Annotated in this window: 46 protein-coding genes, 1 tRNA gene and 2 pseudogenes; 21 read left to right on the top strand and 28 right to left on the bottom strand. The window is 38.0% G+C overall.

The window, feature by feature from the left end:
- Positions 1–1,049 (top strand): leucine-rich repeat domain-containing protein (locus NEOC95_RS05190; RefSeq protein WP_213152028.1); only part of this gene is annotated, 1,049 nt, incomplete at its 5' end.
- 354 nt (positions 1,050–1,403) lie between these two features.
- Here the strand turns inward: NEOC95_RS05190 and mutY are convergent.
- Positions 1,404–2,453: an A/G-specific adenine glycosylase gene (gene mutY / locus NEOC95_RS05195; RefSeq protein WP_213152030.1), complete on the bottom strand. Its 1,050-nt coding sequence runs from the start codon at positions 2,451–2,453 to the stop codon at positions 1,404–1,406.
- 15 nt (positions 2,454–2,468) lie between these two features.
- Between mutY and flgN the strand changes: the two genes are divergently transcribed.
- Positions 2,469–3,038, top strand: a complete 570-nt coding sequence (gene flgN / locus NEOC95_RS05200) for a flagellar export chaperone FlgN (protein ID WP_213152032.1) — start codon at positions 2,469–2,471, stop codon at positions 3,036–3,038.
- A 196-nt stretch (positions 3,039–3,234) separates the two neighbouring features.
- Here the strand turns inward: flgN and NEOC95_RS05205 are convergent, their stop codons facing one another.
- Entirely contained in the window at positions 3,235–4,839 is a 1,605-nt protein-coding gene (locus NEOC95_RS05205; protein ID WP_349305253.1) for a peptide chain release factor 3, read from the bottom strand.
- 243 nt (positions 4,840–5,082) lie between these two features.
- Between NEOC95_RS05205 and NEOC95_RS05210 the strand changes: the two genes are divergently transcribed.
- Both NEOC95_RS05210 and NEOC95_RS05215 read left to right on the top strand, forming a co-directional pair.
- Positions 5,083–6,312, top strand: a complete 1,230-nt coding sequence (locus tag NEOC95_RS05210) for an MFS transporter (RefSeq protein ID WP_213152033.1) — start codon at positions 5,083–5,085, stop codon at positions 6,310–6,312.
- Between the two features lie 422 nt (positions 6,313–6,734).
- Positions 6,735–7,592: an AMP nucleosidase gene (locus NEOC95_RS05215; protein ID WP_166154877.1), complete on the top strand. Its 858-nt coding sequence runs from the start codon at positions 6,735–6,737 to the stop codon at positions 7,590–7,592.
- Between the two features lie 248 nt (positions 7,593–7,840).
- On the opposite strand, the gene NEOC95_RS05220 is transcribed toward NEOC95_RS05215, so the two are convergent.
- Positions 7,841–8,011 (bottom strand): hypothetical protein, encoded by a 171-nt coding sequence (locus NEOC95_RS05220; protein ID WP_166154869.1) that lies wholly within the window; start codon positions 8,009–8,011, stop codon positions 7,841–7,843.
- Between the two features lie 162 nt (positions 8,012–8,173).
- Positions 8,174–8,374 carry a DUF4277 domain-containing protein gene (locus tag NEOC95_RS09845; protein WP_166154867.1) on the bottom strand — a complete coding sequence of 67 codons (201 nt, stop codon included), beginning with the start codon at positions 8,372–8,374 and terminating at the stop codon, positions 8,174–8,176.
- A gap of 423 nt (positions 8,375–8,797) precedes the next feature.
- Here NEOC95_RS09845 and NEOC95_RS05230 point away from each other — a divergent pair, with 423 nt between their 5' ends.
- Entirely contained in the window at positions 8,798–9,070 is a 273-nt protein-coding gene (locus NEOC95_RS05230; RefSeq protein ID WP_166154865.1) for a hypothetical protein, read from the top strand.
- A 738-nt stretch (positions 9,071–9,808) separates the two neighbouring features.
- Here the strand turns inward: NEOC95_RS05230 and NEOC95_RS05235 are convergent.
- From NEOC95_RS05235 to NEOC95_RS05260, 6 genes are all read right to left on the bottom strand, one after another.
- Complete coding sequence (locus NEOC95_RS05235; protein WP_166154863.1) at positions 9,809–10,669, bottom strand: hypothetical protein; 861 nt, start codon at positions 10,667–10,669, stop codon at positions 9,809–9,811.
- 92 nt (positions 10,670–10,761) lie between these two features.
- The gene (rho, locus tag NEOC95_RS05240) at positions 10,762–11,988 is read right to left on the bottom strand and encodes a transcription termination factor Rho (protein ID WP_213152080.1); all 1,227 of its coding nucleotides are present in this window, start codon (positions 11,986–11,988) and stop codon (positions 10,762–10,764) included.
- A gap of 162 nt (positions 11,989–12,150) precedes the next feature.
- Entirely contained in the window at positions 12,151–12,756 is a 606-nt protein-coding gene (coaE, locus tag NEOC95_RS05245) for a dephospho-CoA kinase (protein WP_213152036.1), read from the bottom strand.
- Positions 12,750–15,431 carry a DNA polymerase I gene (gene polA / locus NEOC95_RS05250; protein WP_213152038.1) on the bottom strand — a complete coding sequence of 894 codons (2,682 nt, stop codon included), beginning with the start codon at positions 15,429–15,431 and terminating at the stop codon, positions 12,750–12,752. Before polA ends, coaE begins: the two co-directional genes overlap by 7 nt.
- 165 nt (positions 15,432–15,596) lie before the next feature.
- Positions 15,597–16,628, bottom strand: a complete 1,032-nt coding sequence (locus NEOC95_RS05255) for a S49 family peptidase (RefSeq protein ID WP_213152040.1) — start codon at positions 16,626–16,628, stop codon at positions 15,597–15,599.
- Positions 16,629–16,661: 33 nt separating this feature from the next.
- Positions 16,662–17,354, bottom strand: a complete 693-nt coding sequence (locus NEOC95_RS05260; protein WP_213152042.1) for a CADD family putative folate metabolism protein — start codon at positions 17,352–17,354, stop codon at positions 16,662–16,664.
- Positions 17,355–17,454: 100 nt separating this feature from the next.
- Between NEOC95_RS05260 and NEOC95_RS05265 the strand changes: the two genes are divergently transcribed.
- The 3 genes from NEOC95_RS05265 to NEOC95_RS05275 all read left to right on the top strand — a co-directional run bounded on the left by NEOC95_RS05265 (position 17,455) and on the right by NEOC95_RS05275 (position 20,335).
- Positions 17,455–18,624: a class I SAM-dependent methyltransferase gene (locus tag NEOC95_RS05265; protein ID WP_213152043.1), complete on the top strand. Its 1,170-nt coding sequence runs from the start codon at positions 17,455–17,457 to the stop codon at positions 18,622–18,624.
- 93 nt (positions 18,625–18,717) lie between these two features.
- A complete protein-coding gene (locus NEOC95_RS05270) occupies positions 18,718–20,118 on the top strand; it encodes a lipase family protein (RefSeq protein WP_213152045.1) in 1,401 nt (466 codons plus the stop codon).
- A 134-nt stretch (positions 20,119–20,252) separates the two neighbouring features.
- Positions 20,253–20,335: transfer RNA gene (locus NEOC95_RS05275), tRNA-Leu, on the top strand.
- Positions 20,336–20,773: 438 nt separating this feature from the next.
- Here the strand turns inward: NEOC95_RS05275 and NEOC95_RS05280 are convergent.
- The 7 genes and pseudogenes from NEOC95_RS05280 to NEOC95_RS05305 all read right to left on the bottom strand — a co-directional run bounded on the left by NEOC95_RS05280 (position 20,774) and on the right by NEOC95_RS05305 (position 24,707).
- Entirely contained in the window at positions 20,774–21,286 is a 513-nt protein-coding gene (locus NEOC95_RS05280) for a nucleotidyl transferase AbiEii/AbiGii toxin family protein (RefSeq protein ID WP_213152047.1), read from the bottom strand.
- A gap of 478 nt (positions 21,287–21,764) precedes the next feature.
- Positions 21,765–21,893 (bottom strand): hypothetical protein, encoded by a 129-nt coding sequence (locus tag NEOC95_RS09525; protein ID WP_283248251.1) that lies wholly within the window; start codon positions 21,891–21,893, stop codon positions 21,765–21,767.
- 130 nt (positions 21,894–22,023) lie between these two features.
- Positions 22,024–22,611: a type IV toxin-antitoxin system AbiEi family antitoxin domain-containing protein gene (locus tag NEOC95_RS05285; RefSeq protein WP_213152048.1), complete on the bottom strand. Its 588-nt coding sequence runs from the start codon at positions 22,609–22,611 to the stop codon at positions 22,024–22,026.
- A 555-nt stretch (positions 22,612–23,166) separates the two neighbouring features.
- Positions 23,167–23,310, bottom strand: a complete 144-nt coding sequence (locus tag NEOC95_RS05290; protein WP_213152049.1) for a hypothetical protein — start codon at positions 23,308–23,310, stop codon at positions 23,167–23,169.
- Positions 23,298–23,866, bottom strand: a pseudogene (locus NEOC95_RS09605) (VapC50 family PIN domain-containing toxin). Before NEOC95_RS09605 ends, NEOC95_RS05290 begins: the two are co-directional and overlap by 13 nt.
- The gene (locus NEOC95_RS05300) at positions 23,867–24,337 is read right to left on the bottom strand and encodes a helix-turn-helix domain-containing protein (RefSeq protein WP_213152051.1); all 471 of its coding nucleotides are present in this window, start codon (positions 24,335–24,337) and stop codon (positions 23,867–23,869) included. It abuts the pseudogene before it with no gap.
- Between the two features lie 220 nt (positions 24,338–24,557).
- Entirely contained in the window at positions 24,558–24,707 is a 150-nt protein-coding gene (locus NEOC95_RS05305; RefSeq protein WP_213152052.1) for a hypothetical protein, read from the bottom strand.
- Between the two features lie 51 nt (positions 24,708–24,758).
- On the opposite strand from NEOC95_RS05305, the gene NEOC95_RS05310 reads away from it, so the two are divergent.
- Positions 24,759–25,067: a helix-turn-helix domain-containing protein gene (locus NEOC95_RS05310; protein ID WP_213152053.1), complete on the top strand. Its 309-nt coding sequence runs from the start codon at positions 24,759–24,761 to the stop codon at positions 25,065–25,067.
- A gap of 138 nt (positions 25,068–25,205) precedes the next feature.
- Positions 25,206–25,604 (top strand): hypothetical protein, encoded by a 399-nt coding sequence (locus tag NEOC95_RS05315; protein WP_213152054.1) that lies wholly within the window; start codon positions 25,206–25,208, stop codon positions 25,602–25,604.
- Positions 25,605–25,882: 278 nt separating this feature from the next.
- Here the strand turns inward: NEOC95_RS05315 and NEOC95_RS05320 are convergent, their stop codons facing one another.
- From NEOC95_RS05320 to NEOC95_RS05330, 3 genes are read right to left on the bottom strand one after another with little or no spacing between them, the layout of a single operon-like run.
- Positions 25,883–26,161: a translation initiation factor gene (locus tag NEOC95_RS05320; protein ID WP_213152055.1), complete on the bottom strand. Its 279-nt coding sequence runs from the start codon at positions 26,159–26,161 to the stop codon at positions 25,883–25,885.
- A gap of 41 nt (positions 26,162–26,202) precedes the next feature.
- Entirely contained in the window at positions 26,203–26,985 is a 783-nt protein-coding gene (locus NEOC95_RS05325; protein WP_213152056.1) for an ABC transporter permease, read from the bottom strand.
- Positions 26,982–27,911, bottom strand: coding sequence for an ABC transporter ATP-binding protein (locus NEOC95_RS05330; RefSeq protein WP_213152057.1), 930 nt, complete (start codon positions 27,909–27,911; stop codon positions 26,982–26,984). The genes NEOC95_RS05325 and NEOC95_RS05330 overlap by 4 nt, the downstream gene beginning before the upstream one ends.
- Before the next feature lie 215 nt (positions 27,912–28,126).
- Between NEOC95_RS05330 and NEOC95_RS05335 the strand changes: the two genes are divergently transcribed.
- The 4 genes from NEOC95_RS05335 (at position 28,127) to NEOC95_RS05350 (ending at position 32,734) form a co-directional block, all read left to right on the top strand.
- Positions 28,127–29,284: an ABC transporter permease gene (locus NEOC95_RS05335; protein WP_213152058.1), complete on the top strand. Its 1,158-nt coding sequence runs from the start codon at positions 28,127–28,129 to the stop codon at positions 29,282–29,284.
- Between the two features lie 8 nt (positions 29,285–29,292).
- Positions 29,293–29,979: an ABC transporter ATP-binding protein gene (locus NEOC95_RS05340; RefSeq protein ID WP_213152059.1), complete on the top strand. Its 687-nt coding sequence runs from the start codon at positions 29,293–29,295 to the stop codon at positions 29,977–29,979.
- A 216-nt stretch (positions 29,980–30,195) separates the two neighbouring features.
- Positions 30,196–31,269 (top strand): HlyD family secretion protein, encoded by a 1,074-nt coding sequence (locus NEOC95_RS05345; protein ID WP_213152060.1) that lies wholly within the window; start codon positions 30,196–30,198, stop codon positions 31,267–31,269.
- A complete protein-coding gene (locus NEOC95_RS05350) occupies positions 31,262–32,734 on the top strand; it encodes an efflux transporter outer membrane subunit (protein ID WP_213152061.1) in 1,473 nt (490 codons plus the stop codon). Before NEOC95_RS05345 ends, NEOC95_RS05350 begins: the two co-directional genes overlap by 8 nt.
- Before the next feature lie 160 nt (positions 32,735–32,894).
- On the opposite strand, the gene NEOC95_RS05355 is transcribed toward NEOC95_RS05350, so the two are convergent.
- On the bottom strand, positions 32,895–33,674 hold the full coding sequence (locus tag NEOC95_RS05355) for a hypothetical protein (RefSeq protein WP_213152062.1): 780 nt from the start codon (positions 33,672–33,674) through the stop codon (positions 32,895–32,897).
- Positions 33,675–34,371: 697 nt separating this feature from the next.
- Positions 34,372–35,055, bottom strand: coding sequence for an F-box/LRR-repeat protein (locus NEOC95_RS05360; RefSeq protein ID WP_213152063.1), 684 nt, complete (start codon positions 35,053–35,055; stop codon positions 34,372–34,374).
- 218 nt (positions 35,056–35,273) lie between these two features.
- Between NEOC95_RS05360 and NEOC95_RS09850 the strand changes: the two are divergent.
- A pseudogene (locus NEOC95_RS09850) lies at positions 35,274–35,423 on the top strand (transposase); the annotation flags it as partial.
- A 215-nt stretch (positions 35,424–35,638) separates the two neighbouring features.
- Here NEOC95_RS09850 and NEOC95_RS05370 read toward each other — a convergent pair.
- Complete coding sequence (locus NEOC95_RS05370; protein ID WP_166154485.1) at positions 35,639–36,340, bottom strand: MgtC/SapB family protein; 702 nt, start codon at positions 36,338–36,340, stop codon at positions 35,639–35,641.
- A gap of 668 nt (positions 36,341–37,008) precedes the next feature.
- Positions 37,009–37,185 (bottom strand): DUF1328 domain-containing protein, encoded by a 177-nt coding sequence (locus NEOC95_RS05375; RefSeq protein ID WP_079979973.1) that lies wholly within the window; start codon positions 37,183–37,185, stop codon positions 37,009–37,011.
- A 1,622-nt stretch (positions 37,186–38,807) separates the two neighbouring features.
- On the opposite strand from NEOC95_RS05375, the gene NEOC95_RS05380 reads away from it, so the two are divergent.
- From NEOC95_RS05380 to NEOC95_RS05400, 5 genes are all read left to right on the top strand, one after another.
- The gene (locus NEOC95_RS05380) at positions 38,808–44,234 is read left to right on the top strand and encodes a hypothetical protein (protein WP_213152064.1); all 5,427 of its coding nucleotides are present in this window, start codon (positions 38,808–38,810) and stop codon (positions 44,232–44,234) included.
- A 617-nt stretch (positions 44,235–44,851) separates the two neighbouring features.
- Positions 44,852–45,421: an elongation factor P gene (gene efp / locus NEOC95_RS05385; protein ID WP_166154489.1), complete on the top strand. Its 570-nt coding sequence runs from the start codon at positions 44,852–44,854 to the stop codon at positions 45,419–45,421.
- The gene (gene epmA / locus NEOC95_RS05390; protein ID WP_213152065.1) at positions 45,422–46,375 is read left to right on the top strand and encodes an EF-P lysine aminoacylase EpmA; all 954 of its coding nucleotides are present in this window, start codon (positions 45,422–45,424) and stop codon (positions 46,373–46,375) included.
- A gap of 94 nt (positions 46,376–46,469) precedes the next feature.
- A complete protein-coding gene (locus NEOC95_RS05395) occupies positions 46,470–46,946 on the top strand; it encodes a YkgJ family cysteine cluster protein (RefSeq protein ID WP_242678151.1) in 477 nt (158 codons plus the stop codon).
- A 382-nt stretch (positions 46,947–47,328) separates the two neighbouring features.
- A complete protein-coding gene (locus NEOC95_RS05400; protein ID WP_213152066.1) occupies positions 47,329–48,261 on the top strand; it encodes a leucine-rich repeat domain-containing protein in 933 nt (310 codons plus the stop codon).
- Between the two features lie 482 nt (positions 48,262–48,743).
- Here the strand turns inward: NEOC95_RS05400 and NEOC95_RS05405 are convergent, their stop codons facing one another.
- Both NEOC95_RS05405 and serS read right to left on the bottom strand, forming a co-directional pair.
- Complete coding sequence (locus NEOC95_RS05405; protein WP_166156879.1) at positions 48,744–50,021, bottom strand: M18 family aminopeptidase; 1,278 nt, start codon at positions 50,019–50,021, stop codon at positions 48,744–48,746.
- Between the two features lie 292 nt (positions 50,022–50,313).
- Positions 50,314–51,603: a serine--tRNA ligase gene (gene serS, locus NEOC95_RS05410; RefSeq protein WP_213152067.1), complete on the bottom strand. Its 1,290-nt coding sequence runs from the start codon at positions 51,601–51,603 to the stop codon at positions 50,314–50,316.
- A 240-nt stretch (positions 51,604–51,843) separates the two neighbouring features.
- Here serS and NEOC95_RS05415 point away from each other — a divergent pair, with 240 nt between their 5' ends.
- Positions 51,844–54,804: an insulinase family protein gene (locus tag NEOC95_RS05415; RefSeq protein WP_213152068.1), complete on the top strand. Its 2,961-nt coding sequence runs from the start codon at positions 51,844–51,846 to the stop codon at positions 54,802–54,804.
- 206 nt (positions 54,805–55,010) lie between these two features.
- Here NEOC95_RS05415 and NEOC95_RS05420 read toward each other — a convergent pair whose 3' ends face one another.
- Positions 55,011–56,033, bottom strand: coding sequence for a 1-acyl-sn-glycerol-3-phosphate acyltransferase (locus NEOC95_RS05420; RefSeq protein ID WP_249270181.1), 1,023 nt, complete (start codon positions 56,031–56,033; stop codon positions 55,011–55,013).
- Positions 56,034–56,050: 17 nt separating this feature from the next.
- Positions 56,051–57,589 carry an Rne/Rng family ribonuclease gene (locus NEOC95_RS05425; protein ID WP_213152070.1) on the bottom strand — a complete coding sequence of 513 codons (1,539 nt, stop codon included), beginning with the start codon at positions 57,587–57,589 and terminating at the stop codon, positions 56,051–56,053.
- Positions 57,590–57,671 lie beyond the last annotated feature (82 nt).

Consider the following 57,671-nt stretch of genomic DNA (forward strand, 5'->3'; position numbering starts at 1 on the left):
CTGCTCTTGCTTCTCTTAATTTAAGCTACAATCAGCTGACCTTTCTTCCTAAAGAAATAGGACAATTGACCCAGCTGGAGGGGTTTTATTTAAGCCGTAATCGCCTTATCTTTATACCAGAAGAAATAGGTCAGCTTTGTCATCTTCGGACGCTTGATTTAAGTGACAACCAACTCAGTAGGCTCCCTCCAGAGATAGGAAAGCTTTTTAAATTGGTAAACCTTTATTTAAGCTTAAACCAGCTTAATTCCCTTCCCTCGGAAATAGGCCAGCTGTTTTTGCTAAAAGATTTTAACTTAAGCCAAAATTGTCTTAAAAGCCTTCCTGCCGAGATAGGGCAGCTCACTCATTTAGAAGCATTTTATTTAAGCCAAAACTCTCTCACTTCTTTGCCTAAAGAAATAGCTCAGCTATCTCGTTTGCAAAAGCTTGATGTAAGTCAAAACCAGCTGAACTCTTTTCCTTTAGAGATAGGAAAGCTTTTTAGGCTCGAATGGCTATGCTTAAATCATAATAGATTGGATGTCCTTCCTATAGAAATAGGCCAATTGACTCAGCTACAGCGGCTTGATCTAAGCAAAAATCAGCTTAAGTCTCTTCCTGGAGAAATAGGGCAATTAGCTCGATTGAGGACGCTTAACTTAAGCCGAAATCAGCTAACCTCCCTGCCTACAGAGATAGGCCAGTTGGCTCAATTATATGGTCTTAACTTGAGCCAAAACTATTTTGCTACTCTTCCTGCGCAGCTATGGCTACTAACACAGCTAGAAGAGCTTTGCTTAAGTCAAAATAAGCTTGTCTCCCTACCTGCGGAAATCGATCAACTGAATCAGTTGGAAGAACTTTATTTAAGCCACAACCTTCTTATCTGCCTTCCCCCTAATATAGGAGATCTTCCCAAGCTAAAATGGCTTCATTTAGACCATAATCAGCTCAACTCCCTTCCTGTTGAGATAGAAAAGCTATCTCCATCTTTATATGAGTTAAATTTAACGGGAAATCCTTTTAAAACTATCTCTGAGAAGATTAGGCAGCATTTTCAACTGTAGAGGCTCTGCTTTTTTAGAAGAAAAATGCCTTCTCACATTTTGTTTAACTATCCTTAATAGTGGAGGCTAAGCATGCTGCTCTTCTTTCTCTTCTCAATTCTATGGATATATAGGGGGTATTAAGAGATTGCCGAGGCTTGGAGCCCGCAGATTAAGATTGGATAGTGAAGGTAAAAAAGAATAGTTTGTCTGTATAGAAGATAGGAGTGAATAAAATGTGGGTGAAAAAGGTGTATTTTAGGCTAGATAATGTGATCGGGTAAAAGCTTCTTTGTTGCTTGTATCTAAGCTAAACGTTTTTTCTATTAGATAAGCTAGCTCTATGATCAAAAGCTCGCTTAATTAACATTAAAGTCATACTTTCAAATTTAGGTCCATGAAGATACGACGATGACCTGAGGAAAAGGCCAGTTGCATCAGCGTTTCATGAGTGAGCCAAGTATGATCCCTAATAGGTCTTTCATACGAAGATTGAAAGAGTACGGGCTTTAAACTAGCTTGATATCTTGTAAAAGAGTGATTAACTTGAGGAAGCTCTTTAATATATTGAGTTTCTAAAGACCATTGCAAAAATATCTCTTCTTGAAGACGCTGATAGCTCCATCCCAAAGGAGAGGTTTCAAAATAAGGAAATTCATGCAAATCGGACATGATTTTACCTTTCTGTCCTCGTTTGACAAGTAATTTATCTCCAAATATAATGATAGGGACCGCACGATATAGATAGCTTGTTTCCACTTTGGTGGATTTAAAGGGTAATTGCTGAGCTGTACCATTCCTATAGCCCTTACAGCTAGATCTTAAAGGACATTCCATACATTTAGGCTTTTTTTTACATATTGTTGCCCCTAGTTCAATGAGAGCTTCATTTTGAATCCAAGCCTCATCCTCAGGAAGGATTTTTAGAGCAATTTTACGTAAATTATTCACAGCTTTGTTTTTAGCAAAATCCTCTTTAATTTCAAAATAACGGGATAAGACGCGAATCACATTGCCATCAACAGCTGCAGCACGTTGACGAAAAGCAAAACTTAAGATGGCCCCCACGGTATAAGGGCCTAATCCTTTTATTTTTTTTAATTCCTCTTCATTAGAAGGCAGTTGTCCTTGATGATGATTTACAACATATTGAGCAGCTTGATGTAAGCTTCTTGCTCTGGAATAATATCCTAAGCCTTCCCATAATTTGATGACCTCATCAAGGTCTGCTTCAGCAAGGGAAGCTATAGAGGGAAAGCGCTGCATCCATCGATGGAAGTAAGGAATAACTACGGAGACTTGTGTTTGCTGCAACATGACTTCCGATACCCAGACAGCATAAGGAGATGGCTGATGACGCCAAGGAAGAGAGCGTTTCTCAGATAAGAACCATTCTTTAAGTCTTTTAAAATCAATTGAATACATAAAACCTAATAAAATATGCATTTTTCCAATAGAAAAAATGATATTATACGTGATGAGCTTAATGAGGTAAAGATGATAGACGAAGCATTAAAAATGGCCATGAGCGCTCTCGTAAATGTTTTGCGTGAGTTGCTAGCCAATATGGAAGAAGAGCAGTATGCTATTATGGCGCAAAATGCTCCAGCTTTTCAAGTGATCATGAATAGTAGAGAGCCCCTTCTAACTTCTATGCAAGCTTTCAGAGGTGCAATGGTGCAGGAAATCAATAAGTTAAAAGACCTTCATCCCGAGCATGCTGATTTTGAAAGCGATCAAGAGAGGCTAAAAAATTTGGCTCGCTTGGCAGGCGCTGATAACATTGAGCTGTTAACTCTGCGGGATCAAATTTTAGCTCTTTCCGAGCAGATGGAAAAGCAAAACACTTATAATAAACTACTTTTAGGCAATCAGCAAAATGAGTCTGATACTGAAAATTATTCCCATCAATACAAACCTCGACTAGCCGCTAGGGTTAAGCCTCAAAAGATTTCTGGTCTCCCTAAGCAGATTCTTCAAACAATAGAAAGAGCAGCCGAGGAAAATTAAAGCGTTTAGATAGGCCTTTAATTTTTTAAGAAACAATCCATAAGTTAGTTCATTTAAAGTTTATTGTAATAAAGCTTAGCCTTTGAAGGTTGAGGAGACAGGGTTAAGCAAAGTTATGCTTGTTACGCTTTTAACACCGATAAAAGTTAGGTGTTTTAGCAAAAAAGTTAATGAAAACTTTAAAAAAAGCTTTTTATCAAAGGATATCTACCAGCTGATGCTCAAGATTTTGTTTAACAGCATACTGCTTTTCCCATGGCTCAGTAAATAAAGCAATCGGCCGATTGTAACGGTCTTGGACGATTAAGCTGTTACTAGGTTTTTGAAAAGTTTTAATATCACCTAGTAGCCAAGCACTGCATTTGTAGGGTAAGGAAGAGACTGCTGTGTCGACACCATATTCATCCTTTAAGCGGTATTGCATCACTTCGAACTGGAGCTGCCCTACAGCAGCAAAGATTAGCTCAGCGCCATATTCGTAAGGTTTAAGCAGCTGTATGGCTCCTTCTTCTGTTAATTGGTAAACACCTTTATCAAAGGATTTACGCTTGCCCACATCTTTGGGAGAAACATGCGCAAAAATTTCGGGTTGAAAATGCGGAATGGGTTTGAAGTTGAAACCACCCTTAGTCGAAATGGTATCGCCTACGGAAAATACACCTGGGTTAATTACACCGATTACATCGCCAGCATAGCCCGTATCCACAATGGTACGTTCTCCAGCTAGCATGCCATGAGGGCGCGAAAGGCGCACTTCTTTAGCTGTACGATGATGCTTAACAAGCATGTCGCGTTCAAATTTACCCGAGCAAATCCTTAAAAAAGCCATGCTATCACGATGTTTTTTATCCATGTTAGCTTGTATTTTAAAAACATAGGCACTGAACGGTGCTTCCACAGGGTCGAGCGTTTTTTCTTCTCCATTGTTTAAGTTAACTAGGCGAGGCTGGGGAGGCGGGGCAAGATGGATAAAGGCATCACAAAAAGGTTCAACACCAAAATTGGTTAGAGCTGATGCAAAAAATACGGGAGTCACGTTACCTGCTAGAAAATGCTTATAATCAAAAGGGTTACCAGCCATTTCTAATAATTCTAGCTCTTGCATTAAACTATGGTGGGCTTCTTCTCCCATGAGCAGAATGATTTCAGGGCTATTAATTGGATAACGAGCAATTTCAGCTTTTTGTGCGCCACCTACCGAGGTTTTTGCAAAAAGAAGCACCTGCTTTTCTAATCGATCGTATACGCCCTTAAAAGAAGCTCCGCAGCCAATCGGCCAATTAAAAGCTGTAGATTGAATACCTAGCACATTCTCTACTTCATTCATAAGGTCGAGAGGATCGCGTCCAGGCATGTCCATTTTATTAATAAAGGTCAAAACTGGAATTTTGCGAAGTCGGCACACTTCGAAAAGCTTACGCGTTTGTTTCTCAACCCCTTTAGCAGCATCAATGACCATAATAGCACAGTCAGCAGCTGTGAGAGTTCTATAAGTGTCTTCAGAAAAATCTTCGTGACCAGGAGTATCTAAAATATTAATCAATGTCTCTTTGTAAGGAAACTGCATGGCCGAGGAGGTAATAGAAATCCCTCGTTCTTGTTCCATAGCCATCCAATCGGAAGCGGCAGCTTTGCGTCCTTTACGCCCTCGTACAATTCCTGCGGTATGAAGCATACCAGAATAAAGCAATAGCTTTTCTGTCAGGGTAGTTTTGCCAGCATCAGGATGGCTGATAATGGCAAATGTCCGGCGTTTAAAAATCTCAGCTTGCAGGTCTACTTTATTTTCTAAGGGGCTCACATCTTTCCAGTAATTGTTTAGTTTAAAATGAATAGTAGTGTAACATATTTAGGTAATATAACCCAAACATCTTAAAGGAGGAAGTTACGATAAATTAGCTTGGTAGATGTTAGAGAAGCTACAGTTTTTTTTTATTAATTAAAATAATTTAATAAAAGATTGTGCTGCTAGAGGCTTAAATTATTAAAAGCCTTCCCTGTTTTTTATTGTATTTTCAGAAAATAATTTATACAATTTTTTGCTATGAAAGTTTGCCAAAACACACGTTATGTCTTTATAGGGAGCCACCTCTTAAATGCTCCCCTATGGGCGATGTATACTTTGCTAGTCTTTATCTTTTATAAAGATTTGCATGCCTCGCCTTTACAGATCACCTTGCTCATTAGTTCTAAGCCTGTAGTAGCCATTGCTTCATTCTATTGGAACTCTTTCGTAGAAAAAAGGCATGACTTACTGAAGAAGAGTATAGGATGTGCGAGTGTGATAGGGCTTCTGCCCTGTTTTTTCTTCCCCTTTATCGATAATAATTGGTTTTATATCTTCGCTTTCGCTGTTTATATGATGGCCAGCAGAGCCATTATACCTGCATGGATGGAAATCCTAAAAATTAAAATTCATACCGAAGCAAGAAGTAAAATCTTTTCCGTGGGCTCTTCAATTAATTATTTAACCAGCCTTTTTTTTCCTTTATTTATCTCACGATGGATGGATAATAGTCCTGGCATTTGGCGCTGGGGATTTTTTATAGCAGCAGCGATAAGTTTATTGAGCAATTTTTTATTGGTTACTATCCCCCTGCCTAAAGAGGAGCCTCCTCATCTAAATGATAAACAGAATTTAAAAGATACCCTGGTGCAGCCATGGAGAAATTTTATAAAGCTAATGAGAGCACGCCCAGATTTTGCCCACTTTCAACTGATCTTTATGTGTGGAGGGCTAGGGCTTATGATTATGCAGCCAGCGTTACCTGTTTTTACGTTAGAAGTGCTACACCTTTCCTACACTGAATTAGTCATTGCTATCTCTGTTTGCAAAGGGATAGGCTTTGCGTTGACTACCCGTATATGGGCGTCATTTTTTAATAAGATAAACATTTATATTTTAACTTTTTTGATTTGTTTTTTAGCTACTTTATTCCCTATATTCTTGATAACAGCTAGCTTACATTGGATATGGGTGTACGTGGCTTATTTTGTCTATGGAACTATGCAGGCAGGCAGCGAGATGTGTTGGAATCTATCAGGGCCTAAGTTTGCTCGGAAAGAAAATAGTGCAGCCTTTACAGGCATCAATGTAGTGCTGGTGGGCCTTAGAGGATGTGTAGGACCTTTTTTAGGGGGTTATCTAGGATTTATTGCTAATTCCTATTTACCCTTGATAGTAGGAGGTTTTTTTTGCCTTTGCGGAACAGGATGTGCGATATACAGTAGCAAGAAATATGTAGAAAAGGAGCTTTTGTCAAAACCTACTTAGAAAAATAGGGAAATATTTCCCTCTTATATTCGCAAGATAATGAGTCTCCCTCATGGGCTGTGGATTAAAAATTTAAGAGAAGATTAATATTCTTTTTGTATAAAAAGGTAGCACTTTTTTTCCAACCATGATAAATGCATTTTTTATCGAAGAAGAGGATGAGAAACCAAAAAGATTTTAAAAAAGAAAAAGGCCGGTAAATAATTTGCCACAGGCCCTATTCCTTCCTTTCTCTAAGAAATATAGAGAAAGAAGGCTTGAGAAAAGGATGGGACCTGGACTAGATTGCTTTTTTTAAAGTCTTTTTTTTAATGGTTACTATTCTTTTTTTTAAGTAGCTGAAAAATTGCTCCTTGGCTCTTTATGCGCAACTTCTAGGTGTTAGAAGTTGAGAAATGACACTAATAAATAAGGTAAATTTAATGGAAGAAGATTGCACTTATAACTTCAATGTAAATCCCTTGGAAGAAAAGATTGCTACAGATACTTTAGAGCGTTATTCAGGCTCGACCGTGCAAGATTTTCAGCCTTATCTGCTGCTTACTAATTTCCCTCGCTATGTTAGGCAATTTGCCAATGATCGAAATCTACCTATCCTAGAGGGATCTATGTTTTCTGTAGCTCACTCCCCAGAGGAAAAAGTAAGTATCTTGGATTTCAAAATAGGGTCTGCAGCAGCAGCCCTTATCATCGATCTTTGTGCTTTTTTGCCTATTCGTGCCGCTTTGCTACTAGGTATGTGTGGAGGCTTGAGAAAGCATCATAAGATTGGAGATTACTTCGTGCCGGTGGCAGGTATAAGAGGAGAAGGAACCTCGGACTTTTATTTTCCGCAAGAGGTGCCTTCGATGGCTAATTTTCTTGTACAAAAATGTGTAAGTAATGTTCTTGATCAACAAAATTCCACTTATCACATTGGCATTACCCATACTACGAACAAGCGTTTTTGGGAGTTTAACGAAAACTTTAAAAGCCGTTTAGAAAAAACACGTCCACAAGCGATAGAAATGGAATGTGCCACCCTTTTTATGGCTAGCTATTACCATAAGCTTCCCCTTGGGGCGCTTCTGCTTATTTCCGATCTGCCTTTAGGTAAAGATGGAGTGAAAACTAAACAAAGCTCCGAAAAAGTTTATCAAGATTATACGATCGATCATGTAGATAAAGGCGTGAAAATTATGCTTGAACTGGATGCGACCTTAAATCATCAAGCCAAAGGTGTTTTTCGAGGAGCAAGGCGCCGCTTTGAGTCACCTAAGATAGCCATCTCTGAAGTTTAGTTAATAAATGCTTTAAACTACACCTGCAAGGCAGGGTAGGGTGTTAGGGACTATCGATTATTAAGATCTTTTAGCAATTAAAATAATCTATAAATATTTTGTTTTATTAATATGATAGTAATCTGCATGAGCAGAGGCATGGCAAATAAGCTCTGTGCTTTTTTTAAGGCGTCTGTAAGATGTCCGGCGTATACAAAGAGTATTGTCTATTACTGTATAGCAATTCTCTTTTGCCTGGCTAAAGCTTCTTAGTAGGGGTGTTTGCTAATAGTAGAAGCTGTTTTATCGCTGTTAATGCCATTGGCAGCATGTATGTATAAAGAGATATTTTCTTTTTTGAAGCTGATAACCTGCAAGGCAGCTTGCTTGAAATCTATTCTTAAGATGGCGACTGTTAATCTTAGGCTAGACGAATGCATGATTCTCTCTTATGCTAAATAACTCTCCTTGCTTTCCTCTGGATGAAAACTTGTCGCCCCTAAATGTAGGTTTTTATTTGGATGCCAAGCACTTTAATCGTTTGCAAAGTTATCCTAGTAAAAAGCTTAATCACTCCTATTCCAAATATCTTATCAAGTGTTCTAATTAAAAACATTCTTGCCAATCTGGCCAGGGAGCAGGTGCCTGCCTAATAAATGATCTAGCGGGTTGTCTTTAAAATATTCAGAATATAGGTAAAGAGCGCGGCTTACAAAGTTCAATTCATTTAAAATTGTGCATTTAACAGCTCGTCTATATGTTAAATGCTTATTCTTTGCCTTGTGGCCTGCTGCCTGATCCATAAAGCCAACTCACCCTATCTTCTCATATCTACTAAGCTATCCATCTTGAATAGTCAGCGTTTTGCATATCTATTTGCCTATCTCTTAATCTCATTATTTAGATTTAAAAAAATATTTTACTCGATGGGCTTTTAGAATTCCAAATTATAATTTTGCTAAGGAAGGTAAAGTAGCTCATCTACACTGAGTCCATTAACAAACTAGCCTTTTCTCCGGCAAAGTAACCAAATAGAGGGAGATGAAAAGGGGAAAGTAGAGCGAAAAATGGGGAACATACCTGTGTTCAGTAAGAGGTAAGGTGGCCATCTATGGATCTCATTCGCCTTTATGAGGGGTCTTTATTTGTTAGGATTTCCTGAGTGTATTGCGTTTACAAGAAGGCTGAGGAAAGGGCAAAATAAGGGGGTAACCCAGGAGGTGTATATGGGTGCTCATTCTCATACCAATCATGATAAAGTCAAAATGACTATAGAGTGTACCCCTGATGAAAGGGCGTACATCAAAATTTTAGCCGCTAAGGCTCATTTGAATCTTAGTGAATTAGTGCTTTCTTATCTTAGAAAGGATTTTCCTCGTACGCCCAACAAGGAGACCCTTGCAGCTATGAAAGAACTTGATGAGGGTGGCGGAATGGTTTACAAATCCATGGACGATTTTTGGGAAGATATGGGAGTTAAACCCAGTGCTAGATCTTAAGCCTTATAGTCGATTTAAAAAAAACTTAAAAAAATCTCCCGTTAGATGAAGCTGCAAACAAAAGTGTTAACAGATCTTAAGGCTGTCAAGATTAAAAGAGCTACGTATCCAAGCACAAAGGCTTAAGAAAAAGATTAAGAAAACCCTCTAGCTATAGGGAGAAAAAAGCTAATTAAATCTTCTTAAGAAAAAGAGTTACCAATGAAAATGTAATACACTTTCGAGCAACTTTTTATGTAATCATATTATTGATAAAAAGCTTGTTTTTACTGGTAGAGTTAGCCTGGAAAAAGGTTAATTTCTTTTTTGGTTATTTAGACATAGTTTCTTTAAAAAGTATAATCGGCTCTCTCAACTATCCAACATCATAGCTGATCATAGAGAAATAGAAATAAAAAATTTAGGCTTTGCTTAATGTGGTAAGGTGAGGCAAGGCGAGTAAAAACATTAGCAAGAATTGAGAATTGCCAGTCTCGCTAGGCTTCTAAATTTCCGGGGCGGGTAGAAAGTCTAGATTAGCAGCTAACCATTCAATCTATTTTTATTGAAAGGTTGCTTAAAAAGAGAGGATAGAATTTGAGGTGATAAGCAAATATGATCCTCTCTCATGAAGGGGCTGTAATAAACCTAAATATCTTATTGATCAGGCAAAAACTATAAAAATATTTCGCGTTGTTTAGATTGTTTCTTAACGATCCAACAGGCCAGGTATATTTTCAAAGAGTGCGCCTGCTGCTGTTACCCGGCTGGTTTAATTTTTTCTTGGCCATTTTTAAAGTACTTAGGGTTTATCATCTGGCCGGTTACAGCATTCCAATGGGTGATGGTAAGCGAACCATCGGGATTTTCCACCTGGATGGCATACACAGGTAGATATACTTCAGTGATGTGACGAATGCTGAAATCATGGCCAAAAGCACATTTAGCAACCCTTTCGATTTGAGAAGGGGTATACTTTTCAGAAACACGTTGAGAATAGTTGTAAGGTTTAGAAACCAACATCCTATTAAACTTTGTTTGGGGAGTCACAAGAATTTTAGGGTTTTCAAAATGCAGTTGCAAAAGGTTACCTTTACGTGTGATTAACTGCTTTTGGATAGCACTTTCAATCCATGGATTTACTACATCCGCTTCTAGTTGTAAATCTGCTAGCAAATCTTCTTTAGTGCGAATGCCATTAAATTTGGCTAGAGCGTTAAGTATTTTAAATTCTTCACGTGTGGCTTGTGCATTGATAGCATCTTCAAAGCCATGAGTCCTTTCCCATGTCTCGGTATTTAGAACCATTTCTCCATCTGTTAAGCTCCATAAAATTACCCCTTCGCGGGTTTTTTTATCGGCGGTAAATTTAACTTCCATCAGTAAGTAAGGATGATATTTATACTGGGGTTCTTTATATTGATAGCTAGTATCCCCTAGAAGCTCGCGAGAATGAGCGTCCATAATTTGTTGGGGAGTATAGCGCGCCTCTAGTGTTTGAAATTCACCATTTTCTACATAGCGAGTCACTATATTTTTTACATCTCCCTTATTAGACCAGAGCCACCATCCTCCACCTAGAAGGATTAAAGAAATGACGAGGAGTTGAATTTTGCGCATGTTGCATCCTATTTTCTGTATGTGTTCGACTTAAAAAATAAAGATATTTTTGCTTACCTAAATTAATTAAATAAACAAGTAGCTTAAATCACTTATTCTTTCATAGATAATAAAAATTCCACATTGCTATTAGTTTTTTTCAGGCGGCCTAACACTAGATTCATCGCATCGTTGGGTGCTAGATCAGCAACGGCTTGTCGTAGTAAATAAACCTTTTCTAATTCGTTAGGATGGTAAAGAAGCTCTTCCTTACGAGTTCCACTCTTAATAATATCAATCGCTGGATAAATACGTCGCTCAGCTAAACGTCGATCAAGCACTAGCTCCATATTGCCTGTACCTTTAAATTCTTCAAAAATAACCTCATCCATACGGGATCCTGTATCAATTAATGCGGTGGCAATAATTGTCAGTGAACCTCCCTGCTCAATATTCCTTGCGGCGCCAAAGAAACGTTTAGGTTTATGTAAAGCATTAGCATCTACACCACCTGTCAAAATTTTCCCTGAATGAGGTTCTATAGTATTATAGGCACGGGCGAGTCTTGTGATAGAGTCTAGCAGAACAACGACGTCATTGCCATGCTCAACTAATCTCCTTGCTTTTTCGATAACCATTTCTGCTACTTGCACGTGTCTTTCAGGGGGCTCATCAAAAGTTGAAGAAACGACTTCTCCCTTAACAATTCTCTGCATGTCTGTTACTTCCTCAGGTCTTTCGCCGATCATGAGGACGATAACAATGACTTCCGGATTGTTAACAGCTATAGCATTAGCAATATTTTGAAGAATAATCGTCTTACCTGTACGAGGGGGGGCTACAATTAGCCCACGCTGGCCTTTACCAATAGGAGCTGCAAGATCTAAAACACGCGTGGATAGCTTATCTTTTGTTGTTTCCATGACCATGCGTTTGCTTGGATATAGAGCTGTTAAATTCTCAAAAAGAATGCGCTCGCGAGCTTTTTCTGGAGTTTTTCCATTAATTTTATCTACTTTGAGAAGAGCAAAGTATTTTTCTTTGTCTTTAGGAGGCCGAATAGTCCCAGAAAGGGTATCACCCTTTTTTAAATCAAAACGCCTAATCTGCGCTGGAGAAACGTAGATGTCTTCGGCAGAAGGTAAATAATTATAGTTGGGGGATCGCAGAAAGCCAAATCCGTCAGGCAAAATTTCTAATACGCCTTCACCATACAAAATCTCGGCGGGATTTTCTGAGAGCGCCTTGACGATTTCAAAAACCATTTGAGATTTAGTAAGAGATCCTAGGTGTTTAAGGCCAATTTTTTTACTGAACGCGTTTAATTGGTCGATATTCATGCGCTGAATTTCAGCGATTTTAATTGTTTCGCCGGGGGGAACAATAGCTGTCGTGTTGATAGATGGGTGCTCTTGTTGATTCTCTTCGCCCTCTTCAAAGGTAGAGTAGTGCGTCTCTGAATGAGTGTTTTCTGGATCCATTTAAGAATCAGACTCCTAAATTTAATGGGTTAAAATGTTCATTAACTTTTTTGTTTCAATTTCTAAATCGTATAGGTTGCTATCGTTGACAATAACATAATCAGCCCTATGAGCTTTTTCATCGATAGACAACTGCCTTGCTGAGCGCCTTTCATATTCTTCAATACTTTTTCCTGTAGCTTTTTGAAAACGCTTTTTACTTTTGTCTAAATCAGCTACGACACTAATCACCGTATCATAGAAATTCTCTAGCCTAGCTTCAAAAAGCAAGGGAATTTCAGCTACAAATAACTTTTTTCTGTTTTCTTGTTGATTAGCTAAATCATAGTGTTTCTTAATTTCCTCTTGAACTGCAGGATGTAGGATGTTTTCAAGAGATTTAAGTAATAAGGGTTGTTTGAATACCTTTTGTGAAATTTTAGAACGATCGATTTGATTATTTATGACTATATCGCTGCCAATTAGTAGAATAACGCGCTGACCGAGATTCGTGGTAGGGGAAAGCAGTCGGTGCACAATATCGTCTGCACTTACCACGTAAGCGCCAAACCTCTTAAAGAAATGACAGACTGATGTCTTGCCACACGAAAGACCGCCCGTTACGGCAACTTTAGACAATGCTAACATTCTTTCCAATTTTTGCCAATACTGATATCTACAATCAAAGGAACTTTTAATTTAAAAACATTTTGCATGATCTCCCGCACCATGGGCTCTATAGAGAGAATTTCAAAATCAGGAAGCTCAAAAATTAATTCATCATGAATTTGTATAACCATGTAGCCTAATTTTCTTTCTTTGTGAAGTCTTTCATTAATTTGTATCATAGCTAGTTTGATCAGATCGGCTGCCGTACCTTGGATAGGTGCATTGACAGCAAGCCGTTCTGCTGCGGCCCGGATCTGCATATTTTTACTATTAATTTCTGGAATAAGCCTTTCGCGGCCCGTAAGAGTGACTGCTTTTCCTAATTTACGTACCGATTCTTTAACGGATTCTAGGTATTCTTTAACCTTGCTATATTGTTTAAAATACATCTCAATAAAAAGCTTAGCATCTTTGACATCAATCCCTAATGTTTGGGAAAGCCCAAAAGGGCCTTGGCCGTAAATGACTCCAAAATTTACTGTTTTAGCTTGATATCTCATCTCTTTTGTCACTTGTTCCAGGGGGACATTAAAAATTGCTGCAGCGGTTCTTAGATGAATATCTTGATTGCTTTGAAAAGCTTCCAGAAGGGTAGGGTCTTCACTTAGATGAGCGAGAAGACGCAGTTCAATCTGCGAATAATCTGCAGCCAAGAAGCTCCACCCTGATTTTTCAGGGCGGAATGCTTGCCTTATTTGAATGCCCCACTCGGTGCGCACAGGAATATTTTGCAGGTTAGGATCTTGGCAGGATAGCCTGCCTGTAGCAGCTACAGATTGATTAAAGGTACAATGGATGCGATGAGTTTTAGGGTTAACTTCTAAGGGTAGAGTTTCTACATAGGTGGAGCGCAGCTTTTCTAGCATGCGATATTCCATCAATTTACTAGCAATAGGGTATTGATGTTGAAGAAATTCTAAAACTTCGGCACTGGTAGAATTGCCTGTGGCAGTCTTTTTGGGAGGCTGTATGCCTAGCTTGTTAAAAAGAATATCGCTCATTTGTTTAGGAGAGTTTAAATTAAATTCCTCTCCTGCCATTAAATAAATTTCTTTTTCAAGCACCCTAATTTGCGCAGTAACCTTTATGGAAAGATTCTTTAAAAATTCTTTGTCTAAATAAATTCCTTGACGTTCCATCTCTAGCAAAACTTTAAGAAGGGGTAGCTCAATATTATCTAATAAAGAATATAATTTTCTTTCCTGCAGCTGCTTTTTCAATACTTTCTTAAGACGGCATGTGAAATCTACATCTTCACAGCAATAGGCAAAGACCTGTTCAATCGGCACTTCACGCATGGAAATTGCTTTTTTGCCTTTCCCGATTAATGAATGGATGGCTATCTTCACCTTACCAAAATATTCTAAAGAAAGGGTATCAAGAGAATGTTGGCGCCTATGCGAGTTAAGCAAATAAGAGGCCAAGATAGTATCAAAGGTTATGTTGGCCACTTGAATGCCGTAAAGGCTCAATACATGGAGGTCGTATTTAACATTGTGGCCATAAAAGCCAATAGAAGAATTTTCAAAAAGAGGTTTTAAAGTCTGAACTACTTTTTCAAGGCCCAGCTGACCATTGACAGGCACATACCATGCTTGTAAAGGTTGGTAGCATAGACCTATGCCTATTAGTTCTGCTTTTAAGGCATGTATCGATGTCGTTTCTGTGTCAAAGCAGATTTCCTTTTGAAGCATGAGTTCATCTACAAGAGCGCTTAAGCTCTCTTCATCATCTACACACTGATAAGATACTTGTTCTTCGTTTGCACTTAATCCAAGAGGATTCGAGGAGGGTATTTCTTTTTCTAATTCTTTAAGTAAAGAGTTAAAGTTTTTACTGATGTAAAAGCTTTTTAGCTGCTCTTTTTGGCAGGGAATCAAGCGATAGAAGCTCTCTTCGCGCGGGATATTTACATGTGTGTTAACTGTAACAAGTTGCTTGCTAAGAAGAGCTTTTTCAGCTTCTTGAATGATGATTTCTTGCTTTTTTTTACCGGGAATTTCTTCTGGGTGGGCCAAGATGTATTCCAACGAGCCAAATTGCTGTAAAAGTGCTGAGGCAGTTTTGGGGCCAAATCCTGAAAGGCCCGGAATATTATCAGAGGCATCACCTGTTATAGCTAAAAAATCAATAATTTTATGGGGAGGCACTCCATAAGCTGCTTCAATTTCTTTGGCTCCCATGATTAGATTATCTTTAAAAGTATTAAGGATAAAGACTTGATCATTTACTAGCTGGCACATATCTTTATCGCTTGTGCAAATATAGGCCTTGGCTTGTTGTTGTTGAGAGGCCCATACTGCAATACTGCCCATTGTATCATCAGCCTCTACTTCAGGAATATTTAAAATAGGGATGCCTCGTAGCGCACAGTATTCTCTTGCCCATTGGATTTGATAAAGAAGGTCAGGAGGCATATCTGGTCGATGAGCTTTATAGTCTGCATAGATACTGGCTCGTGCATTGATGCTGCGAGGGCCATCAAATACGGCTACTAAATGATAAGGCTTAAAATCAATAATTAGCTTTGAGACCGAACGGATAAAGCCAAATAAGGCATTAGTGGATTCTCCTTGGTGATTTGTAATATTTCGAATAGCAAAATAAGAGCGATAGATATAGCCCGATGCATCAATGATATAAATGTCGTTCATCACAAACCTTTTTAAGACCTTTAACTATTATTTTAGATGAGAGGGGTTTTGAATTTAAATGCAAACTTTAAGTGGAGCTTAGGAGATTCCTTAACATCCAATTAATTTTGCATTTAAATTTTATCTGAAGCAAATGGCCACTTAAATTACTTAGGTATAAGGGCTTTAAGGACGAAACATGTATTGAAATTGGCCTAATAATTTAGGATCATAGGCAGGTGAAATTTGCAATTCATGTTTTATAGGACCATTCCAAGCTTTTAATTGCGTTTTAAAAATTTCGCTAATCCATGTCTCTTTTTGCATTTGAACTACACGATAGTTCTGAGCTTCAATACTCATTTGCTTAGCAAGCTGGGAAATAGCTTCGTTTAAAGTTACGCCGCTTTCATCGATATAGCCTAATTCCTTAGCTTGCTGAGCAGGAAAAATTTTGGCTCCATACTCCTGAATCAGCTTGGCTTTATCCAACTGGGGGCGGTTAGTGGTCATGATATTTACAAATTCGTTATAATAGTAATCGATAAGTTCTTTATAATTGTCCTCTTCACCTGCATGCCATGGCCGTAAAGGATTTAAGCCATCTTTACCCTTACCAGCATAAAGAGTTAAGGAGTGAATCCCTAGCTTCTCAAGAAGTTGCGAAATATTGAGGACGGAAGGAGCTATTACGCCAATGCTACCGATAATGCTCGTATCAGTTGCAAGAACCCTATCTGCAGCTGCTGCAATATACATGCCTCCTGAGGCGCACATGCCATCCACAAATGCATAGATAGGAACATTATATTGATGTTTGTAAGCTTTAAGCGCCCGATAGATCCCATCCGCATCAGTTACCGTCCCACCTGGTGTTTGTATGTGCAGTAAGATGCCTTTAACCAGATTGTTCTTAAGGATACCTTCACGTGATTGAATCAACATTTGACTAATATGATGTTGATCTAATTTATCTAAGCCCACAATCCCGTTAATATTAATTTTTAAAATGACAGGTTGGTTAGAGAGCGTTTCTCTTTTTCCTTCAGCGTTAGCTAAAACTTCAATATTAAAATCCTTTGTGGGTTCGGTAGAGGTAGAGGTAGTAAAAGCACTCATGCCAAAAATGATCAGTAAAATGGCTAGGCAGCCTCCTATTACGGTACATAAAGCAATTAGAAAGGCACGTAGTGCTGATTGAATGATAGAATCTTTCATTAAACTTTTCCTGTTAATATTTTTATTTAAATTTTAAAGGGATTTACTTGTTGAGCAAGCCAGCTGGTAGCGCGTGCATAAACTAGATAAAAAATTCCATAGAACAAGGAGAGTACGTTCGACAGAGGTGGCGATTAAAGCTTCATTACTTTTATTTGCATAGCTTCCCAGTAGCTTCCTTTCTACAGCAGCATGTTCTTTATCAGCTTCTATGTGTACTGAAAAATATTTCCAATGGTCGGGTTCTTGCATGCCGTAATGTTCTTTTAAACCTTTAATTTTTGAAAGGCATATAGAGGGTATTTGGCTCTCATAAGCATACAAACAAGCAATTCCTTCGGCGGTGCTAGAGTTTTTGCAGCTTTCCATAAATGTATGAATTATTGCTTGCATACTTGGAGAGGGGTGATGGGCCTCTATTTCTTCAGGGCTAGCACCTAATTGTTGTGTAAAGCTCTTCCATAAATCAGGATGGTTAGGTAAACCTGCTTCCTCTTCAATTAGATTATTAAGAAGGTGGCGCCTTGTGTCGGCATCTTCTGTGTGAGAATGAAGAGCAGAAAGGTAACGAGGAAATGCTTTTACATGATGATAATATTCTTTGGCATATTCTACTAAACACTCTTTAGATAGCTCTCCTCGGCTCCATGCTTGATAAAAAGGATGGTTAAGCAAATGTTTATCTTGAATTTGATGATCGATTTTCTTTAAAAATTCTTGTGTCATGGAAACCCTCTCATTTAACAGAGCAGAGTAATAAAAAAAACAATTTAAGCAAACAAAAGACTTATTTTCAAATTCTAAATTCTTTATTATTTAAGCTATTATGCAGTTAGATAAAATAAATTTTTTAATTCAAGAGCTTTTGCAAGAAAATAGCTTTTTACAGGCCATATTAAGTTCTCCGCGAGATAAGATTTCTTCTCAGAAAATTACCATTCGCCCTGTTTCTATTAAAAATAATTGGAGATTGCAATTTAGCCATCAGCAAAATCAAAAGGTTATCCATAAAAATTATTCGGTAGAAGAAGGAACAGAAAAAATTCTTGAGGCTTTAAAACATTATAAGCAAGCTCTTTTTTGTACCGCCTCTAAAGATTATCAAATACTTATTAGTAAAAAAGGCGAGGCCACTGTCCTTTTTAAGCCTGCCAGTAAAAAAGCTACTCCTTTACCCACCCACAACCGTTCAAAAAATTATCTTCTTAAGGAAAATGAGCCCATTCTTTTCTTGCAAGAACTAGGTGTGATCTCTAACTTGGGAAAAGTTTTGCCGGGAAAACGCGATAAATTTTGTCAAATCAATCGTTTTTTGGAAATGGTCCAGGATATTGTGCCTTATTTTGCTAAGGATAAAACTTTGCAAATCGTTGATTTTGGATGTGGCAAAGCTTATCTAACTTTTGCACTCTATTATTATTTACATTTTCAACTCAAGTACAAGGTGCAAATTACAGGATTAGATTTAAAAGCTGATGTTGTAGTCCAATGCCAAAATTTAGCCCATAAATTAGGATTTACTCATCTGCGTTTTATACAAGGGGATATCAATGCTTATACGGCAAATGAATCTATAGATTTAATGGTCTCCTTACATGCTTGCGATACAGCTACCGATGCAGCCTTAGAAAAAGCCGTGCGCTGGCAGGCGCAAGTAATTATGGTAGTTCCTTGCTGTCAACATGAGTTATATAAACAGGTGCAATGTGAAAGCTTAGAGCCTCTTTTATCCCATGGCATATTAAAAGAACGTTTTTCTGCTTTAGTGACTGAGGCAGCACGCGCCAAGCTATTAGAAATTTTAGGCTACAAGACGCAAGTTATCGAATTTATAGACATGGAACACACTCCCAAAAATCTATTAATTCGTGCGATTCGGCAATCAAACAGCAAAGCTCATTACGCGGAGCTTTTAGAGCAATACTATCAGTTTAAAAATACTTTAGAAATAAAACCTTTTTTGGAAAAATGTTTTATTCAAGATTTAATGTCTTAATAATAAATTAATATTAATTTATTCTGAATTTAAATAATTATAACTAAAATAACGCTTAATTTATTTTTTTAAAAATAAAATGAGTGCTATTGTATGTTAAATCTTTTTTCATGGACGCAATTTTCCGAAACCTATCTTAAATGTGAATTAAAGTCTTCAGTTTTAGATAAAAAAACGCTGTCAAAAAGTTTGGATGTTTATTTAAAGGCTGAGCTTAAGGTTGAGCTTTCTCCATCTGCTGCTAAAATTTTAAAAAGATATGCTTTTCATAAAGCCGGAATAAAAAGCGGGCAGCAAAAAAATTTAAGTTCTATATTGGCCTGCCAGGTGTTGGAAAATTATAATGAACTTTTAGGGAAGATAAGATTCGAGTTTGAGTCTTTGGGCTTTGTAAAACCTGCTAAGCCTGTGATTTCTAAAACAATGACTTGGCTCACCATCTTTTCTTCAAGTATTGCTGACAAACATTGGGAACCTAAAGTAAAAGCTAACCTTCAAAAACTATTCGATCAAGCTTACAAAATAAACCTTATTAACAAAGTGGTTTTTAAGAAAGATCCCAATATCGAATTAGATAAGCTTATTTCCCTAGAATTAGTAGGCAAGCAATTAGCCTACTTTAATCCTAAAGAGGGGGAACGGTTTCAAATTCCTTGTGAGGGTCGCATGATAGAGTATGAAGCAAGTGAAATCCCTCTATGGATGGGAATGTGTGCTTACGGTTTCAAGCCGGTAGATGAAAATGAAAAGGCTCCACCTATTTTGGCTTTTTCGGGAACCCGCATTGGTCTATCGCGAAGAGGGTTTTTAGCCACATTAGCTGCCGACTTTGATCCTCGTGGGGTAGGTTATATTGCTTATGCAAGTGGCAAGAGAAACATCACTCAATGGTTAGAACAGAATAAAAATGCGTTGGTAACAGGTCATAGTCTAGGCGGCGCTCTTGCACGCTATACAGCGATAGATAATCCTAGCTTAGTTCATGGGGCCTTTTCTTTCAATGCTCCAGGCATATCGGCAACCTATGGAAAAAAATGGGATCAGCTTAAAACAGAGCTACCTCAGCACCGTCCTCATATGTATAATTTCCATCATAGTGAAGATAAAGTTCCTACGTTTGGACAGTGTTATATCGGAAAAAATTATCAAGTCATTTGCTCAGTAGAAAAAACTGTAAACCAACGCTTTACTGCACAGTATACTATCCATAATAAAATGTTGTTTTGCAGAAAAATTGCTATTCTTTGCAAAGCTACTCCTAAACCAAGTTTATCTTTAAAAATGCAAAGATTTGTTGGCATCATTCCCTTTATCTTTTTTATTTCCTTACTTTTTATTAATCGAGGGCTATTTGGCCTTTACGATTCTAGGCCCTATGCTTCAGTTTTTGGACCTTTGCGTTGGGTTTGGCGCCAATTAATCACTAACCAATTAGCTATAGAGCAATTAGATATTGAATATTCGCAACCTCAAAGGTTCGCGATTGCAGCATAAAAAACTAAGAAGTAAATGAGAGGTTAGCCAGCTTAAGAGCGACCGAAAGAATAGGATTGCTGTTGGAATAGTTTTTACCTTTTTTACTTGCAGTTTTAGGTTAACAAGAATTATGATCATTTTTAATTTTTTTAGCCGATGTGGCGAAATGGTAGACGCGGTAGACTCAAAATCTACTTTAGGCAACTAAGTGCTGGTTCGAGTCCGGTCATCGGCATATCTCCGGAAACATTTTCAAAAATGAAGGCGTTTCCGGTTTTTTCATTTTGTAAAGCGCTCGTTTCTTATAAATAAGTGAGAAAGCTAGGCTCATTTCTACGGTTCGATGCTTTCCATCTGCAAAAATCAATTTTCCTGGAAATATCGAACCAAGCATTTTCCGTTAAACATCCAAGGGTGCCATTTGGAAGCAAAAATCCCTGGGGGTCAAAAGGCTAATTTCATAGCGGCTATACTTTTCAAAAGCCGTGTCAGTAAGTTTTATATCTTCCCTATCGTGCTTTAATTTCTCAATCTGGTCTTGAGTATGACGCTTAAGGCGGTTATAGGAGTCTACCTCTAATTCACCAGTTACAAATCTCTGTGGATCAAACTTGAGCAGATTGGCTTCGTGATTGGTTAGCTGGCTCTTTAGTTTGGTAAGCTTTCGAACTTCTTATTTTATGTTTTTGCTAACTAGCCATTCATTGATCCTAGAAAGCAAATCATCAAAATTCTTAGGGAGAGTCTTCTCATTAATCTTTAAGCCGTTCAAGTAGCTTTGCCAAAATGTCCTAAGTTGCGGTAATTCGGCCATTTTATATGCGATAGGAAGCTTTAAAGCCGTACCTCTATGCTCAAAAGCTGATTCTATAATTAATTTTAAATCGTGAAAAGAAGCAGAAAACTCGTCGAGGATTAATGAATGCACATCATGAAAATCTTTCATGCGACTATTTAAAAACCCACGATAAACAATGGTTTCTAATTTTTCTGCAAATATGAATTCTTTAGGATAGCAGGAAAGATTCACGCTCGATTCAAATATAGCTCCTTTTGCGCCCTTAAGCAAAGGAATCGAATATTGAATTGGTTCAACCATATCTCCAAAACCAATATCGATTGAAAGCTTGCACTTAATTTGCCCAAAGTAAGCCATTGCGCTGATTTCAGCACCAGAATAGCGCATATGAGCCCACATTCCGCGGGTTAATTTCCATTAACCTATAATTTCTGAAATGAGGCTTGAGTCAAAACATAAGCTCCTACTCATTAAATAGTTAATCAATCCTCCTATAGTCATAATAGCTTTTAGATTATGATGGATTAATTAATTTATCATATTCCCTTATCTCAATTTCATTGCATAGTGTAAAAACAATCCTACGGAGGTAAAGTCCTTGCTACAATACTTTTTCATCTTCCATGTTTTCGCTTTCTTTGCTTATGGAGGAACACAAATAGGCTTTTCTAAAAAAACTGGAGGCCCACGTTCCTCTCTTTGAATTTAATTCCTTGATTGCTAACTCGTTAAAAAAATTAATTCTTTAATTTAAATTCTATTCCTTAATACTAAAAAATAATATTTTGGGATTGTTACAACCTGCGGAATGTGGGTATGAGGATGAGTAAGTGGATCCACCTTAATATTTTGGAAAGTAAAGCCATCATCGGGTTCTATCTTTTAAGACTTCTTCAAATATAAGAGAAAGATCATCAACTCTGTTGATAACTCTATCATTGGCAAGGAAATCTAAGTCTTTATTTTCTTGGCCTAGATTAATGTATTTAGACAATAATACGGCTTTGCTAAGCGCACAAGAAATCTTTCTAAAATAAGGTTTTGCCAAAGGTCAGCTGGATCTCGACCTGTTTCTTTGGCAATCACTCGCAAACGAGCTTTAAGAGATTTTTCTAGATCAGCAGTCATGTGGTATAAGACAAAATATAAGGCTTGATATTAACGCGCAAAATATTCGCGTATTCAATTAATTTCTTTGAATCAGGCTTTATATCCGCTAATGTAAAATATTGCCTTAATGCCTTAAGAGCGATTTCTTTACTTAAGTAACGAAAAGCATCTACAATTGTTCGCTCTCTATCAAAAATATGAACTGTGTACTCTCCCATAGTAAGTGTTTCCTTTCCAAGGTCAGTATTACGCATTCTCACAATATGAGCGTTAGGACGTTTTGGTGAACGTCTTTGATTTGGGATGGCAATCCAAGCTTCACGCATGATTTGATCTGTTAGCTCGTAATAAAAAAGAGCAGAAATGAGACAGATTACTCCTTCTGGAATACTAGCTGCTGTAAAAGCTAGGTTTTCCCAGTCAAAATCTACTTTTGGTTCATAAGTGGGGGATCGGTAAACCCCTGAACAAATTTTTTCCAAGATACCATTTTTAGTTAAATAGATAATAGACCATCTTGGAATGCCTTGATTTTCCGCTTCTTTAAGAGTAAACAAAGGCCTGTTTAAAAATTTTTCTAATTTATCTTCGTATTTTTTCATATTTGCAATTCTGCAAAATGCACTCATTCATGTCAATTGAGTACATTTTGGGGAATCTACTCAAAAATGAACCAGAAATACCAATTGACAAATGCTGGGAGTTGCGTTTATCAACTTCCTTTAAAATAGAAGAGTCTTCTTGGAAGAGAAATCGTAACGATAGGTTTTTGGTGATTAATTCAGTTTCCATAACCTAGCTGTTCCTAATGACGTTTTTGGAAATCCTTAAAATTCATCAGCAGAAATAAGTTAGGAATAAAGACCTCTGGTAAAGCTTTTAAAGTCTTTGAGTACAGCTTTTTTAGTATTGTTGTCCGTCATAATTAAAACTGTTGTATGTTCAATTCGAGCGTGCCTATTATCTAATTCCTTTTGCAACAGAGGGAGTGTTTGTAAGATCAATCGTGTTCCAATGCCGTGCGAATGGTAAGTAGGAGGTACAGCAATTTGCTCTAATTCTAAGATTACTTATTGGCGGAACCTAATTTTCTCACTCCACTGGATATATCCCAAGATTTCTTTCTCAGCGGCTGCGACGAACAGCTTAATTCGAGGTTAAGCATTAACGTCACATTTAATCCATTCCTCAGATAGAGCCTGCCAAAGAAAAGCTTTCCTGTGTACTTGACTTACCTCTAAAATGTCCTCCAAATCCATCGGTCTAATTTGCATATGCAGCTGTCTCATCAAATAAGCCATTCATAATCTTTTAAATAAGCAACCGTTTGTGGGAGTGATTGCTTCTCCAGTATAGCTAAGTATTCTTCAGAACTTTTTGGAGGTTTTTTCAAGCTTAATCTGGTTTCTTGCACGGCTTTCATAACTTTGCTGGGACTCAAATCGATTAGATGCCTTAGAAATTCGCCAGGGTGCTAAGCATCAATCCCATATTTGGCAACAGCTGATGGAGGAAAATCCGTTAAATTATAGGTCACAATAGTTTGTGCGTTTGCTTTGATGGCTGCTGCTAATACATGTCGATCATCTGGGTCTGGTAGCTTCAAATTGTCAATCAGCTCTTCATAGTCTAAGACTAAACAATCTTTGACATGTAAGTCCATTTTGGCTCGTGCCATTTCGAGACGCTCTTCAGTCAAGTCCGATCGATTTTTTAAAAGGCTGCGCATCCATCGCAATGAATATCTTTTGTCCATTTCGCTTGATAAAGATCTATTAATGCGAATCGCATCAGAAGATCTCTTAGAGGAGCTGGCTACAAGACGCATGAGTCATAAATCACGATAAAGCTAGCCATTTAATATCCCATATCCAGGTTTTGTGCTTCTTCAGCCAACTCATCTAGAGTTTTACGACGCGCTGTGTCAATTTTAGCCTTATAATCCATTAAATCTTGGAACAGAATTCGGCGCCTTGTCCCTACCTTACGAAAGGGAATTTTTTTTTCTTCTAGAAGTCGAATCAGATAAGGGCGTGAAACGTTAAGTAAATCTGCAGCTTCTTGGGTTGTAAGTTCCGCATGCACAGGAATTAACGTGATTGCATTTCCTTCTGCCATTTGAGTGAGCACTGTCATCAACAGCTTAAAGGCTGAAAGAGGCAAGGTAACCGAACTCTGTTGATAATTATCAGTTTCAAGTAGGATTTTAACGGCTTTTCCTTTCTGCAAGTCCATGGAAGAAAGGATACGGCTAGAAGCTCGAGCTAATTCTACCTCGCTTTCGCTAGGCATATTAGGCTCAGGTAAGTGAAAAGATTGCATAACCATAGATACTCCTATTAAATGGTCTTCTATTCTTAAAATAGCATTTATTCGAAATATTCGCAATGTAAGTAATAATCGAAACGAGATTGGCAGTAAGGTCTAGGATGATAAAGCTTTTTGGTTTTTTCGGACCACGCTAAGTGAGGGGGGGGGGGGGCTATTGAGTAATGTGTATTACATTAGTTCTATTTATATTAGGGAGATAAAGGGGAGCAACTTTTCTTTAAGTTCCCGTCAATACTAGTAAATTCTCTCTAACCATAGAAGGAGCCTCTCCAGGGCGAAGGAGCCGAACATCTAAGAAGGCTTGAAGTTCATAGAGTTGTTTCATTCCTTCGATGAATTGGTTCGAGAACGCTCCGGTGCTGGGCATATCCCAGGGCACTTCTCTAATATGCGGTGAGAGTCAAATCGGAGGAATATTATGGCTAAAAAAGTTTTGTCTACCTATAAAAGGCTTGCTCAAGACCCAGCTCGTAAGAAAAGAATGGGTGAAGAATACCAAAAGCTTCTATTAGCTGAGTTGATCAGTGCTTTAATAGAGGAAGATCATATTTCTGTTAGAAAGCTTGCCAAAGTAGCAAAATTATCACCTTCTATCGTTCAAGACATTCGATCAGGCAAGAAGGATCACCTAACGCTTGAATCCCTTGCAAATATCATTTCTATTTTGCGATATTCTATTGTAGGGGAAAAAGCGCAGGGTAATTGCCGTTCACTAAGAAAGTTATGAGCTCCCGGTTTAAGGAAGCAATGGAGGAAGCACATCTACCTCGTTGTAATTAAAAAGCTTGAAAATATTATTTAATCCCGATAAATTTTGAGATCTTTAACGAGGCTTTACCCTTAGAATGGATTCAGGAGTTATTTTATGATTAGAAGTTCATACCCCATATTTGATGAAGTTTTTTGCGCTATTCAAGGCTTTGCTGGAGCTCATCTTGTAAATGTCATTAAAGGTGCAAAAATTCTTAATCCTACCACTGCAGCTATATGTTTTGCTGGTATTGCTTTAACTGAAAAGGTTGTTTATGAATTAAGTAAGCGTATTATTCCTGGACCTACGGTATTTTTAGGCCCGCTCCCTTTAGGAGCTAAAAATATCGTATCTTATAGTTTAGCTATCTATACAACATTTAAAATTATGAAATTAGCCGGCCTAATTTTAGCGATACCTAAAGGAATCGTAGTTATAGGTGCTGTCTGCTCAGTAGCTTTGGTAATAAGTGGCACTGCAGCTATCATAAAAACAGCCTCCTTAATCTTTTGATGAATGTCTACGATAGCATGCAGCATCTACAACATGGTCTCTTTAGCCATGCAGCTTAAGGTGGTGTGTAACCGATGCTTAAGTCATCGGTTACTTGGGACCCTCCCTAAGCTCTTATGCAGCATCTTTGGCCCGCCGTTGGCTTGTCAAAGTCCGTAGCGCACAATCATCAGCATAACTTTTTAAGCCCCAGGTTCTTCCTGTTTTTAGATTTGCTTCCATTTTATCTAAAGCGTAAGCTTGGGCACTTTCTTTGATTCAAAGAATAAAAAAAAATTTTAAGAAAATTTAATACTATACTCCTCTAAAATTTTTTTAACTTTATTGACATTATCTCCTTGGATTTCAATATCTGCATCCTTGACAGCACCTCCGCACCCAAGCTTCTTCTTGAGAAGAGAGGCTAAATGGATGAGGTCGTTAGAAGGCATATTTAAATTTAAAATAACTGTTAAAATATTTTTCCCTCTTTTGACTAAGCGAATCTTTACCCCTTTTGGAGGCTTTGAGGAAGCTGGTTTGCTGGGTATCCATTGTCCTTCTATTGTAAAAGGCATATTTCCCTCTTTTAAGTAAGTGTTAGAAAAGCCACAAGCTTTTATTCCAAGCGCCCTAAACCCTTTCTACGGCTCTTTTCAAACATCCATTTAAAAAGCAAAATAGAAAACGTTAGGTAAATAGCGTTTAAGGTTAGGCTATAAAAAAGGTAGATATAGGGGAAAGGTTTTTCATCTAAAATGCTTCTCATGCCTTCGAAAATATAAGTGGAGGGCAATAGCCAAGAGATTTTCTGGGCCCATACGGGCAAAATATTTACAGGATAAAACACCGCACTGAAAGGCGCAAATAAAAAACCGATCATCCAAGCCAGCATTTCGACTTGATGGCCCCAGTAAATAATAATACTGGCGGCTACGAAGCCAAGGGTCCATCCAAACATAAGTAGCAGGATAGCAAAAGGAAGAAATGGCCAGCCCACGGTAAATACGTTTAATGTATAAAGTAAATAGACCGTAACTGCTCCAAAGGCTACTGTTAAGATTAGCTTGCATAAGCAGAGTAATATCGTTCCTATTATCCATTCACAGATCTTTAAGGGAGTAGAAAAAAGGTTAACTAAGTTGCGATTCCAAAACTCTTGAAGAATATTTATCGAAATATCCACCGATCCACGCCAGGTTACTTGCCAAAAGATTAAAGCGGTCATAAGTACCAAAGGAAGGTTGGCTACATGATTTTGATGTTGTATCCACCTTGAGGTTAAGCCCCAGAGAAGAATATCTACGAGAGGCCAGTAAAAGATATCGGATAGCTGGTTGGGTCCTTTAATCGCATTATAATAATAACGAAAGAAAACACCTTTGATTCTACTAAAGTTCATCGTTTTTGCTTGGCTATATGGTGAAAAAAATCATCGAGAGAAGGCTCTTTTATTTTGATAGTGACGTAGTTTACCCCTTCTTTACTTAAAGCGTGCAAAAAAGCAGGAATTTTATCTTCTTCTATGAGAATTTCGATATTTCGATGATCCACACTATATTTAAAACCAGCTGTTGATGCTACTGCTATGGTACGATTAAGGCCTGCCTGTACGCATAATTTAACGCGAACGGCTGAAATGCTTTTAGCTAATTTTTCGGGAAGATCGTCAGCAATGATTTTACCTTCTTTAAGAAAAATTGTACGATCACAAACTTCCATGACTTCTTCCATTTTATGAGAGGAAAAGAGGATAGAAAGGCCCTTTTTATCTCTTTGTTCAAGAAGAAAAGAACAGATGTCGCTTGCTATATCAGGATCTAATGAGGCGGTAGGTTCGTCTAAAAGCACTATCTGAGGATTGGTAAAAAAAGCTTTAACTAGCATGAGCCGAGTGACTTGCCCCGCAGACAATGAAGCTACCCGCTGATTCCTCTTTCCAAGAATTCCAAAGCGTTCTAAGAGGGGATCAAATTTTAGAGCACTTTCCTTTCGGGTCAAACCATAGAGCAGGCCAAAGACTTCTAGATTTTCTTTAACGGTTAGAATCCAAGGGAGACTGGTATAGGTGCTGGCAAACGAAACCTTCTCAAGAATGTCCGAACGAGCATGAGCAAAGTCTTGTTGGAAATAAAAAATAGCTCCTGAAGTGTAGGCTAGCGTACCTAAAAGCATTTGGATTGTAGTAGTCTTACCTGATCCATTGGGCCCTAGTAATCCTAAAATTTCCCCTTTTTTTAAATCAAAAGAGATTTTATCAATCGCTGTAAAAGGAATTTTTCCAGGGTAAATCTTTGTAAGATTTTGAACAGAAAGAACATTAATCATATAAGCTTTTTTTATTCCCTCAAATTAAACAGATAATAATTTATATCATTCTTTAGGCTTTTCACTCAATAGAGAGCAAAACTTCCAAATTTTTTTTAAATGATTGCTTGCTAAAGTTTATAATTTTTTTTATACAAGGTAAGTTTGCTATGTCAGCTGTAAGGCAGTGCTTTTTTTACGGATGCTAATTTTAAAATGGCTTAAAGATTTTTACCATGTTCGAAGTAGCTTTTAAAATGTTAATAGGAGATAAAGCTAAATTTCTAGGTCTTATATTTGGCATTTTTCTTTCCAGTTTTCTGATTTGCCAACAATCGGCTATTTTTTTAGGGCTCGTAGAACGTTCCTATCGGCTCATCACAGACATACCTACTCCAGAAATTTGGGTTATGGATCCAGGCACTGAGCATATAGATAAAATACGTGAAATGCCTGACAGCCAAATTGATAAGGTTAGGAGTGTTCCTGGAATCCTTTGGGCAGCCCCCTTGTCGATGGCCTATTTACCCTTAAAGCTTCCTAATGGGTTGTTCCATGAAGCTCAAGTGGTGGCAATCGATCAAAATTCTCTGTTAGGCGCTCCTCAACATATGGTTAAAGGCGTGGTAGAGAGCCTGCGGCATGAGGGAGGCATTATTTTAGATCAACATGCTGTTCGAAAAGCTTTAGTGACATATGGGGCCGATGGCAAACCTTCTTATCTTAAGTTAGGCGATAGTTTAGAAGTAGCTGATCAGTACGTTGTCGTGGTGGGCATCGCTCAATTAACCTTAGGCTTTTATCCTCAACCCATTATGTATATGGCCTATCAGCAGTATAAAAATCTGACTCCTTTTAAAAATCGCCATCTAGGTTTTATACTGGCCAGAGTAAAGCCTGGAGAAAATGTTGAGAAAGTGGTTCAAGCTATAAAAGATCAAACTGGGCTTTCAGCTTTTACTCGAGAAGGATTTAAGTGGCGCTCCATTTGGTATTTCCTAAGTACAGGTGTTTTGATTAATTTTGGAACCACAGTCCTTTCAGGTTTTTTGCTAGGTATTGCTATTGTAGGGATTATGTTTTATATGTTAACGATTGACTCTCTGCCCTTTTTTGCCATGCTCCGTGCTCTGGGCGCCACCCCGCTTAAGATTGCTCATATGATATATTTCCAAGCTTTGGTCGCAGGAATTATAGGCTTTGGGCTAGGATTAGGGGCTGCAACTTTAGCAGGTCAAATGATTATCTTTTCGCAAGGTACGATTGCCTTTCTATTTCCCCCTTTAATATTCCTATTTGCAGCTTTTACAATTATTTTAATTAACTTATTGGCAGCGCGGATATGTATCCGTAGAGTTTTGAAAGAAGATCCTAAAATTGTTATGAGCAAATAGGCAAAAATATGGCACAAGAAATAGCTGTTAGCTGTCAAGATGTGGTAAAAAGCTATGGCACTGCTGAGATGCAACAGATGGTGGTAAAATACTTGACCCTTGACTTTTTTTGTGGCCAGTTAGCTTTTTTAATGGGACCTTCAGGGTGTGGCAAAACAACCTTTCTTTCAATCATAAGCACCATATTAAAAGAAGACGAAGGAAAAATCGAAATTTTCGGAAAAACTACTCGTGATTTTAATGAAGAAGAGAAAACTAAGTTCAGATGCGAAAATATTGGGTTTCTTTTTCAGAATTTTTATTTAATGCCCTCTTTAACCTGTATTGAGAATATTGAATTACCTCTTTTATTACAGAATAAATCTAAACAAGAAGCAAGAAATCGTGCCTATGAAGCTCTAGCAGATATAGGTATTGCTCCATTAGCCAATCGATGGCCTCAGGAGCTTTCAGGAGGCCAACAACAGCGGATAGCTTTAGCTAGAGCTCTTATTCATCAGCCTCAATTAATCATCTGCGACGAACCTACAAGTTCTTTAGACCATGCAAACGGATTAATCGTGATGAATTTATTAAAGACGCATGCCTTAAAGCCAAAAAATGCGGTCATTGTAGCCACCCATGATAAAAGAATATTAGAGTATGCTGATCGCATAATAGAATTGAATGATGGAATAATCGAGAAAATCTACTAAAGCTTTTTAAGATGAATGAAGGGGTAATTGCTTCTGAATTATAGCAGAAAGCCACTTGCAAACAAGCTGTAGAGCCCTAGAAAGAAAATGAGCTAAAAAATAAAAAAGGTTGTTTAAAGGTTGATTAGAGCCTCTATTAAGGATAAGAAAAAAGGAGCTATTTTTATAAACCTTAAGAGGTGAAATAATAAGAGTATTTAAAAGCATGGCAAGGGGATGAATCAAAAACGAAAATATTTCATGGTTTTAGCTTTATTAGCTTTTATAGGGCTTTTAGCAGCTATCTGGATGGTTTTTTTTAAAAAAGAGCCTAAAATTCATTACCTAGAAGATCCTTATTTACATTTTATTGCTAGAAAAAATGCTATATATGGCATTGGCATAGTCATTCCAAGAAGCGAAGAGATAGCTATCCAGGCTTCTAATGGGCGAAGAATTGATAAGGTTTTTGTTAATGAAGGTGATAAAGTAGGTCTAGGTGATCCTCTGATTCAATTAGAAAATAAAGAATTACTTCATGAGGTGGCAGCAAGCGAGGCGGCTTTAGCGAAGGCAAAGATGCAATTAGAGCGTTTACGAGCTCTTCCTAGAAGTGAAAATCTAACATCTCAACAAGCTCTTCTTCATCAGTCTAAAGTAGACTTACATGAAGCTGAAAGGCAACAAGGATTAGCCCAAGATCTCTTAGCTAAGCAAGCGATAAGCCCAGGAGAACTTAATCAAAAGAATTATCTTGTAGAGGTACAAAAAGCTAAATATGACTATTTAATGGCTCAATTTCAGCAATTAAAAGCAGGTGCTTGGCAACCTGATTTAGATGCAGCAAATTTTGAAGTCGAGTATCAGAAGGCTCTTTTAGAGCTTTCTCGCCAGAAGTTAGATGATACTCTAATAAAAGCTCCATTAGAAGCCACAGTATTAAAGGTTAATATTCATGCTGGTGAGTTAGCTCAATCCACTAAAGCAGAGCCTTTGATGATTTTAGGAGATATTGAAGAGTGTTTTGTAGAGGTGTCCATTAATGAAGATGAAATCTCTTATCTTAGGCCTCATCAAGAGGCAGTAGGTTTTTTTAGAGGAGTAAATAATAAGCCCATCCTTTTAAGTTTTGTAAAAATTAAGCCTCTGCTGGTTCCCAAGAAAAATCTTACGGGCTCAATTATGGAACGTATAGATACTCGAGTAGTGCAGCTCATTTATCGTTTTAAAACCTCACAGAAATGTTTTTTTGTCGGTCAAGTAATGGATGTCTTTATACCCGATTCTAGAAATGGCACCCACGATGAATAAGTTTTTTTCCCTCAGCCTAGCATTAATAGCGATGAGTGGCATCTGTACTAGCTGCCAGAGGGTAGGACCTGCTTATAAAAAACCTCATATAAGGCTGCCTGAGCACTGGGAGATAAAGCAAGATCAAACCTTACTTAAGCAAGTGCCTGTAGGAGTGCAAGAAGAGGATGAGTTACCTAACTGGTGGGCAGCTTTTCACGATGTTATACTTGAGAGATTGATCAATAGAGCTTTAGAAAATAATCCTGAAGTTCATATTGCTTCTCAGCGTCTTCAAGAATATCAAGCTCTATTGTTAGAATCTAGAGCGGATTATTTTCCTAGGGTTCATATGGGTATGGGTCACACTAATGCTGTCTCTCCAGCAGATGGGATTTTTTTTCAGCAACCAAGCTTGATCAATTACTTAAAAACTCAAAATGTCAAAAACCAAAGACGCTATGATTTCTTTCATCTGGGCCCTATGATTTCCTGGGAGATTGATTTGTTTGGAAGGCTTCACAGTGAAAACTTGGCAAGAGAAGCAGAACTTGAGGCTTCCCATGAGAATTTGATGGCTATTCAGCTCTCAATTACAGCAGAAATTTCAAAAGCCTATCTTCGATTAAGAAGCATTCAACATCAATGGTTAGCAGAAGAAACCTATCAACAAATTTTGCAAGCACGAGCCAATCTTTTAAAGGAACGGTTAGTACTTAATCATTCCTCTTTAGACTCAATCGCCAAGGTTGAAATAAAAATTTGTGAAAGTAAAAATGCCATCTTACAGTTTAAGAAATATTTCGAGCAACATAAACACCGCTTACTTACTTTGATAGGTGAGACAATATGGCCTTTTGAGGAAAATCTTTTATGCCCTGCCCCTATGCCTCGACCTAACGTTCAGGTAGCTGCAGGAGTGCCTTCAGATTTATTACACCAACGCCCCGACATACGTCAAGCAGATCGTGAGCTGGCTGCTGCAACTTATCGTATTGGAAGAGTAATGGCCGAAGCTCTCCCTCATTTTGCCTTAATAGGGAGTATTGGGGGAATGAGTAAGCAGTTAGCAGATATTTTAAGTTTTAAAAATTTGTATTGGCTATACGAGCCTTTAACCTCTTTCCCTCTATTTGATGCAGGCAAAAATAAAGCAACTGTAAATGCCTATAAAGCGCGTGCTAAAGCAGCTTTTTCCCATTATCATCAAAAGCTTTTAAACGCTGTGGAAGAGGTCCAGCTTGCTCTACATTCGCTGCAAAGTAAAGAAAAGCAGTTAGTTGAGAATAAAAATATCTACTCATATGCTGTTGGTTCTGTAGAGAGAGAGCATCTGCTTTTCCAGCAGGGCATAGGTGATTTCGCTGCCTTTAATCTAGCAGAGGATGAGGCTCATCAGCGGAAGATGCAATGGCTTGTAGCAGAAGAAGAATATGCTTTAAGTTATGTGACTTTATGCACGGCCCTAGGAGGCAAAGCTAATTAATTAAAGAGGGATTTTAAATCTTCATTTCAAGCCTTCTCTTGAAGAAGAAAAAGATTAAGCATAAAAGAGTAGATATGTATGTTAATCGATAGGAAAAGGGCAAGCTGCTTTACTTTTAAGTTGACCTTTTAAAAAGAAGGACCAATCACTAAGGAGACTTTTAGCTTGCGGCGACTTCTTCTTGGGCAATAGTTTTTTTCTCTTCTTCAACATTATCTTTATGGGGCGGTCTTGAAGGAGGAGGGCTTTTATCTTTTTTCAGCAAAGCTTCTTTCTTTCTTCTTTCTCTTTGGCTTAACAGTTTTTCTTCGTCGTGTTGATCATCTATAGGACTAGTTTTTGCTTGTTGAAGGGCTTCTTCTGCTGTTTGGTCAGGAGGGACAGCTTCTGGCTGTTCTGGAGAAGAAGAGAAGTTTTTCTTCCACATCTCCTGAATTTGTTGAAGAGCAGCAGCCTTTCCCTCATATTTTTTGAGTTTAGCCTGTAATTCTTTATCTTGAGCCAAAGAGCCATGGTGTTGCAGCTGATAAAGGCGTTCTTTATAATAATCTAAAGAGATCGGCTTAGGTGCTCCTAGCTTGCTATATTTTTTTAATATTTCGTTAAGGCTACCAGAAGAGGTGGTGTTTAGAACAATAGCTTCTAATTTTCCTCGCGTCTCTTTTTTTGCTTGTCCTAGGCCTAAGTCAAGCGCATACTGGCCCAAGTGATTCAATTGATCATCATTAAAATGCTGCAGATATTTATGACGGCGCTCGTCAGTCTGCATATTACTAGGAAAGAAGACTGTAAACTTTAATTCTTTACCCCCTACCTGGAGGATTTTTATCGCACTTTTTCCGTCGGAAGATAAGTTAAAGCCTTGAAAAATCTTTTGTTGAGCTTCTGTGGGTGGCTGAATCATAAGTTTTGGGCTAGCTTGATGAATAGGATTAACCATAGAATCTCCACGAGTTAGAAATAAGCATCCAACCCCTATTATACTTGTTTATAGAAATTAAGGATATAACTTTATTATGAATAGTCTTTTAAATATATAATATGGAATTATTTCTTTCTAAATAAGAGAAACGAATAAACTTTTTCCTGTTTATGCAAGCGATCACAGGATACCTCCAGCTTTAGAGAGGATTCTGTGGGCATCTGTAAGGTCAAAATATTTGCAAATAGCTTTTTTCTATTTCTTGCATGCTTTCTAATATGCATTATCTTCTTACTATCAAGAGCTTAAGTGCATTCTCTCACGATGATTGCTGCCTGTTTATATATATCCGTAGCTGTTAGAAATCTTGAGACGTAAATGATCTAATTGCTTCTTTACTACAGCAGGGCGCATGCTAGTTCTTATCCTCTAAGCTATTAGCATTGCTCTTGAGAGGCTCAAAATTTACATTTTTTATTCATTGCTAGATGATTAGCGTATAACCCTGGTCACTGATAGGCTAGCTGTCTACCTTCATCATTTTCTCCCTAGCCTTTGATAAATTTTAAAGCCTCATTTTTCCTATAGTCCTTATAGTCCTTAGCAAAAAAAATAATTAGGAATTTAGATAGCGCAGCTAATATATAAGGACAGCAATCATGCTCTAGATAAGCTCTTAAAGGATAAGCTCTGTATACACCTCATCTCTCACTACTTAAAGGGCCAGATCCCATGATCTTCTAAGTATCCTTAGCCTACGGAGCTGCCCTAATTCGTTAGGAAGAGCGGCAAGCTTATTATCGTTTAAGAAAAGCTCCTCCAGCTGTGCTAATTGCCCTATCTCTGGAGGTAAAAAGGTTAAACCTCCTCCTTCTAATTGCAAGCTTTTGATAGCTCTGCCATACCGTTCAATCCAATCCTTAAAAAGCTCTCCTTTTTCTGCTAAAGATAAATGCTTGATCTCTTCTTGCTCTAAGTATTCCTCCCCACCAGGTAATTTTTCCCACATTAAGAGGCGATTAATATTTAACAGATAAGAGGTGTAATTAGCTGACGTGAGATATATATTTTCCTTAGAGGTATCTTTAAATTCTAAAGAGGAAAGCGATTTGGTTAAAATAAAGGCTTGCTTAAAGATTGCCTTTACCTTTTGCAGCGTAAGAAGCTCATGATCTAGCTCATAAATTCTATCTAAGATAAAAGCAGGCTTATTAACATTTCCTTGAGGAAAATGAATTTTAGCTATTTGCCTATAGAGAGAAGGCATGACTTCACTAGCCAGAAGATGGCGCCATTTTCTGCACACGTTAGATAAGGAAGATGTGGCACAATATTTTAAAATGGAAGTTAGCACTTCATTAGGCAAGTGCTCAAGGGCAATATCAGTAGTAGCATGCATTTTATAGCCTTTATTAAGATTTAACTTAATTTCTTTATGATGAAAAGATATAAAAAAATAAAAAACAGGTAAGAGAATAATACAAATAGCTTTATAATTTTTAAATTATGATAAGAAGGTGTTTTGGAACTCTCGCTTTTTAATAAGGCGAAAATAAAATCAAACAAAGAAGGAGTATAATGTAGGGAAGCTATCCTGTGATTTAAAGTGATAGGGAGTGGAAAGAAATCAAGCATATTTTCTCTGTCTTCTATGAAAAAGGAGGCAGGTTCTATAAACGTTTCAAACGAGACATATTAGAGGCTATCCTTTATGTAAACCATACAGGATACCAATGGAGACATCTTCCCCATGATTATCCTCATTAAAAGGCCTTAAAAATAGTGCTAGCGCTCCTTTTTTTGTTTTATAGTTTGGTTTATTGCTTTCAACTCCATAACTTACCTTCCTGTTAAACAAATGAAATAGCATGCTTTATTTTTTATTAACACCCTAGGAATTAGATGTGGACCAAAAAGGCGGGATAACCAGAAATAAAAAAGCCAGGCCTTAAGCTTATGGAGAGGTTAAAGCTCTATAACAGCTAAGGGAAGGCTCCTGCATCATCAATAAGTTCGATATTTTCAATGCCTTCTAGCTTACGTAGTTCATCAATTATTTCTATAAAATGAGCTTGAGAAGCAGCCTTGAACAATAAATGAAAAATTTCTTTATCTCCTACTTTTTCTATTTGTAGGCGGCTAGAATCATAACGTTTATTTAAAGTGATTAAAATCTCTTGCAGGGAAGCTAAGTGAATAGCACCATTTTTGGCACCAAACCGTAGACCTACAGCTCGATTTTTTTTGATAAATCTTTTTTCAAGAGGTTTTATTCCAGCAAGGATGATGAGAATGAGCAGGGTTGTACTAACTGCTGCCAAGTAAAGCCCTCCTCCAATAGCTAGACCGACTGCCGCCACCGCCCATAAGCTTGCTGCTGTTGTCAGACCGCGGATCACATTTTTTAAAAAAAGGATGGTGCCAGCTCCTAGAAAACCAATTCCGCTAACCACCTGGGCAGCTACACGTGAAGGATCTAAATTAATTAATCCTTCATGCACGACTTCATGAAAAGCGTACTGCGAGACAAGCATGATAAGAGTAGATCCTAAGCATACGAGCATATGTGTGCGTAGGCCAGCGACCCAGCTTAATCGTTCTCTTTCAAATCCGATTAAGCCACCCAGCAAGCCTGATAGCAAAAGTCTCAAAATCATTTCTTCTGCAGGTAAGGCTGGAAGCATAAATATCTACCTCTAGTATGTTTACATTCTTGGATTAAGGCTGATTGGATAATATTTTATCAATACTTTCAAGTATATTTTGATTTAAGCTTGTTTTTTTGCATAGTCCTAGGTGGAAAACTATATAGACTATCGAAAAAAGGTAAAAAAGGAATAAGATAGCTTTTGCCTATACAATTTTACTTGGGTAGAGCCTTAGCAGCTAAAATTAAGAAATGGAATAAAAAAGAAAAAATTGCTTGCAGGTGAAGTTTCTATAGTTAGTTGCCTGGCTGCCGTACTCCAGCTTGTTCTTTGAAGGATTTATCTTCAAGAGTTGCTAATAATTTTAATTTAGGCTAAATCCCGTTAGTCTAGAAGGTAGGCTTTACGAAGCGGATTTGTTTTATGAACATGCAATCATGCAAGGCTTATCTACATGCCAGGTAAAATTAATCTTATGAATTATACCGCTTAGAAACTTGTGAAAAAAACGCCTAATCTTCTAGCAAGCTTTGTCTTCTCAGTAAATTTTTCTTATATAAGCTTTTTCTAATTGAAAGCTTAAAGCATTCATGTTTAGCAAATCTTAAACGATTAGCTTTCCAAAGTAGATACCAAGCTACAAAACTCTAGAAAGGTCTGTAGCTTAGTATCTCCTTAGAAAAAATTGTTGCTTAGCGCTTAATTTAAGGCTGAGGAGTACCCATCATCCCATATCCGGATACCATAGTAATAATAAAAAGAATAAGAAAAACGATGAATAAAACTTTGGCGATAGTAGCGGCTATGCCTTCAATACCTCTGAAACCCATTAAGCCTGCCACGATAGCAATAATCAAAAATGTTAATGACCAATATAACATATGTATATCCTCGCTGTTAGTTTTTATCATCCTAAGATAATATATAAAAATTTTTTCAGTTTTTGTTTTAAGCATTTTCAAATGCGTAGGCCTTATTTAATATATTTCTAGGCTTTAATTTTTTTAAAGACTAAAAAAATAAAGCTTTTTACACGTTATCGAGAACTTCTTTGCTTGATGGCTATCTTGCAAGGGCTTAGAAATAATTTAATATCAAATAAACCCACCTAAAAAAACTTGGGGCTCAAATTCTGATTGAAGAGCTTTCTCTACAAGAGAGAAGTTTTCATATCATGTGAGTCATTGAAGACAAAACTCTAGATTCAAGAAACCTTGAAAGGGGGCTACGAATGATGCAAGCGATAAATACTATCCTCCTTCGGCCAATTTTAAAAACTTTTTCCAGGTTAAGCTTGATAGAGATTGAAGCAGCCTCCTGCATTAGAATTTAATGCTTTAATAATAAAGCAAAGAATGGTTATAGAGCCGTCTCGTCTCTTAAAGAGCAGGAGGAGATAATGTTGCCGGGAAGGCTTAAGTCTTTAGAGGAAAACTATCTATTTGTTTTCCTATCGGGAATCAACTATCATTATATTTTGAAAGCGATTTTTAGATTGTCCACTCAGGTAGCATCTTTCTACAGCCTAGGAAAAAATGACAGGATAACCCTAATTTTATAGCAAAGGGTGTTTGAAAGAAAAGCATTGCTCTTAGCTTAATGTTTCTTTAAAGATATGGAAAAATGTTAACCTCTAATGAGGTTTTGATCTATAGAGAGTTTTTTGTCTCGTCCTCAATAATCAATAATTTCACCTGTATCTGGGTGCATTTGGCAAGCTTGCCTTTTAGCATATTGCCATAGTTGTGAGGTTTTTTACAGTGCTAGATATTAAAATAGCTAGTGATTTCGCTATGACTAATTCGGCCCTCTAAGGGGTGAGCCTAAATATCCATAAGATCTTAAATCAATTTTTTTCTTGTTTCATTACCCACTATCTTGCCCAGCAAATTTTTTTAGCTGCCTTATATTTAAAGTAAGTTTATGAAGATAACCTCTTCTTGACGAAATAAGAAAAAATCTTTAAAAATCCAATTTTAATTTTTTGGGTAATATTTTAGGGATTTAAATTGTTTTTCTTATTGGAAGGTAATAGGTGCTTATTTCATAAGCTAAAATGTCCTTTCTATAGAAAAAGCATTTCAGCAAATGAAGGAAAGAAAAGGAATCGATTGAGGAATCTATCTAGACAATTATCGAGGAGAGGTAAAGAAAAAATAATTGCTAAACCTTTTTCTTTTCTGCCTTTTTACAAGGAAATATGCATATAACCTTAACAGCCCTTTATCTTTAAAGGACGGACATTATTGTGCAAGGTCAACCCAAAATGCCTCCTTTTAGCTGATGTCTTTGGAGGGGAGGTTGATAATATTTAAGCGCTGCTTATCCAAGCTATACAAGCTAAAAAAAAACGCTAGCCTTTATCTATAGCTAAGCGTGTAGAAAACTTGCTTAAGAAAAATAACTAAATGCTTTGCTAAGAAAAATAGAGATTATTTTTTTAATTTTTCACTTGTAACAATTAAAAGTAGTAATAAACAACCAAAGAAGTTAAAGAATTTATATGCAAATCACTTCCTCATTAGGCCCTTTGCAACCTGTTTTTTATCAAGAACCGGCCCTAGAATCAGGAGGTTCTAGTAGCGATGTCTCTTTTTCACCTTTTATAGAGCCAAGCTGCACTACCCCTTCTTTATCTCCTCGTGGCCCGCAAATGTGTCCTCAAAAGCCTATAAGAAGTACACAGGAAGAAAAGCTTTTAAAGAAGCGTTTAATAAATTATTTAGGCCAAGAAAAAGATCTGCTAGGGGAAACCATCGCTCACCTTCATGCCGAGTCTTCTCTTTATACTGCCAAAGAAAGAAATAAGCTGATTAAGCTTGTGCCTTCTCTTAAGTTACCTTGGTTCATAGTTACGGAAGAGCAGAGAAAGGAGATAATTGAACAGGGGATAAATGTGACTTCCTACCCACGTTTACAACCTTTTCATAGCGTCTTGGCTACTATCGTAGATACTATAGCTTCAATCCCAACTTCCTCTTTTAAAGATAAGCTAAAAATTTTAGAGACCTATTATACTAACTTTATTACTCAGCTCCTTGAGGCCTCTAGCTTAAGGGAGCGAGAGGCTTTGCTAGCCTTGAAAGTCCAAGTCTGTGGAGATTCTGTGGGTTTTCTCCTCCTTGACATAAATAAAGCTCTTGCTATGCTTTCTATGGATGATCTAGGGCTGCCTTGCCGTACTAATACGCATGGTAGGCATGCAGTGGCTTCTTTAGGAGGCTTACATTGTAAAGGTAATCCTAAAGCTGCAATTGTTTCTGATTATTTGAAACCTGCTTGGGAGTATGCTGCTACTTCTTTAACCCAAGCTTTTTCGCCAAACTCTCTAATTGCCGCTCCTACCTCTTTCCTTAAAATTTCAAGTATGAGGATTTTCAATTGGCACGCTTCACCAGATGAGGAGGCCAAACAGATTTTTAATGAGCAGCTATGGCGTGGTAAAACTTCTTTTCAGATCTTTAAAGAATACCCTCAGATTAAAGAGAGAGTATGTAAAGCTACTGGCTTTGAGTCTTATACAGTGCAGGTGGGCTATACAATAGGTCATTCTGTTGAAACCGAACGTCCTCCAGCTATTTTGTTGGTGGATCTCATCAGCATTTTAGAAATATTTGATTTGTTATGCGATGAACGTTTACTAACTGGTGGAGAGCTGATTGAAAGCTGGCCTTATCTCTTAGAGGAAGCGCATAAACCTTACTCATCTGCTCCTGAAAAGCTTTTCCATGCTTATAAAATGTGGATGGAACAGCTACCTGAGGAGCTGCGCCTAAAAGAATTTTCTTGCATAGGAGATTTTAGTTTAAAATCTGATGAGCAAGGCTTGGACCTTTTTCGTAAAGATTTTTTAGAAAATAAAGAAGAAGATAATTTTTGGCAGCTTTTAGCCATCCTCAAGTTGCATCCTAGGCTAGCTGCAAATGCTTCTTTAGCTTCTTTAATTGAGCTACCTTTAGCTTTGCGCTGGATTGCTAAGCTTTTTCCTAAAAAACCTATAGAAGAGCTTTTTCGTCATATTCCCCTCTTATTACAAAAAATTGACAAAGAGGCTTTTAGCAGCTTAATCCTGGCCAGCCTCCTTATTCTGCCTAATGATGGTAAAGCGGATAACTATATTGTAGAACTTTTTTGGAAAGATCAAGAACTAGAGGGCTTAAAGCTTGTCTGCATTGATAATGATCAAGCTTTTGAGCCTGCAATTATTCCAACAGAAAAAGGGCATGGAATCCATTTAAAATGCCTGCCTTTATTGCTGAAAGGATGCATGGACCAACCTATTGCCCCCTCAATCAAGGAATTTCTAAAAAATTTAAACCCGCTCGATTTCTTGCTGGGCTGGATTAAGCGACTCGACCAAAGAAATCAACAATATAAAAAGCTTATTATCCAAAAACAGCTAACTAACGAAGATTTTTTAGATGAAACAGCTGAAAAAAAGTTGGATATTCCCCTATTATTGCCGAAGGGGCTGTTGACTATATTTTTTAAAAAACTACAGCTCGTGCAGGATAAACTTAAGCAAGATTTAGTCACTCACCACGATCTTTTTAAAGTTTTGGAACCGACCGCTTTTGCCTGCTATCAAGCTCTTATGCATAAACATGCCAATCCACTCGACGCATTGCTATCTCTGCACCATCAAAGCACAACTGTTGAAGCTCTGGTCGGCACTTCTCCTTTATCTTCCTCCAATGTTTTACCGTGCCTGATATCCTGTGAAGAAGAAGAAAGTGCTTTTTTATCCTCATTAGATTGGTTCGCCGGCATTCCTACCCAGCTTACTCCACTAAAAGCGATTGCTAATCTTTCGTTTTGCCCACCTTTGCCTCTTTCCTTAGCACAAAAGCAAAATTTATTGTTTATAGCTATCGATCTGGGTAGGGCTTCTTTGGTTAAACTAGCTCTTCAGCTAGGAGCTGAAATCAATCAAGCCGATGAAGCAGGACAAACAGCTTTACATAAGCTTATGCGCATCTATCACTTACCTAACTTGGAAGAAGAGCAGATTTTCTTAATCGCAGAACTTTTGCTGGCACACGAAAAGCTTGATCCTAATGCTTTAGATGAACAGAGCTCTCCTCCTATTTTTCCTTTGATCAATCGTGCCTCTTATGCATCTAGCCGCTTTAGCGTTTTATTAGCCAAGTTAGTTAAGAGGGGGGCGGATTTGGACTACCCAGATCTTCTTCGGCAGGGGGAGACGCCGTTAGAAAAAGCTATGGCTGAAGATAACCTCTCTATATTCATTGAGCTAGCTAAAAATGGAGCTGGTGCTAAAGCTCATCCTTCTAAGATTTTAAAATTTGTTAATAAACATGCCCATGACCCTCATCTTGCGCAAGCTCTTTCCTGTCTTGAAGCTCAATTGCCAGCCTTTGCTTACCTACGCTCTCTTGCTGTCTTTACTACAAAAGCTACCGGCCAAGGATTTGAATGGGAAGGAGTCGATTCCGGCAAAGCACAGTTGCATCCTCAAGTCGTGCAACAACTCCCTCTTGATGCAGGCTTAGAGTTTTACAAACTTCCTCGCACATATGGACGCAGTGCCGTTGTAGCCGTTAGCTATCTGCATCGTAAGCTTCATTTTAAGCCTTATCCTGAGATGGCAGGAATGGAGTATGCCGTAGGAAGGCTTCATCGCTTGATTATTGGGCATGGCGTTCCGGAGTCTGAATTGTTCAAATGCTACAATATGCGTCGTAATCCTTATCCTCTGTTAGTTTCAGAAACAAGTGAAGGCAAGAATTTAGAGGAGGTCTTAAAAGCAGGCAGCACTTTAACCAATCTAGATTTGCATCGAGTGCACAATATGATGCTCTTAGCTATGTTAGTCAATCCGGAGGATGGTAAACCGGATAACTACATCTTGCAATCCTTTACTAATCATCAAGGGGAAAAAAAAGATCAACTCGTAAGTATCGATAACGACCATGCTTTTCTTCCCTCTTTTTCTAAGGATGGAAAGCTGAAAGTTAAATGTATCCTATTTTGCTTAAATCAAATGCATACTGCTCTTCATCCTGAAACGAGAAAGCTTTTCCTAAAAATTAAGCCTCTAGAGATCTTGCAAACGTGGCTAAAGAACCTCGGTGAGCAGCAGCAGCGCTATGAGAGTCTCTTTAACGAAAAAGAGCGTGATTATGTCTATGCTTATAACAAGCAAAAACCTGTGATTTCTATTCTTTTGCCTCCAAAAACTATTGTTAGAATTTACCAAAAGCTTACATGTATGCAGCGTGCGATAGAAAGCAACGCCGCGTTGACTCCTCTAGAGCTTCTCTTCCGCTTAGATCCTTCGCTGGGAAAATATTATGCCCATCTTCTGCAGGATACAGTCGCTTCTCCCTACGAGCGCTTCTTGAAGGGGCCAGGACATTTCTATGATAAAGCTCAGCAATGCTTAGTAACTAGTAGTACTACCAGCTCACTTTTAAAATCAAGCAATATACCCGCTAAAGATCTAGCTAGGCATGAAAAACGCTATCTACCCCAAGAGGCTTTAAAAGAACTAGAGATGCTGATCAGCCAAAGCAATCCTCGCCATCTTCAAGCGGTTGCTGCTGCTATAAAAAAAGGAAATATTGAACCTTTTCAAGATCTTTTAACGGATAGCTTACGTGAAGCTGCCCTAGCTTTTTTAAAAATTTCTAAGCAAAAGCAAGAGCTAGCTTTGCTTAAAGCTATGGCTGCTTCTTCTTTCAGCAGTTTGTCGTTAAAAAATTGTAAATCTTTAGATGGGTCTCTTTTGAAACGTTTATTAGAAGCTTCTAAAGTTCTTACCAAGTTAGATGCTAGCCATTGTGATACCTTAAAATCTTTTTCTTTTGTAGAATTGCCTTGCTTAACTTCTCTTGACCTTTCTAATTGTAGGCGTCTTTCTAAGCTGGCTTTGAAAGCTCCCAACCTGCGTTTTCTTGCTTTAAAAAATAATGCGGCCTTAACTTCTCTACAGCTAGAAGCCCCTTCTTTAGAAAAGCTTGATTTAGAAGGGTGCGTAAATCTTCTTGCCCATCAGATTGCATCGCTCATCGAGACCTATCCACGTCTTAAAAGTTTAACGTTACCTCACCGTGATCCTTCCTTGCTAATGCGGTACAATCTCCCTCCTTCTTCTTTAGCGATTACCTTGCAAGTTAGAGACTTGTTTCAGAATACTCTTCGCACTCTTCAGATTGCCCAAGGCCTTCTCTCAGAAGAAGAATGTAAAGCTTTAAAAGAGGGTCTTAGGCTAAATTCTTCGCTTCAAGAGGTAGACCTTTCCGGCTTTCCAATACCTGATCCATTTGCTATGGCTTTAGCACAGGTCGTAGAAAATAACCAGACGCTCAATCGGCTGAGCTTCTGGGGTAATGAGATAAATCATTCTGCAGCGATTCCTTTAGCAAAAGCTCTAAAGGGTACATCTTCAATTACTCATTTAAGATTCTATGATGTACCGCTAGACTCTCAGAGTATCATGGCTTTTGCTGAGGGGATAAGAAACAATTCCTCCCTTGCCATTATTGAACTTAGCGGGAATCAAATAAATGAAGAAGGAGCTAGCGTTTTTGCTAAGAGCTTAGAAAGAAACTTTTCGCTCACAGAGCTAAACTTTTCTAATAATCAACTGGCAGATAGAGGTGCTATTGCTTTAGCTAAATCCCTAAAAAACAAAGTCTCAATTACTAAGCTTGTTCTTGAAAATAATTGCATAAAGGATGAAGGTGCTCTTGCTTTATCTAAAGCCTTAAAATACAATTCTTCCCTCGTCGAACTTATTCTTAAGGTTAATTTGATAGGCAACAAAGGTGCTACTGCTTTAATTAACCTTGTGGAGAGCAATAGGTCGCTCACTCAGCTCGATATTTCGCATAATTTAGTGGAGGATGCGGAGATCATAAAATCTCTCACCTCCTTATTACTAAGGAATAAAGAAAATCGAATTTAAGTAAACCATTGTTTCATTAGTTATAGAATGTTTGAAATTTTTAGCTGGTAGCCAAAAGGCTAATTTCTTTGCCCGAAAACTTAGAGAAAAGTCTTCTTTGGCAAATGGCTATAAGCTATTGGCTAGCCCCCAACTTTCTAGAAAGGACTTTCCTTAGAAATATATTTTTCCCCTGGCTCGTTTACTATTTTAATCATACATCCTTTTCGTTGCAGAAGGTTATTGTTGATAAGATGCTTATCCTTTAGCTTCAGAACTCTTACTATCGAATTGGCTAAAAGGATGGTAGAGTAAGTCTTAAAAGATTGATGAGAAATAAAGCCCAGCCTAGCATAGTAGGGGCACTAAGGTCCCAATATATCTAGGAAAGCTTCTAGCTGCTAATCATTGGCTTAAATTGGCGCAGGCGTAAATATAACATGGAGAGGCTTAAGCGTTAGAGCTGATCGTCAGATTACTTTTTCTCTTCGTTGGCGTTAAAGTAATTTGTCATAAGCAAGGAAATGTAACGGGGTCTACTTAAAGTAATCTATTGTTTGTACAACTGGACAAAGCTATGTCACTTATGTTAAATTGTCATCTATTATTTAAAAAAAAGCAGAGTTTAAGGAATTTTTATGGCACAAATTAGTACAAATGAGTTCAAAGCTGGAATAAAAGTGGAAGTGGATGGACAACCTTATACAATTGTAAGCAATGAATTTGTTAAGCCTGGCAAAGGACAAGCTTTTAATCGTGTGAAATTAAAGCATCTTACTACAGGACGTACGATTGAACAGACTTTTAAATCAGGAGATAAAGCAGAGGTTGCCGATGTAGTCGAAGCCGAAATGCGCATGCTTTACAAAGAGGCTGATGGGGTCGTCTTTATGGATGATAAAACATTTGATCAGGTTAAAATTCCTTTTGCAAGCATAGGCGATAATGCTCAGTGGTTAATGGAAGATCATTTGTATTTTATAGTATTTTACAAAGGGCAGCCCGTTACTCTAGAACCTCCTACTTTCATCGACATGATTATTACCGAAACTTCTCCAGGAGCGCGAGGAAATACAGCTTCTGGCCGCGTGCTGAAGCCTGCTGTTGTAGAAAGTGGCGCTAAAATTCAGGTTCCCATCTTTGTGGAACAGGGTGAGAAAGTTAAAGTCGATACACGCACTGGCGAATATGTTTCTCGCGTTTCATAGATGGCTGCCCAGTTAAATAGAGGCAAGATCCTTAAGGATCGGGCCTTCATGCTAGCCCAAGCACGAGAGTTTTTTGCCAAGCGTCAAATCCTAGAAGTGGATTGTCCTATTCTTACTCAAGGGGCTTCTATTGATGCTAATATCGATTTAATTCCTGCTCGCTATGCAAACCTTGAAATACGTTATATGCATTCTTCCCCAGAATATGGGATGAAAAGGCTGCTAGCAGAAGGAATAAGTGATATTTATCAGTTATCCCATGTTTTTCGCGACGCTGAATTTAGTTATAAGCATAACCCTGAATTCATGATGGCGGAGTGGTATCGTTTAGCTGTCTCTTATGAATTTATGATTGCAGAAGCTTTAGATTTCGTTCGCCTGTTCTTGGGTCCTTTACCTGCTTACACTCTAAGCTATCGTGAAGCGCTTCAAGAATATGCTGATTTAGATTATGTGAAGGCCTCTATTCCTGATTTGATAGAATATTTGCAGAATAGAGGTATTCAACCTTACGCTCATATTGAAAAAGAAGGAAAAGATGCTCTTCTAAATCTTATCTTAGCGATGGTGGTTGAGCCGCATTTAGGAAAAGATAAGCTTTGTGTTTTGACTGACTATCCTGCCACCCAAGCGGCTCTCGCTCAGACAAAATGGCAAAATGACGAGCAGGTCGCAGAACGGTTTGAGATTTATTACGCCGGTTTAGAACTTGCTAACGGCTATCATGAGCTGGGAGATGCGGGTGAACAGCGCAAGCGTTTGATGGAAGCAAATCAAATACGGAATGGTTTAGGCAAAAACCAGCTTCCCATCGATGAAGCCTTTTTGGAAGCCTTAAAAAAAGGTTTTCCTGATGCCTGCGGCGTTGCAGTAGGTTTTGATCGCTTGATGATGTTACGTCATCAGGCTTCTACGATTGCCGAGGTCATTCCTTTTGCTTGGACTACAGCTTAAGAAATTGCCGCTAGGCTTATTGTTTGGCCATTGATAGGTAGACCTTATGATGTTTTATATGGCTTAAATTTCTTTAAGGCTGTCACAGGAGAACATGATGGATAAAAATAACGATAATACCCAAACTTCTAAATCCTTACCTTGGTATAAAGAAGGCCTACGTTTTCAATGTACTGAATGTGGAAAATGTTGTACAGGCTCGCCAGGCTACGTATGGATAACAGAACTAGAGATGCAGGCAGTTGCTAAGCTATTAAAGATATCTTTAGAGCTGTTTAAGAAAAAATATACCCGCCAGCGCGAAAATCGATATTCCCTGATTGAAAAGAAAAATCTTAACAATGAATATGATTGTATTTTTTTAAAAGATAAAAAGTGTTCTATCTATCAAGAACGCCCCCGGCAATGCCGTACCTTTCCGTGGTGGAAAGAGAATCTTGCTTCGGAAGAAAGTTGGAAAGCAGCGGCACAATATTGCGAAGGCATCCATGAGGAAGCAGCCCTGGTTCCTTATGAAAAAATTGAACAACAACTTCACCTCAATCAAAATTCATTGATACAGAAAAGCTAAATGCTTTTATTTAAGCTTGCTGTTAGGTAAGCTTAAACAGACCCACCTTTACCATTGGCTGATCGACGCTCATTCATTAAATTTTTTACCTTAGGATAGAAGTGTCATCCGTCATAGCTGATGGCTTAAGGTCGGCAGTTTTTGCGATCTTTTTCTATAGCCCCCATCTCCATCGCCCCTAGATGTCCAATGGAAAATGTGGCATGTTCTATAAAAAAGCACCTTATAGCCTTTTCCAATGGCTTTTTATAGTACTAGCTTGCCTAAGCAAGCCGCTAAGCTGTTTTTAAATCTAGCTTTCCTAATTTTGCTTTTTCCATGTATATGAATAGCTCTAAAAATTAAATAAAAATAGGCATAAAGCTTAGAAGGAGACCATGCTATGAATCCTTGCTCTTCTCTTACCATTGAACATCTACCTAATGAAATACTGACTCCTATTTTAAAGGCATGCGCTGCACCTTCTTTATATAGCGTCTGTACAAAATGGCGACATTTGCTGGCTACAGAAGTCATGCCTACCCTTTATAAGCAAATAGGTCAGATGCATGTTCCCCATGGTGATGTTCACAAGCAGGCTCTTATTATAGATAGGATTTATAAATTAGAAGCTGAACTTCCTGAAGTTACAAAAGTCAACCTGATCTTTAAGCAAATCTTTGCTTTAGCTAGCTCTCTTTCACCCTCAGAATTAGAATTTAAATGGATAACCGAGGAAAAAAGATATTTTACTCTGGCTAATTACTCTTCTTATCTGATAAGCATTAACCGCCTTTTAATGTGGAAAAAAATCCCTGGTGGAAGGAAGTACTTAGAGCAAGAGAAAAGCAAGTATTTGCCTTTAACAAAAAAAGGAGAGCTTTTCAGAGAGTGGATTGAAAATCATGGCAAAGATATTAAAAGCTTAGATTTAACTAAATCTGGCTTGACCTTTCTACCCCCAGAGATAGGATATTTATCGCAGCTGAAAAAGCTTAATTTAAACAATAACCAGCTTACCAATCTTCCGGTAGAAATAGGGCATCTATTTCAGCTAGAAGAGCTTTACTTAGATAATAACCAACTGACCATTCTTCCGGTAGAGATAGGGCAGCTTCCTCGGCTGCAATGGCTTCACTTAAAAAGCAACCAGCTTACCACTCTTCCGATAGAGATAGGGCATCTTCCTCAGCTGCAATGGCTTTACTTAGGTAACAACCGGCTTACCGCTCTTCCCGCAGAAATAGGGCAGCTATCGCAGGATTTAGCTCTTCAACTCGCTGGAAATCGGTTGGAAAGTATTCCTGAGGAAATAAAACAACGTTTTAGGCTATAACTGGAAAAGTTTGTATCTTTACCATTTCTAGAGAAATAAATTGATAAGCTTAGAAGTTGTTGAGGATATAAATAATCTTCCTATAGCATCCGAAGCGTAGAAGGCTCACTCTGCTAAAAGATAGGAAGAATTTCTAATAGCTTTTTATATTGCTAACTTGCCTAAGTATGCTGCTAAGCTGTCTTTAAATCTAGCTTGCCTATTTTGCTTTTTCCCTATATGAATACTTCTAAAAATAAATGAAAGTAGGCATAAAGCTTAAAAAGAGGCTTTAACATGAATCCTCTCTCTTTTATCACCTTTGAGCATCTAACTAAGGGCATTTAAAGTCTTTCTACGGGAGCAATAGGGCGCACGATGAAGATTTTGCAGGAAGGCAAAGACTATGGATTTTTTGGTCTATTCATTAAAATTAAAGGTATCAGCAAAATGATTATGCTAACACCTTTTTATTCTTATTCTTTTCATTCTACTCATATAAATTAACTTTGCAAAAAAGCTGCTAGCAAGCGACACATTTCTAGATGATCCTGAGTAGCAATAAGCTCACGAGCAGAGTGCATACTTAGCTGGGGCGAGCCTATATCAACTGTTGTAATGCCTGTTTGAGAAGCTTGAAGGGGGCCAATGGTAGAACCGCAAGGGATATCATTGCGACATGAAAAGAATTGATAAGGAATAACATGCTTTTCGCATAAATGGACGATACCAGCTGAAGATTGAGCGTCACTGGCATACCGTTGATTTGCATTGTATTTAATTACAGGGCCTTTATTCATTGAAGGAGCATGGCGCGGATCGTGCTTTTCCATATAATTGGGATGCAAGGCATGCGCTAAATCTACAGATAAACATAAAGATTGGGGCAAAAGACTCAAAAATTGTTCTCTAGAAAGTTTTAAAGCTATGGCTATACGTTCTAAAATCTGTAGAAGAAAAGGGGAGTCAGCTCCCTGGGCTGTTTGCGAGCCTATTTCTTCATTGTTCCAAAAGACAGCTAAGTTCAAAATGTGTTTTTGAGGATGACTAGTTTTAAGGGCTGTCATGCCTGCATGCACGCTAGCCAGGCTATCTAGACGATAGCCGCTAAGCATTGTAGAGCCTATAAGCTTGGCTCTCTCTAAAGGATATAAGAATAAATCATGGCTTAAGATGTATTCGAAAGGGTCTTTTATGTTATCTTCCAATATTTTCAAAAGGTATGATTGCTGGGAATCTGCATCTAAAGCGGCCAAGGCTGAAAAATGCTCTTGTTTGTTAAAATAGGGGCCTCTTTCATTAGCTTCACGGTCAAGGTGGATGGCAAGCTGAGGAATGATTAATGGATGACTATTAATATTGACTAACGCTTGTTTAATTTCATGGTTAGAGCCAGCTAAAAAGACCCTTCCCGCTAGGCCTAAGTCTCGGTTAAACCAGGAGGTGAGAAGAGGCGCTCCATAAATTTCGGTAGCAAGCATAGTCATATTATCGCGGCGAAATTCAGGGTTAGGCTTTAATTTGAAGCCAGGGCTGTCTGTATGTGAGGCAATCAGGTGGGCTTTTTTGAACGATTCATGAGGAGTGATAAAAGCACAAATAGAAGACCCATTACGTTTAAGAAAATAACCTTTGCCTTTTTCTAGTTCCCACTCTTGGGCTTCTTCCAGTTCATTAAATCCTTCAGCAAGAAGAGATCTGCCTATATAATCTACTGCATGCCAAGCTGTGGGAGCTTGATCGAGTAAAAGCATTAAATCGTCAATAAGCGAGTTAGACATGATGAGAGTCCGTTTTTTATATAAGTTAGGGGAAATTGGCTTTTTAGAAAATTTATTTTCTATGGTCTATCAGCGAGAGTAAAAGATAAGCAATAAACATAAAAGTTTTAATTTATATCTCTCTAATCTTTTTTATTATTTACTTAACTTTTTCATTGCTGGTCATACTCTATATAGCCTCATTCAAGGAGGTTAAGGCAAAGCTACCCCACAAATTTCCTCAGCCTCGGCTGAAAGGTATAAACCTTAAAAGTTTACCTGCGGATAAAAAAAATATGAGAAGCTTGGGCTTTTAATTTTTATCCTCATGGGGAACCAGCTTGTCTACTCCTAGGTAGCTCTGCAATACTTTGGGGATATTAACAGATCCATCCGCATTTTGATTGTTTTCGAGCAAAGAAACCATTAGACGCGAGGTAGCTAAGCCGGAACCGTTGAGTGTATGAACAAATTCAGGTTTTCCTGCCTTTGCTGAACGAAAGCGGATATTGGAACGTCTAGCTTGAAAATCTGTGCAATTGGATACAGAAGAGACTTCATAGTACCGGTTCTGGCCTGGCAGCCAAGCTTCAATGTCTACAGTACGAGCCGAAGCGTAGGACATATCTCCAGTTACTAGCAAGGCCATGCGATAGTGAAGTTCTAATCCTTGCAAAATTTCCTCTGCGTTATTTAACATTTCTTCAAATAGAAGAGGACTTTGCTCAGGGGAGCAAAAGCAAAACATTTCTACTTTATTAAATTGATGGACGCGAATTAAACCTCTTTCGTTAGAGCCTGCTGCGCCGGCCTCTCGGCGAAAGCAGGGAGTGTAAGCAGTATATTTCAAAGGAAGTTCCTCTGAATTTAGAATTTCTTGAGCATGGAGGCCATTTAAAGGAACTTCTGCAGTAGGTATCAAATAAAGGTGGTAATCCTCATCATGGATTTTAAATTGTTGATTTTCAAATTTAGGCAGCTGCCCGGATCCATACTCAATTTCTTTTCTTACCAAAAGAGGTGGCATCCATTGCTCAAAACCATTTTTAATTTGAACACTAAGCATATATTGAATGAGTGCCCACTCTAAGCGAGCACCTAGACCTCGATAGACAGGCCAGCCGGATCCGGAAATTTTGGCGCCGCGTTCGAAATCAAATAGTTTTAATTTTTCGTTTAGTTCGACATGATTTTTGAAAGCAAAATCAAAATTTCTTTTGTTTCCTACCTCTTTAAAGATGACATTATCCTTAGGATCGGAAGAAACCTTAATATCTTCCATAGGAAGGTTAGGAAGCTTAGAAATTTCATAATTAAAAGAGTATTCTACCTGCTGACATTGATGCTCAAGCGAATGGATCTCATCAGCCATGGAAGCCACTTCTTTAACCATTTCGCTAGCATCTTGGTTGAAGCGCCGCATTTCCCCAATTTTTTGAGAGAATTCATTGCGGGTAGCTTTTAAAGTCTCTAATTGGGTTTTTAAAGTACGCAATTGCGTATCTAAATCCATCACCACCGTTAAATTGATGCTAGGATCTTTTGTTTTTAGTTTAGCCTCTATTCCTTTAGCATCTTTGCGCAGGAGCTTAATGTCTAGCATAAGGGATAACATCCTCGATTATTTTTTTTCGTTTATTATAAAATGTAAAACCTTTAAAAGGCAAGGAGAGGAGAGAAGAGGCAAGCTAGGTCTGCTTTAGCTAGGATAGCAGCCGTAGGTCTTAAACTTAAGCTTTTTTAATTTTATTTTCTACTCTTCCATTTGCTCAGTTTTTTCTTGAGTCTCTTTGACAGATCTCCTATATTCGTTTTTTTGTGTAAACCTTCTACCATCAAAGCTATGAAGATCAACAATTTAATGTTTACCTTAGGATGTCTAGGCTTTTTATTAGGTCTTCCCTTCCTGCAAGCAGTGGAAAATAAGGGCTACACCTTGATTGAAGATAAAGCTTCATTGAGAGTCAAAACTCCTACCTTTTCTCAAACGCAAGTACTTAAAATCAAGCTTAATAATGGTCTGCAAGCCGTTTTGATTTCTGATCCTCAAGCTGATCAGTCATCTGCAACTATGGTTGTAGAAGCAGGTAGCTGGCAAGATCCCGAGCAATATCCCGGTCTTGCTCATTTTGTAGAACATATGCTTTTCCTAGGGACAAAAAAGTATCCTAACGAATCAGAATTTCAGCATTTTATCACAGAGCATGGCGGATTTTCTAATGCTTTTACTGCTAATGATCACACTGCTTATATGTTTTCCATCGATAATGAAGCTTTTCCTCAAGCGCTTGATCGTTTTGCCAGTTTTTTTAAAGAGCCTTTATTTAATGTGTCGGGGATTTCGCGAGAATTGAAGGCTATTGATCAGGAATATGCTAAAAACTATGAAAACGATGATGTGCGCGAAGTTATGGTCATGAAGCATATACAGAATCCTCAACATCCTAATTACCGCTTTAACATAGGAAATTCTGCAACTTTAAAATCCGCTTCTCAGGAGATTTTAAAAGCATGGTATAATGAGCATTATAGCTCTAATATTATGCGCTTATTGCTTGTATCTAACTTACCCTTAGAAGAAATGAGACGGTTAACGGTTGAGGAATTTGGTGATATCTCTGATAAACACAAGGCTTGTTATGTTCCTGCTATGGACCTAAACAATCCTGATATGCAAGCTAAACTTTTTTATATCAATCCTATCCAGAATATACGCAAATTAACGTTGGTATGGGATTTACCTCAAGAATTTGCCGAGATGAAAGACACTTACCCTGATCGTCTGGTTTGCCAGGTATTAGGACATGAAGGTAAGGAGAGCTTATTAGCGCAATTGAGACGGGAAAAATTAGCAGAAAATTTAGGATGCAGCACTTTTAATTTAGGGGAAAAAAATTTAGTTTTGTTTGTGCAAATGGATCTTACCGATAAAGGAGTTCAATCTGTTGATCAAGTAATCTTACGTTGTTTTCAAACTCTAGCGTTAATGAAAGAGAAGCCTTTTCCTCGCTATATCTTTGATGAGGTCAGGCAAATTAACTTACTCGACTATGAATATCAACAACGCGAAGATGTATTTACAACGGCTATGAAAAATGCCGACCTTTTAGTTAGAGAAAATATAGCCACTTATCCAGAGCAAACTAAAGTGATTCAAAAATTTAGCCAGGCAGATGTTCAGAAGCTCTTGGATTATTTGACTCCCTCCAACTGCCGTTTTTTGATTCAAGCACCCCCTTCCCTGACAGGAGTAGAACCTACCCATCAAGAAGAGTGGCTACAAGTTGCTTATGCAATGCAAACCGTAGATCCCTTTAAAATGCAAGAATGGGCATCTGCTACCCCTATTGTCGAGATTGCTTTGCCTCCTCCTAATCCTTTTTTACCTCGATCTTTGGATTTGCTTCATGCCTTGCCTAGCAAAGCGACAAAACTTCCCCGCCTGCCTTGCCCGCAACTCATTGAAGACTCAGAACATGGTACGATTTACTATGCAAAAGATCAGCATTTCCTCATTCCTCAACTTTATTTAAATTTTAACATTAAAACTCCTGAAGTAGATATAGGGGATGCTGATAAAATTGTGCTGGCCGATATTTATGTCAAAGCGGTCGAAGAAAATCTTAGCAAATTTAGCTATTCGGCCACCACGGCAGGCTTAAATTTTAATGTAGCACGTAGCGATTATGGTCTGGCCTTTAAGATCAATGGTTATAACGACCATGCTTTTCTTTTATTTGAAGGAATTCTTAAACACTTAAAAGAGCTAAAGCTTTCAGAACAAGCATTTAAAATATTTAAACAGTCAGTGCTAAGGCGCTATCAAAACTTTACAAAAAAAGCTCCTTTAAAAAGAGCTAAAGAGCTCTTTCAACAAACGATCTATAAAAGATATGCTACAGAACAGCAGAAAATAAATGCTATACGTAAGCTCTCCTTTGCTAAGTTTCAGGAAGATATTCAGTCGCTATTTAGGCAGTCTTTTGTTGAAGGATTGATTTACGGAAATGTCACCGAAAATCAGGCTAAAGAATATGCAGATAAGTTAATCAAAACTTTAGATAGCGCGCCTTATCCCAAGCCAATGCACAAACATGCTGAAATAATTGATTTATCTCCAGCGGAAGGCCCTTTTCTTTTGGAAATAAAAATTCCCGTCCAAGGTAGTGCTGCCTTATTAGCTATCCAAAATCCTAGCTTTACATTTAAAGAACGTGCTGCCCAGCAGATATTGATGAAAGCAATGAAGGAGCCCTTTTTTGCTGAGCTACGCACGCGGCAGCAGACAGGTTATCTTGTCTCCAGTGCAGCCGAAGAGATTGAGCGTAAGCTGCTTCTAGCATTTGCTGTACAATCTAACACTCATGCTCCTCGTGATCTTTTAGCGCGCTTTGAACTGTTTATTGAAAGTTTTATACAAGGATTGGATAAAAATTATTTAGCTCCCAAGAATTTTGATATCATTAAAAATTCGCTTTTAGAAGAGCTTGAGAAACCTCCCCATAATATGGAATCCATGGGGGCTCTTTTACATAGCTTAGCCTTCAAATATGAGGGGCGTTTTGATTGGATAGATAAACGCATTCAAGCGCTTAAAGCACTCACATATGATGAGCTGCTAAGCTTTGCGCATGCGTGTATAGGCAAAGGCAATAAACGCCGTCTAGGTTTGCTTATAAAGGGGCCTATGGATAAAGCCAAAGGGCTGTATTACACTTTAATAAATACACCTGATCAATTTAAGCAAAGAAGTACATTTTCCTCTAGCGGGGGAAATGAGGAAAAGGAACGTAAGCTTGAATAAATTATACGCTTTCGAGCAGCTCTTTATGTAATCATATACTTAGTAAAAAGCTTGTTTTTACTGATAGAGTCAGCCTGGGAAAAGGTTGATTTCTTTTTTGATGATGCAGACGTAGTTTCTTTAAAAGGTATTAAAAGTGTTTTAAATCTTTAGAGATGATAGAAGGACACTGCTAGAGTTATAAAGGGAAATCAATCAGATTTTTGCTATGAGCTTGTTCGTGAAGGGTGGGGAGGGGCATAGCTTCTGGCAAGATAATACTGTTGCATAACAAGTTCCCAGATGTATTGAGCACGAGCTATACGCCTAGCTTTTTTATCTAAATGTTGACTCCCAGGAAAATTAATCATATCTATTTCCTGTCCAAAAGATAAGTGTACTGGAGCGCATTTTGCTTGGCGTCTTTCTCCTAGTTCTTTTTCGACACTCTGAGGAGGAGGTAATAAATCGTATGTGGACAAGCTTAAAGGATAAAAATGGGTTTTTTTTCCCGAATGCTGAGCCATTAGCCAAAACATCTCAATACTAGGGGCATCAAAAGGAGCTATTTCTACTTGACCGGTATTTATATTGGCACGGTCCCTGCCACCACTGGGGGCAACATAAATACATTTGCCTCCTTCAGCAAGCAGTTGGCTCATTTGATGCATGACACGCTGATTATAAAGAAGCTTTGCTTGTTTCTTTTCAGGAGGATTCTCAATATGCTTTTTAGAGAAAATACATAATAAGTTACATCCTTTACTAAGAGGAATGGCTAAGGGATCTGTAATGACTCGATGTCCCGCTACAAAAATCATTTCCTCTGCCAAACGAGTATGGTCTTTTTCTAACATTAGGCAAATAACTTGAGGATCAGGTTCAATTTGGTGATTAGCTAATAATATAACATTTTCTTGATTAGCTAGATGCGTTTCAATTTCTTCAATATGTTGAGCGTGGTGAATTTTAGAATGAGCAAACACAATAAGAGGGCGCATCATTTCTAATCCCAGACGATAGTAGTCATAGGGAGCGCGAATAGCACGATGATAAGGCTCAAATGAATAGGGTTGTTGGTTTTCTTGAATGACAAATTGTAGATATTGAGTGATAATGGGTTCATAAGCTGACATAGGCTTATTATTTTCAGTGACAGCTTGGGCAAAACTTAGATAAAAGCCTTCAAGAATTTCATATTGCTTGGAATCAAGGGCTTCCTCGCTTTTTAGGCTTTTCAACAGTTTCATGTAGCCCATACCAAACCTCAGACATCTATTTTTTTATTATTGATCGTGGATAGGAAATGATAATCGTTAATGTGCATATTGTCATCAGTAGCAATTTGAAGGTGGGCGTTTAATTCTTCGGCCAGCTTAAATAAATACTGTTGGTCAATAACTTTTAGATATTTCTCTAGTTCAGGATGAATGATAAGTTTTAAAGCAAACTGCTGGTGGCATCCAATTACTTTCTTAAGGGCTCTCTCAATCTCGATAGAGATGCTTTCGTGCGTTTTAACAAGGCCACTGCCTCCGCAATAAGGACAGCTGCAGAAAATAGTCTGGTGTAAAGAACCTCGATTACGTTGGCGTGTCATCTCAACTAAACCAAATTCGCTCATTCCCAAAATTGTGCATTTTGCCGAATCCTCTTTCATAAATTCTTTGAGACGTTCTAAAACTCGGCGTTGATTTTTACGTAAACGCATATCGATAAAATCGCAAATGACTAATCCTCCCACGTTACGCAAGCGTAATTGACGCGCAATTTCTTCCGTAGCTTCTAAGTTGATCCTTACTAATGATTCTTCTACGTCTGTCTTGTTACTAGAGCTTCTGCCGGAATTGACATCGATCGTATGCATGGCCTCGGTACGATCGAAATAGAGATAACCTCCGCTAGGTAACCAAATTTTACGGCGTAAAGTCTTCTCTATTTCTCTCTCTACATTAAAGCGTTCAAACATCGGAATTTTATCCCGATAATATTCGATGCATAAGGCATGTTCATTGGCGTAGCGGCTATATAAGCGCTTGCATGTTTGATAAACGTTATAATCATCTATCAATATTCTTTCATACCGTTTATCGACCGCATGGATCACTGCACGCTTGATAATATCGGATTCAGCAAATAAAAGCGTGGGCTCATTGGATTTTTTAAAGTTCTCCATGATACTATTCCAGGTGTTGAGTAAATCATTAGCTTCTTCAATCAACATCTCAGGAGTGGCAATCGCACTAGCCGTGCGACAAATTAAACCCATATCTTTGGGCATTTCAAAAGCACGAATTAACTTTTTTAATCTTTCACGTACATTGCGATCTTCAATTTTACGAGAAACACCCCGGTGAATAGAGTTGGGAAGCAGGACTAGATAGCGCCCCGCGATGGAAATGTTAGAGGTTAAACGGGCACCTTTTGAGCCAATAGGCTCTTTGACCACTTGCACTAAAACATTCTGGTCAATTTTCATGACCTGTTCAATATCTAAATTTTGCTGCTGCTTATCATCTAGGGTTTTGATGTCATAATCTAAATCAAAATCCATCTCATAAACTTGCTCGAATTTTTTAGTGTTTTCAAGGATGTCAGAGATATGAATAAAACCGTTTTCCCCTTCATTAATATCAATAAAAGCAGATTGAATGTTATGAAGAATATTAGTAACTTGGCCCCGGTAGATGTTGCCTGTTAACTGTCTTTCTTTTTTTCTTTCTACGATCAAGTCATGTAGCTGGCCGTGGCGCAGATGAGCATAGCGGATTTCTTTTGATTCAATATTTAAAAGGATTTCGTCCATTGTAATTACCTATTTTGGACGAAAAGTGTTTGAGCTAAGACGTGGAATGTCTAGAGATCAATAGGCTAAGATCATTTTCTTA

Origin of the sequence: Neochlamydia sp. AcF95, assembly GCF_018342455.1 — a bacterium.
Lineage (GTDB): Bacteria > Chlamydiota > Chlamydiia > Chlamydiales > Parachlamydiaceae > Neochlamydia.

Bases quoted from the DNA above. Each gene is read 5' to 3' on its own strand.
- mutY (WP_213152030.1), bottom strand. From the start codon at position 2,453: ATGTATTCAATTGATTTTAAAAGACTTAAAGAATGGTTCTTATCTGAG.
- flgN (WP_213152032.1), top strand. From the start codon at position 2,469: ATGCATTTTTCCAATAGAAAAAATGATATTATACGTGATGAGCTTAAT.
- NEOC95_RS05210 (WP_213152033.1), top strand. From the start codon at position 5,083: ATGAAAGTTTGCCAAAACACACGTTATGTCTTTATAGGGAGCCACCTC.
- NEOC95_RS05215 (WP_166154877.1), top strand. From the start codon at position 6,735: ATGGAAGAAGATTGCACTTATAACTTCAATGTAAATCCCTTGGAAGAA.
- NEOC95_RS05220 (WP_166154869.1), bottom strand. From the start codon at position 8,011: ATGCATTCGTCTAGCCTAAGATTAACAGTCGCCATCTTAAGAATAGAT.
- NEOC95_RS09845 (WP_166154867.1), bottom strand. From the start codon at position 8,374: ATGGATCAGGCAGCAGGCCACAAGGCAAAGAATAAGCATTTAACATAT.
- NEOC95_RS05230 (WP_166154865.1), top strand. From the start codon at position 8,798: ATGGGTGCTCATTCTCATACCAATCATGATAAAGTCAAAATGACTATA.
- NEOC95_RS05235 (WP_166154863.1), bottom strand. From the start codon at position 10,669: ATGCGCAAAATTCAACTCCTCGTCATTTCTTTAATCCTTCTAGGTGGA.
- rho (WP_213152080.1), bottom strand. From the start codon at position 11,988: ATGAATATCGACCAATTAAACGCGTTCAGTAAAAAAATTGGCCTTAAA.
- coaE (WP_213152036.1), bottom strand. From the start codon at position 12,756: ATGTTAGCATTGTCTAAAGTTGCCGTAACGGGCGGTCTTTCGTGTGGC.
- polA (WP_213152038.1), bottom strand. From the start codon at position 15,431: ATGAACGACATTTATATCATTGATGCATCGGGCTATATCTATCGCTCT.
- NEOC95_RS05255 (WP_213152040.1), bottom strand. From the start codon at position 16,628: ATGAAAGATTCTATCATTCAATCAGCACTACGTGCCTTTCTAATTGCT.
- NEOC95_RS05260 (WP_213152042.1), bottom strand. From the start codon at position 17,354: ATGACACAAGAATTTTTAAAGAAAATCGATCATCAAATTCAAGATAAA.
- NEOC95_RS05265 (WP_213152043.1), top strand. From the start codon at position 17,455: ATGCAGTTAGATAAAATAAATTTTTTAATTCAAGAGCTTTTGCAAGAA.
- NEOC95_RS05270 (WP_213152045.1), top strand. From the start codon at position 18,718: ATGTTAAATCTTTTTTCATGGACGCAATTTTCCGAAACCTATCTTAAA.
- NEOC95_RS05280 (WP_213152047.1), bottom strand. From the start codon at position 21,286: ATGCGCTATTCTGGTGCTGAAATCAGCGCAATGGCTTACTTTGGGCAA.
- NEOC95_RS05285 (WP_213152048.1), bottom strand. From the start codon at position 22,611: ATGAAAAAATACGAAGATAAATTAGAAAAATTTTTAAACAGGCCTTTG.
- NEOC95_RS05290 (WP_213152049.1), bottom strand. From the start codon at position 23,310: ATGGCTTATTTGATGAGACAGCTGCATATGCAAATTAGACCGATGGAT.
- NEOC95_RS05300 (WP_213152051.1), bottom strand. From the start codon at position 24,337: ATGGTTATGCAATCTTTTCACTTACCTGAGCCTAATATGCCTAGCGAA.
- NEOC95_RS05305 (WP_213152052.1), bottom strand. From the start codon at position 24,707: ATGCCCAGCACCGGAGCGTTCTCGAACCAATTCATCGAAGGAATGAAA.
- NEOC95_RS05310 (WP_213152053.1), top strand. From the start codon at position 24,759: ATGGCTAAAAAAGTTTTGTCTACCTATAAAAGGCTTGCTCAAGACCCA.
- NEOC95_RS05315 (WP_213152054.1), top strand. From the start codon at position 25,206: ATGATTAGAAGTTCATACCCCATATTTGATGAAGTTTTTTGCGCTATT.
- NEOC95_RS05320 (WP_213152055.1), bottom strand. From the start codon at position 26,161: ATGCCTTTTACAATAGAAGGACAATGGATACCCAGCAAACCAGCTTCC.
- NEOC95_RS05325 (WP_213152056.1), bottom strand. From the start codon at position 26,985: ATGAACTTTAGTAGAATCAAAGGTGTTTTCTTTCGTTATTATTATAAT.
- NEOC95_RS05330 (WP_213152057.1), bottom strand. From the start codon at position 27,911: ATGATTAATGTTCTTTCTGTTCAAAATCTTACAAAGATTTACCCTGGA.
- NEOC95_RS05335 (WP_213152058.1), top strand. From the start codon at position 28,127: ATGTTCGAAGTAGCTTTTAAAATGTTAATAGGAGATAAAGCTAAATTT.
- NEOC95_RS05340 (WP_213152059.1), top strand. From the start codon at position 29,293: ATGGCACAAGAAATAGCTGTTAGCTGTCAAGATGTGGTAAAAAGCTAT.
- NEOC95_RS05345 (WP_213152060.1), top strand. From the start codon at position 30,196: ATGAATCAAAAACGAAAATATTTCATGGTTTTAGCTTTATTAGCTTTT.
- NEOC95_RS05350 (WP_213152061.1), top strand. From the start codon at position 31,262: ATGAATAAGTTTTTTTCCCTCAGCCTAGCATTAATAGCGATGAGTGGC.
- NEOC95_RS05355 (WP_213152062.1), bottom strand. From the start codon at position 33,674: ATGGTTAATCCTATTCATCAAGCTAGCCCAAAACTTATGATTCAGCCA.
- NEOC95_RS05360 (WP_213152063.1), bottom strand. From the start codon at position 35,055: ATGCATGCTACTACTGATATTGCCCTTGAGCACTTGCCTAATGAAGTG.
- NEOC95_RS05370 (WP_166154485.1), bottom strand. From the start codon at position 36,340: ATGCTTCCAGCCTTACCTGCAGAAGAAATGATTTTGAGACTTTTGCTA.
- NEOC95_RS05375 (WP_079979973.1), bottom strand. From the start codon at position 37,185: ATGTTATATTGGTCATTAACATTTTTGATTATTGCTATCGTGGCAGGC.
- NEOC95_RS05380 (WP_213152064.1), top strand. From the start codon at position 38,808: ATGCAAATCACTTCCTCATTAGGCCCTTTGCAACCTGTTTTTTATCAA.
- efp (WP_166154489.1), top strand. From the start codon at position 44,852: ATGGCACAAATTAGTACAAATGAGTTCAAAGCTGGAATAAAAGTGGAA.
- epmA (WP_213152065.1), top strand. From the start codon at position 45,422: ATGGCTGCCCAGTTAAATAGAGGCAAGATCCTTAAGGATCGGGCCTTC.
- NEOC95_RS05395 (WP_242678151.1), top strand. From the start codon at position 46,470: ATGATGGATAAAAATAACGATAATACCCAAACTTCTAAATCCTTACCT.
- NEOC95_RS05400 (WP_213152066.1), top strand. From the start codon at position 47,329: ATGAATCCTTGCTCTTCTCTTACCATTGAACATCTACCTAATGAAATA.
- NEOC95_RS05405 (WP_166156879.1), bottom strand. From the start codon at position 50,021: ATGTCTAACTCGCTTATTGACGATTTAATGCTTTTACTCGATCAAGCT.
- serS (WP_213152067.1), bottom strand. From the start codon at position 51,603: ATGCTAGACATTAAGCTCCTGCGCAAAGATGCTAAAGGAATAGAGGCT.
- NEOC95_RS05415 (WP_213152068.1), top strand. From the start codon at position 51,844: ATGAAGATCAACAATTTAATGTTTACCTTAGGATGTCTAGGCTTTTTA.
- NEOC95_RS05420 (WP_249270181.1), bottom strand. From the start codon at position 56,033: ATGAAACTGTTGAAAAGCCTAAAAAGCGAGGAAGCCCTTGATTCCAAG.
- NEOC95_RS05425 (WP_213152070.1), bottom strand. From the start codon at position 57,589: ATGGACGAAATCCTTTTAAATATTGAATCAAAAGAAATCCGCTATGCT.